Genomic DNA, 57,671 nt, shown 5'->3' with positions numbered 1-57,671 from the left:
CCACGCAAACGCGTTGTGCTGCGGCATCGGGCGGGTTTCCATCAGGCGCTTGTAGCCCACCATACCAATGGCAAAGCTGATGTTGGCAAGCTGGACGAACATCAGCCCTGTCCAGAAGTGATCGCTAACTTTGTCGTAGCGAATGATCGCCGCGCCAATAACCGCCAGCGCGGCGCTTAGCAGATATCCCCAGCGCAGACGGCGCCTGCTGAGCAGGTCGTAGATCAGGGTGATATAGAGCGGCGTCAGCACGGTAAAGAGCAGGAATTCGGAGACGGACAGGTAGACGTAAGCCCGGAAGCTGAACAGATACATGATGCCAAGCTGCATCGCCCCCACCAGCATGTACAGCAGAATGGTTTTCAGCGATTGCCCGCGCGTGCGCAGGAACGGCAGAAACACCAGCGCCGCCAGCCCCACGCGCATTAGCACCGAGAAGTAGCTGTCGACCGAACCGGCAAGGTATTCGCCAATCAGGCTAAAGGAGAAGGCCCACAGGATAGTGGTGATAATGAGTAGCGCCACAATGCTTGTCTCTCAGAAAGAAGGACAGGCATTGTAGCGAACTCTTTAGTTGACAACTGAACAATAAACAACCGAATGAAGATTATTCAAGGAACAGTTTGCGCAGGTATTTCGGTACCGCGTTGTCTGCGTTGGTGCCGATGACCTCCAGCTCCGGATGCAGATCCTTCAGGCGCTGGTGCGCGTTTTCCATGATGCAGCCTTTGCCCGCCATAGAGAGCATCTCGGCGTCGTTCATGCCGTCGCCAAAGGCGATACAGTCTTTAAGCGCGAAGCCCAGACGTTTCGCAACCGCTTCGAGCGCGTGACCTTTAGAAACGCCGCCCGCCATCACTTCCAGACAGGTCAGGGTAGAGAAGCTCACGTTGACGCGATCGCCCCAGCGGGCGTTGATCGCCTGCTCAAGCGGCAGCAGCTCTTCGTGGCTGTCGCAGGTGAAGAACACCTTGCTGATCCCCTCTGGATCCAGCAGGCCCGGCTCATACAGGGAGTAGTTGAATACCGCTTCCTTGAAGAAACGCATTTCATCCGGGCGGTGGCGGTTCATGAACCATTCGTCGTCACGGTATACGTTGGTGACGATAGCCGGATTGTTATGCACCACGCCGAAGAGATCGGCAGCAATATCGCGATCCAGGTTATGGGTGAAGATCAGGTTGCCGTCGGTATCATGCACGCGCGCACCGTTGGAGGTGATCATGTACGACTTGATCTCCAGATTATCGCGGATCTGCCCCACGTCCACGTGGTGGCGGCCGGTAGCGAACACAAAGTTCACGCCACGGGCGGTCAGAAGCTTTAAGGTCTCTTTCGCATAAGGCGACAGGGTGTGGTCGGGGGAAAGCAGCGTGCCATCTAAATCAGATGCAACAACCTGGTACATAGGAAAATTTAACCTCAATAGAAAATCAGTTATGCCGGTCGAAAAACTCGACGATGGCGTTAAGCGCGACTGAGCGCATAGCGTCCTTTTCAAAAAGGATCTCATGGTACGCGCCGTTGATGACCAGCGGTTTACCCCCTTCACAAGGGTGACCGGCGGCAGCGCGCAGTTCACAATAGCGGTCATGCATGCGGTTATCCACCACACGCTCTTCTTCCGCCTGAATCAGAAGCGTCGGCGTGTCATCATCACCTACGCCTGCCAACACCTGCTCACCGGCCAGAATACCCTCACGCACCCAGTGCCAGGTCGGGCCGCCGACGCGCAAGCGCGGTTCATCGGCATAAAAGCGCAGGTTGCGGCGATAGCGCTGCCGACTGTGGGTTAAGACGTTGATGGCGAACGGCAATGCGCGCCAGCGTCCGGTTCCGATGGCATAGCCTTCACGAATGCGCTGATGGCCCTCAGCCCAGTCGAGAAGATGGCGCACCATCCAGTCGGGAAAACGAATGACAATACCGTACATCGGCGCGGTGAGCGCAATGGCGTCGCACTGGTGCTCATACCGCTGCAAAAACAGCGTCGAAATGGCGCCGCCCATGGAGTGCGCAAGGATGTACCGCTTGCGCCAGGGGCCGGGCTGAACTTCCTGCTGCCAGAACGCGGCAAAATCGTCGACGTAATCGCTGAAGTGATCCACGTGCCCGCGGTGCGTATCCGGCAGCATGCGCCCGGACAGCCCCTGTCCACGGTGGTCGATGATCAGCACGTCAAACCCCATGTTGACCAGGTCGTAGGCCAGTTCGGCATATTTAACGTAGCTTTCGATACGCCCGGGGCAGACCACGATCACCCGGTCATTTTTTTCATTGCGGAAGCGAACGAAGCGCACCGGGATGCCACCGACGCCCGTAAACTCGTCTTCCTCACGCTGCCGCCAGAAATCGGTCAGCGGCCCCATTGAGAAAGCAGCAAACGCGTTTTCTCGTGTTTCCCAGTCCTTTTTCTGCTGAAACATTGGGTTTCCACTCACGTAATCCAGGGAATATCGTTTTTTTTCGTCACTGGTCACAAAATGACTCAACAATAGCGTATTGTGGCATAAAAATAGACGGTTCGGGAGCTTCAAATGACCTTCGAGTGGTGGTTCGCCTACCTGCTGACATCAATCATCCTTAGCCTTTCACCCGGCTCTGGCGCCATTAACACTATGACCACTTCCATCAACCACGGCTATCGCGGTGCGGCGGCGTCCATTGCCGGTTTACAGACCGGGCTCGGCATTCATATTGTGCTGGTGGGGATTGGTCTGGGGACGCTGTTCTCTCGTTCGGTGCTGGCGTTTGAAGTGCTGAAGTGGGCCGGTGCGGCGTATCTGATTTGGCTCGGTATCCAGCAGTGGCGCGCGGCAGGCTCGATTGACCTGAATACGCTCTCCAGGACGCAAACGCGCGGCCACCTGTTTAAGCGCGCGGTGTTCGTGAACCTGACGAACCCGAAAAGCATCGTGTTCCTCGCCGCCCTGTTCCCACAGTTTATCGTGCCACATCAGCCCCAGGTGATGCAGTACGTGGTGCTGGGCGCGACCACCATCATCGTCGATATCATCGTGATGATTGGTTACGCGACGCTGGCACAGCGGATAGCGGCGTGGATCAAAGGGCCTAAGCAGGTGAAGGCCCTGAATAAAGTCTTTGGTTCGCTGTTTATGCTGGTTGGCGCGCTGCTTGCGTCAGCGCGTCATGCTTAGCGAGAAATGATGAGATGAATGCCGAAGCCGGCGAACAGCGCGCCGGCGAAGCCGTCGATCCACTTCGCGATGCGCTGATAGCCGCGGCGCATCGCCGGTAAGGCGAACAGGCTGGCAACAATAGTGAACCAGGCGAACGTCTCAACAACGATCAGCAGGAAGATCCCCCAGCGCGCGCCTGCGCCGACGCTGTCACCCACAAACAGCGAGAACACGGATCCGAAATAGATAATCGCTTTCGGGTTTGCCAGGTTAGTCAGGAGCCCTTTTACAAAGCTGCGGCCGCCCGTTGCCAGCTCTACCTTTGGCTCTTCTGGCTTTTTCTCTTCTTTCTTCAGCGCCCCGCGCAGCATCTGGTAGCCCATCCAGCACAGGTACAGCCCGCCGCCAACCATAATGATGTTATGCAGCCACGCCATCTTCGCCAGGATCAGGTTCAGACCGAGCAGCGCGACCGCCGCCCAGACCATAACGCCCATGGTAATACCGAGCACGCCCATCATCGCCTCTTTGCGGGAGCGGCTGACGGCAGTTTGCGACACGAAGAAAAAGTCTGGGCCAGGGCTCATCAGCGCAACGATGTGCACTAACGCCACGGTGAGAAATAGCATTAACATAATTAGCTCGCGGGGAAATAATTCAGTGAGTCATCATCCTGGCACTTTTTCGCCCGTCTGACTACTCCTCGTCGTCACCATCGGCGTGAGAGCGGATAAGCGCCATAAACTCTTTACCGAAGCGCTCCAGCTTGCGCGTCCCCACGCCGTTAACGCTGAGCATTTCGCTGGCGCTGAGCGGCATCTGCTCGGCCATCTCTATCAGCGTCGCGTCGTTGAACACCACGTATGGCGGGATGTTCTCTTCGTCAGCGATAGCTTTACGCAGCTTGCGGAGCTTGGCAAACAGCTTGCGGTCGTAGTTGCCGCCGTAGGATTTCTGCATCACCCGCGGCTTGAGGGCGACCACGCGCGGCACGGCGAGCTTGAGCTCAACGTCACCGCGCAGCACCGGACGCGCTGCTTCGGTCAGCTGTAGCGCGGAGTGCTGGGCAATGTTCTGTGTGGCAAAGCCGAGGTGGATCAGCTGACGAATAATGCTGACCCAGTGCTCGTGGCTCTGGTCTTTACCGATGCCGTAAACCGGCAGCTTGTCGTGCCCCATGTCGCGGATACGCTGGTTATTGGCACCCCGCAGCACCTCCACCACGTAGCCCATCCCGAAGCGTTGATTCACGCGGTAAATGGTCGAGAGCGCTTTGCGCGCGTCCATCAGGCCATCGTACTGCTTTGGCGGATCGAGGCAGATATCGCAGTTGCCGCACGGCTCCTGTCGCCCCTCACCAAAGTAGTTGAGCAGCACCAGACGGCGGCAGGTTTGCGCTTCAGCGAAGGCACCCATCGCGTTGAGCTTGTGGCGCTCAATGTCCTGGAGTTGTCCCTGCGGCTTCTCTTCCAGACAGCGGCGCAGCCACGCCATATCGGCCGGATCGTAAAACAGCATCGCTTCCGCAGGCAGGCCGTCACGCCCGGCGCGGCCGGTCTCCTGATAGTAGGATTCGATATTGCGCGGAATGTCGAAATGCACCACAAAGCGCACGTTGGGCTTGTTGATGCCCATCCCGAACGCCACCGTCGCGACGACGATTTGCAGGTCGTCGCGCTGGAATTTCTCCTGCACGTCGGCGCGGATGTGGTTCTCCAGCCCGGCGTGATATGCGGCGGCGCTAAAGCCACGGTTTTGCAGACGCGCGGCGGTGTCTTCCACCTTCGCACGGCTGTTGCAGTAGATGATACCGGACTTGCCGCGCTGCTCCTGAACGTAGCGCAGGAGCTGGTCCAGCGGCTTGAATTTTTCCATCAGCATGTAGCGGATGTTCGGGCGGTCGAAGCTGCTGACCTGAATATACGGGTCGTTCAGCCCCAGCAGGCGAACGATATCCAGACGCGTGGTGTCGTCCGCCGTGGCGGTAAGCGCCATAAACGGCAGTTCAGGGAAGCGCTGACGCAGCTGGCCGAGGGCGGCATATTCCGGGCGGAAATCGTGTCCCCACTGGGAGATACAGTGCGCTTCATCCACCGCCAGCAGGACCGGGTTCCAGTGCGCGAGATGGTCGAGGAAGTTATCCAGCATCAGGCGTTCTGGCGCGATATACAGCAGGCGGATCTGCCCGGTGCGGCACCCGACCATCACCTCTTGCTGCTGCTCGCGGGTTTGCGTCGAGTTCAGGCAGGCCGCCGCCACCCCGTTGGCGAGCAGCTGGTCGACCTGGTCTTTCATCAGGGAAATGAGCGGGGATACCACGACCGTCAGGCCGTTAAGCACCAGCGCGGGCACCTGATAACAGAGGGATTTACCGCCGCCGGTCGGCATCACCACCAGGCAATCGCGGCCTTCCAGCACGGTTTCAATGATGGTTTCCTGGCCGGGGCGGAACTGCTGGTAGCCAAAGGTTTCATGCAAAACCTGTTTAGCCAGCGACTCCTGATTCAATACTTCCGCCTGCGCCACGTTAACCCCATTTGCGAAAAATAAAACAGGCGCTATTTTCAGCGCCTGAGAGAGAAACTTCAACGTTTAACGCAAAAACATTCGAGCAGCTTAGAGAATATCGTTCAGCATTACGCCCACGCCAACGCGAGTCTGATTGAAGTTGTAGTCGATCAGCGACTCGCCGTAGCCGCTATACACCTGGGTATAGAGACGCACGTGCTTCGTCACCGGGTAGCTCAGACCGAGCTCCGCACCGCCGTAGCCGGTGTTCCAGTTGTACTGGCCTTTCGCGCTCAGCACGGCTTCACCTAACTGATAGCCGACTTTGAGCTGGTAGTAGCCCATATATTTGGTGATATCCGGGTTGTCATCGGTGCTGCCGAGCACATACCACGGCTTCACTTCCACCATCCAGTTACCGTTCTGCGCCATCAGGCGCGTATAGGCGCGGTTCCAGCTACGGGAGGTTGGATCGGAACGTCCGTTAGAATCATGGTTAAAGCCCACTTCGACGTCGCGCAGCGTCCAGCCAGCAAATTCATAATCCGTTGCGAAGCCGAGGAAAAGCTGCGGCTCATAGTTGGTCTCACGGAACGGTGAAGATTCGCCGCTGTTGGAGAGCTGCCACCAGGATTTCTGCGTATAAGACGCGCCGAGCACCGAGTTTGGCCCCATAATACCGCGCCAGAACGGGAACGCGAGGCTAAGCTGGAACTTCACCTCATCCTTACGCGCATTATCAGACCAGTTATAGGAGCTTATCGCCTCTTTGTTGAGATCGCTGGTTTGGGTATAAATCACGTAGTTCGTGTCATACGGGTAGAGCGTGAACGGATTGTCATGCTCCTGCAGCATATTGGCGATAATGCTGCCCTTAACGGCAGGTTTATCATGGACTTCTTTAATCGTCGCTTCCTGCGCATATGCTGTGAGGGGCAGCGCAACCGCCGCCAGTAACCAGGCCAGATACGTCCGCATCGGTGGTGTTCTCCTGCAAAGAGTAAAATTACCTGAATAGTTATGAGGCGAACATTCTACAGACTTCTGCGATAACTGCTGCATCCTCGTTTCTGAAAGTGGAATTCCTTATTGCTGAAGCATAAAATCAACATTTCATTAACAATAAGGATGTGATGCCTCATGTCAGCCATGCTTACCGCCGAAGAAGTGTTAAAACTCGTGGGCGAGATTTTTGTTTACCATATGCCGTTTAACCGTGCACTGGGTCTTGAGCTGGAGCGTTACGAGAAAGAGTTTGCCCAGCTGAGTTTCAACAACCAGCCGATGATGGTGGGTAACTGGGCGCAAAGTATTCTGCACGGCGGGGTGATTGCCTCCGCGCTGGACGTGGCGGCAGGCCTGGTCTGCGTGGGCAGTACGCTGACGCGCCATGACACCATCAACGAAGATGAACTCCGCCAGCGTCTGGCGCGCATGGGCACCATTGATTTACGCGTCGACTATCTTCGCCCGGGGCGCGGAAACCGCTTTACCTGCACCAGCAGCCTGCTGCGTGCCGGGAACAAAGTTGCCGTTGCCCGCGTTGAGCTACATAACGAGGAGCAGGTTTATATCGCCAGCGCAACCGCCACTTATATGGTGGGTTGAGGCGGCAAATTCGGGTAAAATTGATTCACTTTTTTGTAACGGATTTTCCCGATGGATGCTAAACAGACGCGGCAGGGCGTTTTACTCGCCCTTGCCGCTTATTTTATTTGGGGTATCGCCCCGGCGTACTTCAAATTTATCGCCTATGTTCCGGCCGACGAGATCCTCACTCACCGCGTCATCTGGTCGTTCTTCTTCATGATCGCGCTGATGAGCCTCAGCCGTCAGTGGTCCGGCGTTAAAACGCTGCTGCAAACCCCTAAAAAGGTCTTCCTGCTGGCGCTTTCTGCGGTGCTGATCGGCGGCAACTGGCTGCTGTTTATCTGGGCGGTGAATAACCACCACATGCTCGAAGCGAGCCTGGGGTACTTCATTAACCCGCTGGTGAATATCGTGCTGGGGATGATTTTCCTCGGCGAACGCTTCCGCCGGATGCAGTGGGTGGCGGTGATTCTCGCCTTCTGCGGCGTGCTGGTGCAGCTGTGGACCTTTGGCTCGCTGCCGGTTATCGCCCTCGGTCTGGCGTTCAGCTTTGCTTTTTACGGCCTGGTACGTAAGAAAATTGCGGTGGAAGCGCAAACCGGGATGCTGTTTGAAACCCTGTGGCTGCTGCCGGTGGCGGCGATCTATCTGTTCGGTATCGCCGACAGCACCACCAGCCATATGGGCAGCAACCCGTGGTCGCTGAACCTGATGCTGATGGCGGCAGGCGTAGTGACCACCATTCCGCTGCTGTGCTTCACCGGTGCGGCAACGCGCCTGCGCCTCTCCACGCTGGGCTTCTTCCAGTACATTGGCCCGACGCTGATGTTTCTGCTGGCGGTGGTGTTTTACGGCGAAGTGCCGGGTGCGGATAAGATGGTGACCTTCGCCTTTATCTGGGTGGCGCTGGCGATTTTCGTCGCCGATGCGATTTATACCCAGCGCAGAACCCGCAGAGGAATGTAGGTGTTTTGTAGGGCGGGTAAGCGCAGCGCCACCCGCCAGATTTTACAGCCAGTTCCGACGCTTAAAGTACAGATACGGTGCCAGCCCGGCGAGGATCATAAAGATAATCGCCCCCGGGTAGCCAAAGCTCCACTTCAGCTCCGGCATAAACTCAAAGTTCATCCCGTAGCTGGACGCCACCAGCGTCGGCGGCAGGAACACCACGGACACTACCGAGAAGATCTTGATGATGCGGTTCTGCTCGATGTTGATAAAGCCCATCGCCGCCTGCATCAGGAAGTTCACCTTCTGGAACAGGGATTCGTTGTGCGGCAGCAGAGATTCGATATCGCGTAAGATCTCACGCGCCTGCTCCAGCTGACCGCCCGGCAGACGCGCCTTGCGCACCAGGAAGTTCAGCGCGCGCTGGGTATCCATCAGACACAAACGCACCTTCCAGCCGATATCTTCCAGCTCTGCCAGCGTCGAAAGCGCTTCGTCGTACTCATCCCCCTGATGGCCTTCCATGATCACGCGGCTCAGCTTTTCCAGATCGCTGTAGATGTTTTCAATTTCATCCGCCAGCTGTTCAATTTTAGTCTCGAACAGATCGAGCAGCAGCTCGTAAGCGTTGCCGTCCACCATCGCCTGGCTGCGGGCGCGCATGCGGTAGAGACGGAATGCCGGCAGTTCGCGTTCACGCAAAGTAAACAGACGACCGTCGCGAATGGTAAACGCCACGGTGGAGTTGCCCGCGTGATCTTCCGCATCTTCAAAGAAGAAGAAGGAGTGAATGTGCAGGCCGTCTTCATCTTCAAAGAAACGCGCGGAGGCTTCGATGTCTTCCAGTTCCGGGCGGGTTGCCAGGCTTTGCCCCAGCTCAGATTGTACGCGAAGGCGCTCATCGTCGTCCGGCTCGACCAGATCCACCCATACGGCATCAATGAGGGGCTGTGACTCTTCGGCTTCAAGCCGAGTCAGTCGGTTATTTTCGAGTTGAAATGCGCTCAACATGACCGGGACTCCCAATGCAAAAAATATCGGACAGTTCGGTGGGCACACAGAAACAAATTGGGTTTCAGACCATTAAACAGCCTGACTCAGCGCGACGGGAATAATGCAGTCGCTGACAACCACTAAGGCCATCAGCATGAGGAGATAGCCTTAGGAGTTGTTCCTGGATGACAGGGAATTGAGCCAGTATCTACTGGGTGTGTCCAAGGCGAATGTCCTCTTAGCGTAATCGTGCGCGCATGTTACGCCAGCAGTAACTGTGGCGTCAACACGCAACGGAACGCTGAAGGGCATTAATTGACCTTCACTGTATAAGGCTAGCAGATTATTACAAAATAATGATATTTTTCTGAATGTTAGACTGTTTCCAGCTTCGCGTAGGCCGCCACCAGCCATTTGATCCCCTGCCCCTGGAACGCGACCTGCAGGCGGCTGTGCTCGCCGCTGCCTTCCAGATTCACAATGGTACCTTCGCCAAACTTCGAATGGCGCACGCGCTGGCCCAGCTTGTAGCCGGTGTCGGTTTCAGAGATCGGCGAGCCCATGCGCGGATGGCTAACCGGACGGCTGATGCTGGCGCGCAGACGCACCTCTTCCACGCACTCTTCCGGCAGTTCACCGATAAAGCGCGACGGACGGTGATAGACCTCTTTACCGTACAGGCGGCGGGTTTCAGCGTAGGTTAGCGTCAGCTTCTGCATCGCTCGCGTCACGCCCACGTAAGCCAGACGACGTTCTTCTTCCAGACGCCCGCCTTCATCGAGCGACATCTGGCTTGGGAACATGCCCTCTTCCATGCCGACGATAAACACCTGCGGGAACTCCAGACCTTTGGCGGAGTGCAGGGTCATCAGCTGAACCGCGTCCTGCCAGGTGTCCGCCTGCCCTTCACCCGCTTCCAGCGCGGCGTGAGAGAGGAACGCCTGCAGCGGCATCAGGTCTTCGTCTTCTTCGTTGTAGCTGAACTGGCGCGTTGCCGTGACCAGTTCCTCTAAGTTCTCGATACGGGTCTGCCCCTTTTCGCCTTTTTCCTGCTCGTACATGGTACGCAGCCCGGAGTCTTTAATCACCCGGTCGGTCTGCACGTGCAGCGGCATGTCGGCGGTTTCCTGCGCCAGGGCATCAATTAATTCCAGGAAGCGCTGGAGCGCGCTGGCGGCACGTCCGGCGAGGGCTTTTTCCTGCAGCAGCTCGCGGCACGCCTGCCACAGCGTCAGCTGGCGATCGCGCGAGGCCTGACGCACCACGTCCAGCGTACGGTCGCCAATCCCGCGAGTCGGCGTGTTCACCACGCGCTCAAACGCCGCGTCGTCGTTGCGGTTGGCGATCAGGCGCAGATACGAAAGCGCATCTTTGATCTCCTGACGTTCGAAGAATCGCATGCCGCCGTAAATGCGGTACGGCATGCTCACCTGCAGCAGCGCCTCTTCCAGCACGCGCGACTGGGCGTTGCTGCGGTAGAGAATGGCACACTGCTCCAGCGCGCCGCCGTTGTCCTGCCAGGTTTTGATGCGGTTCACCACGAAGCGCGCTTCGTCGAGCTCGTTGAAGGCGCAGTAAATCGAAATCGGTTCGCCGTCGACGCCGTCGGTCCACAGCTTTTTGCCCAGACGCCCGTTGTTGTTCTCAATCAGGGCGTTGGCCGCGCTCAGGATGTTGCTGGTTGAGCGATAGTTCTGCTCCAGACGGATGGTTTGCGCGCCGGGAAAATCGTTGAGGAAGCGCTGGATGTTTTCCACCTGCGCGCCGCGCCAGCCGTAGATCGACTGGTCGTCATCGCCCACGATCATCACCTTGCCGGTATCTCCGGCCAGCAGGCGGATCCACGCGTACTGGATGTTGTTGGTATCCTGGAATTCGTCCACCAGGATATTGGTAAAGCGTTCGCGGTAGTGCTGCAGGATGTGCGGTTTGTTCAGCCACAGCTCGTGGGCGCGCAGCAGCAGCTCGGCGAAATCCACCAGGCCGGCGCGGTCGCACGCTTCCTGATAGGCCTTATAGACGTTCTGCCAGGTCTGCTCGACCGGGTTACCGAAGCTCTGAATGTGGTGCGGGCGCAGACCTTCGTCTTTCTGTCCGTTGATGTACCACATCGCCTGACGCGGTGGCCACTGCTTCTCGTCGAGGTTCATCGCCTTGATCAGGCGCTTCAGCAGGCGGAGCTGATCTTCGCTGTCGAGGATCTGGAAATCCTGCGGCAGGTTAGCGTCCATATGGTGCGCGCGCAGCAGACGGTGCGCCAGGCCGTGGAAGGTGCCAACCCACATGCCGCCCTGGCTGGTGCCCATCAGTTGGGCGATACGGTGACGCATCTCCGCCGCCGCCTTGTTGGTAAACGTCACGGCCATAATCGAGTACGGTGAGCAGTTTTCCACGCTCTGCAGCCAGGCGATACGGTGAACCAGCACGCGTGTCTTACCACTCCCCGCCCCAGCCAGAACCAGCAGGTTGGTGCGCGAGGCGGCAACCGCGTCACGCTGTTTGTCATTAAGGCTGTCGAGCAGGTAAGAAACGTCCATTGGCACCGTCACGTCATGTCGGGCAGGCGAAGAGCATTCGCCAAAACCCTGTTAATTTATACAGAAAAATTGATGATTATATCAGCGTCGTGAGGGATGCCAACCGCGAAATTTCCACGTGCGGCAGAAGACGGCTGTCTGTTGCGGTCATCAGCTCCGCATTTTCTGGCTTGATCCAGCAGGCCTGCATGCCGCAGCGGATGGCACCCGCCACGTCGGTGGTCAGGTCATCGCCCACGTGCAGGATCTCACCCAGCGGCAGGTTAAGCTTCTCCGCTGCCAGATGGTACATGTCGCTGAACGGCTTCGCGCGCCCGTGCGGACCCGCGCGCAGCACGAATTCAAAATAATCGCTGAGGCCAAACAGCTCCGGCTGGGCATTGCCGTTGGTGATGGCCACCAGCGGCCACTTTTCGGCAAGCTTCGCCAGCGTGTCGTGGGTTTCCTGCGGCACGTCGATGCGGCTACGCCATTTGGCGAAGTTTTCCATTGCCGCTTCGGCACCGACGGCGGCATCCTGTGCGCTCAGACCCGCGTTCAGCATCGCCTGCTCAACCGCGCGACGACGCCATTCGGTCACGTCGTGGTAAATGTCCGGCTCGGTCTCCCGCAGGGACTGACGCAGCTTCTGGAAATCCTTGTTCTGCATCGCCTTCAGCGCGGGATGGTAGTTCTGCACAAACGCCAGCGACTCCTGCTCGGTACGCAGGATCACCTCGCGGTTGTCATAAAGGGTGTCATCAAGGTCAAACGTCAGGGCTGAGATCTGACCGAGTGGGCGGTAAAAACGCATTATTTCCCCCGTTTGGCGCGTGGATGCGCCGCGTCATACACCGAGGCAAGGTGTTGGAAGTCTAAGTGGGTGTAGATTTGAGTGGTCGACAGATTCGCGTGGCCAAGCAGTTCCTGTACGCCGCGCAGATCGCCGCTCGATTCCAGCATGTGTGTCGCAAAAGAGTGGCGCAGCTTGTGGGGATGCACGTGGCTGTTCAGCCCCTGCTTGATGCCCCACTCCGCAAAGCGCTTCTGCACGTTACGCGCGGAGATCCGCTTGCCGAGCTTTGATAAAAACAGCGCATCCTCTTCCGCGCCAAACAGGCCGCGCAGATCCAGCCAGTGCTCAATCCAGGAGACGGCGTTGCGGCCAATCGGCAGGCGGCGCTCTTTGCTGCCCTTGCCCATCACCCACACTTCGCCGGATTCCAGATCGAGATGCTTTAAGTCGAGGTTCACCAGTTCGGAGAGACGCAGGCCCGCACCGTACATTACCTCCAGCATCGCGCGGTCGCGCACGGCCAGCGGATCGTTCAGATCGATATCCAGCAGGCGGTTTACGTCGTCGACGTCAATATTTTTCGGCAGATGGCGCGGGGCTTTTGGCGTGGCGATCCCTTTTGCCGGGTTAGCTTTCAGCTTGCCCTGGCTGACCAGCCAGTCGAAAAAGCTGCGCAGGGCAGAGAGCCGGAGCGCAAGGCTCGCCGGGCTAAGGTTTTTTTTACGGCTACGCACGACGAACCCGCGTACCGTGGCGGCGTCACATTGTTGCCAGCTTTTCAGGCCGATTTCTTCGGCAATCTGCATGATGGCATCAAGCTGACGCTGATAGTTAAGCAGCGTAATGGGGCTGAGCTGGCGCTCAACGCCCAGATAGCGCAGAAACCGGGTGACGTCAGTGGCGAGCAGTCCGTCCGTCATACGCGTTCAATCCAGCGCTCCAGCAGCTCGGGCAGCATCAGGGCGATCTCCTGCAGCAGGTGCGTGGCTTGCCCCTGCTCATAGTGGTGCGCGTCGCGGCTGGTAAATAATATTACCCCCAGGTCGCCATCGCGCCCCATCAGCGACATCGCCACCGAGCCAATCGCTTTGGCTTCCGGCAGCACTACCAGCAGCTCAGGTCCGTTCAGCGGCCCCAGATAGTGATGCTCATGACCCAGGCGCTGAATGCGCAGCGGTTCAAACGCCTGACGGCTGAGCGCCAGATGGGTAAAGCCGGACGGCGCGCCAATGCGCCAGCGGTCAGGGAACAGACGAATCGTTGCGCCCGCCAGCCCCAGCTCGCGCGCCCAGCGATGGAAGCGGCTGAGAAACTCTTCAAGGCTGTGCGCCGAGGCCAGACGCGCCTGCAGGTGCAGAAGGCGATAGAACAGGCTTTCGTTGGTGCTGGCCTGCTCCATCAGCAGCGTCATGTTCTCTTCAAGCTGGTTGATGTGGTTACGCGAGCGCGCCATGTGCCATTCGACCAGCGACACGGTCCCGCGAACCGGATGCGGCACGCGCATTCGTTCGACGACGCGTGCATTGCGAATAAAAAACTCAGGATTGTTCAGCAGATAATCAACAACAGCGCTGTCGTCCAGTTCCGTCACTGTTTCCTGCAGTTCTTCCCCTGGTTGTTTCATAGATGGATAAACCCGTCATAAACATGTGTCGCCGGGCCAGTCATGTACAGTGGATGACCCGCTCCTTTCCAGGCGATATCAAGACGACCGCCCGGTAATTCCACGCGAACCTCTTCTGCCAGTAACCCCTGTGAGATACCGACGGCCACCGCCGCACAGGCGCCGCTTCCGCAAGCCTGGGTTTCGCCCGCGCCGCGCTCGTAAACCCGCAGACGGATGTGTTCACGCTTCACTACCTGCATAAAGCCGATGTTCGCCCGCTCCGGGAACCGCTCGTGGCTCTCCAGCACCGGACCGAGCGTTTCGACCGCCGCGGTTTCCACGTCATCCACCTGAATCACGCAGTGCGGGTTACCCATCGAGACAACGCCGCACAATACTGTCTGCTCGGCCGCCCGCATAATATAGGTCTTTTCCGCTTTGTTTGCGCGAAACGGCACGGCGGAAGGCTCGAAGTTAGGCTCGCCCATATTGACGCGCACCAGCTCATCGTCGGTAACGCTGAGCACCATACGACCGTTGGCGGTACTGACGCGGATATCGCGCTTATTGGTGAGCCCTTTCAGGCGGACAAAGCGGGCGAAACAGCGCGCGCCATTGCCGCACTGGTTAACCTCACTGCCGTCAGCGTTGAAAATACGGTAGTGGAAATCGAGGTCAGGATCGTAGGGCGGCTCAACCACCAGCAGCTGATCGAACCCCACGCCCACGTGCCGATCCGCCAGGCGGCGGATCAGTTCCGGGGAGAAAAACACATTCTGCGTTACCGCGTCGACGACCATAAAATCGTTGCCAAGGCCATGCATTTTAGAGAACTGCATCATTTGCTCCATTGCGCGGGTACAGAACGTTGTCGTCAGAGGTTAACCTGAGTCGGACCGCCATTATCGCCACGATCGTTAGTCTTTGGCGTGGAAGACTCGATGCCGCTGTTAACCGGTTTTGTCGGCGGCGGCGCGGTTTTATCCGCAGGCGGGAAGTAGAGTGGTCCCTTCAGTCCGCAGCCGGTCAGGCTAAACAGCGTGATGAGAACGGCAAGCGTTCGGAAAGCGTTTTTCATTATAAAGTTGCCCGTAAGTTCAAATCTGTTTCTATCATCGCAGGAGAAGACACAAAAGCAAGAGTTTGCCGCTTTCCTGCAACGGGAATTATTTAGCGTTATACTGCCGCCATCACGAAAAACAGGAACAAAACCATGAACGACAGTGAATTCCATCGCCTTGCCGACACCCTGTGGATGACCATCGAAGAACGTATCGACGACTGGGACGGCGACAGCGATATCGATTGTGAAATCAACGGCGGCATTCTGACCCTGAGCTTCGAAAACGGCAGCAAAATTATTATTAACCGTCAGGAGCCGCTTCACCAGGTGTGGCTGGCGGCCAAACAGGGCGGTTATCACTTTGATTTGAAGGGTGACGAGTGGGTTTGCGATCGCAGCGGCGAAACGTTCTGGGATCTGCTGGAACAGGCGGCGACCGCGCAGGCGGGCGAGGAAGTGCGTTTCAGGTAGTTTCTGTGCCGGGTGGCACTGCGCTTACCCGGCGAAAAGCCTCAGGAGAAATACTGCTGCAACAGCGGTGCAGTATCCTGATTCGCAGGCGCCGCAGGGGTAATCGCCTGCGTGCGGAACGGGATCACCTGCGCTCGGCCATCCACGTTCACAATCTGGTAGAACTGCGGCAGGTTGAAGTTGATAAAGCTGGAACCGTAGGTGAAACGGTCATGCGAGGAAGAGTAGAAGCGGCTGACGTCGCGCACCAGCTCCTCTTTGCTGCCTTCACAGTGGTGATACACCTCGGCGCGGTTGGTCTCATCCAGAATGTAGATGTTGAACCCGGCATCGTCGCCCGACTCTTCAAAGAAGAACTGAATAATCCCTTCACTGGCAAAGCCATCCACCACCTGCGGCAGCTTGACGTGGTTGGTTTCCACCTGAACCGACAGGCCGTGCAGCTTGTTGTGTGAAATCGCGCCGTAGAACTCGATAGCGTTTTCCAGCTTCTGCACCGACACGTTCAGACGCTCGAAGAACAGGCCCCACGTCTGCCCGGAGACGCGCAGCGCTTTAAAGCGCCCGGTTTCCTGGCGGGTGCTGGAGAGACGCAGTTCGATGCATTCAGACACCAGCTGCTGCACGCGAGTACGAATTAAACCGCGAAGGTGCTGGCTGTAGCAGAACACTTCCACGCTGTCCGGCGGCGCGGCGTCCTGGTGCATCTTGCCGAGAATGGTTTTCAGCGCTTCAATCATCGCCTGCTCGCCGTTGAAGTGCAGGGTACGCACTTCGTTCCACGAGTTGCGGTACAGCAGGTCTACGCTGCCCACCAGGCAGTTTTGCTGCTCGCCAAAGCTGAAGACGTCCAGCTTGCGGAAGTCAAAATGGACCACCTGATTGCGGAAGGCCGCCGTCGGGTCGTATTCCAGGTTGACGATGATCGCCAGATGGCGAATCTCACACGGGCTGTAGAGCGCTTTTGGCGTTGGGGCAGGCAGACGCAACGGGAAGTGGTGCGACACATCCGCCACCATCTCCTGCAGCTTGGCTAAATCGACCACCTCGTTGCCCTTGATAAACAGGCGCGTGCGCGAGGTCAGCAGGCCGTTAAACCAGGCCCAGGCCACCAGCTTATTCAGATAGCGGTTATATTCCAGCGGCTGATGGCTGATGATGGAATCCATGCTTGGCGCACGGTTGTACAGATACCACCCGGTGCGGTTCGCGCGGCCCGGCGGCACATAGATAAAGGTCAGGTTTGGTTCAGACAGGTCAGGCGAAATCTGCGGGTTAACCAGGGTCACTTTGCCCGGCAGCGCTTCAAACGCGGCGTACAGCTTGCGGGTTAACACCCCGATATCCTGCGGGCTGGCGGAAACGCTGAGGTTGTTGCGGCGCGCAAAGCGGATCAGATTACGGTAGCTTTGCATCATCGCATCGAGCAGTTCGTTGTGTGCTTCACGCACCTGATCGATTTTCCAGTTGGCCCGGTTGTCGAGCATGGACAGACGCGCTTCGTCCCATCCCCACTCTTTTACTAACTGACTGACCACTTCACGACGCCAGCCCACGCAGGCGCGCTCGCGGCTCAACTTCTCACAGACTTTGAGATAGAAACATCGACGCACCAGGTCAAGACGCGTGGTGTCATCAATGGCTTTCAGGTATTCGGTTACGCGCTCCAGCATCATGCAGTAAGCGTCCAGCCCGAAGGAGACGATCTCCCCGTCGTGCAGGCGCTGCTTGATGTCTTTCGCCAGCAGGCGCGGCGTAGGGTATTCCCAGGAGTAGGCTTCGAGCAGCAGGGTTTTGAGTACCGCTTTGTACGGTGAATCAATACTCTTATAGAGCTGCCAGAGGCTTGCGCCGAAGTACTCTTCGGCAGACAGGGAGCTCAGGCCGCCCAGATCAAGCCACTCGTTAGGCGTCAGTACGCCCTGCGAGTAAAGCGACATGACGTAATCGTCATAATTCTCTTCTTCATCGCACGGCACCATATTCCACAGAATACGTTTCCCGGCCAGGCGAACGGCAGTACGGTAAAACTCATCCAGCAACAGAATGTGCTGGGTCGAGCCGCAGTCCTCACCACCCAGACTGCCGCTTTCGTTATGGCGGAAACGGTTTTCATCAATCAGGAAGAAGCTCACTTCCACGCCGAGCGATGCCGCCCAGCTCTCCAGCAGGCTGCATTTACGCTGCAGCAGCTGGCGCTCTTCGTTGTCGAGCCAGGACTGATGGCAGACCCAGATGTCCAGGTCCGAAGAACAGCTTTGCCCTACCGATGAGGTGCTCCCCATGGAGTAAACGCCGGTAATCGGCAGTTCACCTTTCGGAGAAACCTGAGGCGGCATGCCGCGGTAGAGTTCCAGCTCGTTCAAATAATGCTGTTGGGTTTCATCAGGCGTGAAGAGGCAAATGCCCTGGGGAACGTTACCATCAAGGTAGCCAGGCATTAGCGGGTGATGATAGTGCAATAATGTCGGCAGCAGACTGTATACCTGCTGGAAAGCAGGGCCCATGGCAGCAAGCGCGCGATCCACGCGCAGTTGATTTATGGCATCCAGTCTCTGTTTCAGAGTCTCAATATAGAGGTACAAGACGTATCGCCTGATGTTTCCGGGTGTCGTAAGCTATTCAAAACACGAATAACAGCGAGCCCGCAGTATTTCAAAAAGATAACCGTTACCCTTTTTTCGCCCTTGTCATTATGGTGGTACCGACGAAAAAATGGTCTAAAACGTGATCAATTTAACACCTTGCCGGTTGACCGTAAAGAAAGATGCGCTACATACAAGTGTAGCACCGTTCTGTACGTGTAAATTCCTGAATACGGCTATGGCTGACGAATACGCCGCCTTGTCCCTCTCACGCTTCATCAACCGTAAAACTGCCATCCCAGAGTCAACAATGTTAGGATGGTTAGCGATTGATAATGACGGTAACAAGCATGTTAGACAATGTTTTGAGAATTGCCACACGCCAAAGCCCTCTCGCGCTCTGGCAGGCACATTATGTTAAGCAGCGCCTTGAAGCCTGCCACAGTGGATTGCGCGTCGAGCTGGTGCCGATGGTCACGCGCGGTGACGTGATTCTGGATACGCCGCTGGCGAAAGTGGGCGGCAAGGGCCTGTTTGTCAAAGAGCTGGAACTGGCATTGCTTGAGAACCGCGCCGATATCGCCGTACATTCGATGAAAGACGTGCCCGTCGAGTTCCCGGAAGAGCTGGGGCTGGTGACCATCTGCGAGCGCGAAGATCCGCGTGACGCGTTTGTCTCGAACCACTATGACTCGCTCGACGCGCTGCCGGCGGGTAGCGTGGTTGGCACGTCCAGTTTACGCCGTCAGTGTCAGCTGGCGGAGCGTCGTCCTGACCTTATCATCCGCTCGCTGCGCGGTAACGTTGGCACGCGTCTGGGCAAGCTGGATAACGGCGATTACGATGCCATTATTCTTGCCGTTGCAGGCCTGAAGCGCCTGGGGCTGGAGGAACGCATTCGCGTGGCGTTGCCGCCAGAGCTGTCGCTGCCGGCCGTCGGACAGGGCGCCGTCGGCATTGAGTGCCGTCTGGACGATGCGCGCACCCGCGAGCTGCTCGCTCCGCTGAACCATGACGAGACCGCAACCCGCGTAAAAGCCGAGCGGGCGATGAATACTCGCCTCGAAGGCGGGTGTCAGGTGCCGATTGGCAGCTATGCTGAATTAACAGACGGTGAACTGTGGCTGCGTGCGCTGGTGGGCGCGCCGGACGGTTCACAGATGGTGCGCGGCGAACGTCGCGGCAAGCCGCAGGATGCCGAAGCGCTTGGCGTGTCGCTGGCGGAAGAGCTGCTGAATAACGGCGCACGTGAAATTCTGGCCGAGGTCTATAACGGAGAACCCCCTGCATGAGTATTCTTGTCACCCGCCCTTCTCCCGCAGGAGAGCAGTTAGTGAGCCGTCTGCGCGCACTGGGGCAGGTGGCCTGGAGTTTTCCGCTAATTGAATTCTCCCCCGGTCGGGAGCTCTCTGCGCTCGCCGACCAGATGAATACTCTTCAGGAAGGCGACCTGCTGTTTGCGCTATCGCAGCATGCCGTGGAATTTGCCCATGCGCAGCTGCAACAGGCGGGAACACGCTGGCCGACCGCTCCGCGCTATTTCGCTATCGGCAGAACCACCGCGCTGGCCTTACATACCGTGAGTGGAACAGACGTTCGCTACCCGTTGGATCGGGAAATCAGCGAAGTCTTGCTACAATTACCTGAATTACAAACTATTGCCGGAAAGCGCGCGCTCATTTTGCGCGGCAACGGTGGCCGCGAACTGCTGGGTGAAACGCTGCGGGAACGCGGGGCTGACGTCACGTTTGTTGAGTGCTACCAGCGCTGTGCGAAACACTACGACGGTGCAGAAGAGGCGATGCGCTGGCACGCGCGCGGTATTAATACGCTGGTGGTCACCAGCGGTGAAATGTTACAACAGCTTTGGTCGCTGATACCGCGTTGGTATCGCGAAAACTGGTTACTCCGCTGTCGACTTCTGGTCGTCAGTGAGCGTCTGGCGAACCTCGCCCGGGAACTGGGCTGGCAGGATATTCGGATCGCTGATAACGCCGACAACGATGCGCTGCTGCGCGCATTACAATAACTCTCAAATGGGAAGCCATAATGACGGAACACGAAAAATCCTCCGCCGTGGTTGAAGAGACCAGGGAGACTGTGGAGACAACGCCACAGCCAGAGACGACTGAGAAAACCGCTGAGAAGAAAAACGGCAGCAATAAAACCAGCCTCGCGCTGAGCGCGATTGCCATCGCCATTGCGCTGGCAGCAGGCGTCGGCCTGTATGGTCTGGTAAAGCAACAGAGTGCTAACCAGACGGCCACCAGCGATACGCTGGTCAATCAGCTTACCTCCCTGCAAAAAGCGCAGGAAACGCAGAAAACCGAGCTGGAAGCGGTGATTAAGCAGCAGGCCGCCGCGCTTGCCGAGGCGAACAGCAAACAGGAAGAGCTGACCAAACAGCTGGGCGAAGTACAGCAGAAAGTCGCCACGATCTCCGGCACCGATGCCAAAACCTGGCTGCTCTCGCAGGCCGATTTCCTCGTCAAACTCGCCGGGCGTAAGCTGTGGAGCGATCAGGACGTGACCACCGCCGCCGCGCTGCTGAAAAGCGCCGATGCGAGCCTGGCCGACATGAACGATCCGAGCCTCATCACCGCGCGCCGTGCGATTACCGAAGATATCGCCAGCCTCTCCGCCGTTTCACAGGTGGATTACGACGGCATTATCCTCAAGGTGAACCAGCTTTCGAATCAAATAGATAACCTGCAGCTGGCGGATAACAATGACGACGACTCCCCGATGGACTCTGACGGTACCGAGCTGTCCAGCTCCCTGAGCGAATGGCGCATAAACCTGCAGAAAAGCTGGCAGAACTTTATGGACAGCTTCATCACCATCCGCCGTCGCGATGAAACCGCCGTACCGCTGTTAGCGCCGAATCAGGATATCTATCTGCGCGAAAACATCCGTTCCCGCCTGCTGGTCGCGGCGCAGGCCGTGCCGCGCCATCAGGAAGAAACGTACAAACAGGCGCTGGATAACGTCTCGACGTGGGTACGCGCCTACTACAACACCGATGATGCAACGACCACCGCCTTCCTCGAAGATATCGACAAGCTGAGCCAGCAGAACATCACCATGAACGTGCCGGATAAACTGGCCAGCCAGCCGATTCTGGAGAAGCTGATGCAGACGCGCGTGCGTAACCTGCTGGCGCAGCCGGGCGTTCCGGCCGGGCAGACCGGCACAGCGGCGGCACCAGCGCCAGAAAGCGCGCCACAGGGAGAGTAATGATGCTAAAAGTCCTTTTACTCTTCATCCTGCTGATCGCCGGGATCGTCCTGGGCCCGATGCTTGCGGGTCATCAGGGATACGTCCTGATCCAGACCGATAACTACAACATTGAAACCAGCGTAACGGGTCTGGCGATCGTTCTGATCCTCGGCGTCGTGGTCCTGCTTGCCGTTGAATGGATCCTGCGCCGTATTTTCCGCACCGGTGCCCATACCCGCGGCTGGTTCGTTGGCCGTAAGCGCCGCCGCGCCCGTAAGCAAACGGAACAGGCACTGCTAAAGCTGGCCGAAGGCGATTACCAGCAGGTTGAAAAGCTGATGTCGAAAAACGCCGACCACGCGGAACAGCCGGTGGTGAACTATCTTCTGGCCGCCGAAGCGGCGCAGCAGCGCGGTGATGAAGCCCGCGCTAACCAGCATCTGGAACGCGCGTCAGAACTGGCGTCTGGCGACCCGATCCCAGTGGAAATTACCCGCGTCCGCCTGCAGCTCGCGCGCAATGAGAACCACGCGGCGCGCCACGGCATTGACCGTCTGCTGGAAATCGCACCGCGTCATCCGGAAGTCCTGCGCCTTGCGGAGCAGGCCTATATTCGTACCGGAGCGTGGGGCTCGTTGCTGGACATCATTCCGTCGATGGCGAAGGCCGAGGTGGGTGATGATGAACATCGTGATGAACTTCAGCGTCTGGCATGGATTGGCCTGATGGATCAGGCGCGCGCCGACCTGGGCAGCGAAGGCCTGAAAACCTGGTGGAAGAACCAGAGCCGGAAAACGCGCCAGCAGGTCCCCCTGCAGGTGGCCATGGCGGAACATCTTATTGAATGTGACGATCATGACACCGCCCAGGAGATCCTTCTCGACGGCCTGAAGCGCCAGTACGACGATCGCCTGGTCATGGTGATCCCGCGCCTGAAAACCAATAACCCTGAGCAGGTCGAAAAAGTGCTGCGCCAGCAGATCAAAACCGTCGGTGATCGTCCGCTGCTGTGGAGTACCCTGGGCCAGTCGCTGATGAAGCACGGCGAATGGCAAGAGGCGAGCCTGGCCTTCCGTGCGGCACTGAAACAGCGTCCGGACGCGTTTGACTACGCGTGGCTTGCCGATACGCTGGACAAACAGCATAAGCCAGAAGAGGCGGCCGCTATGCGGCGCGATGGGCTGTTGCTGACGCTGCAAAATAACGGTAACCCGCAATAAATAAAAAAGGAGGCCAGACGGCCTCCTTTTTTTATCGCCTTTCTCCTGCTACATTCTTTACACCCACATCTGCAAACGAACCCGCCAATGTAACGATGTCTTTTCATTAACCTTTTTTCACACACGCGCACTTTCTGCAGCGTGGATTAAATCGTTTTTGAAAGGAAATCTTCATGAACTCGCTTTTGTATGCGCTTATTGAAGCGCTGCGCTGCCACCGCTGGCTGCGCCTGCTTGCCTGTGCTTTTATCTTTTCTTCGCTGGGAAATGGTTTAACCCAGGTCGTGGTCTTTGGTTTACTGTTAGCGTGGTCGGCTCCGCCCGCCCTGCTCACCCTCGCTTTTCTTTTCGCAACGGTTCCGGGATTCATCGGCAGCGCGATCGGCGAAAAGCTGTGCTCGCGCTATTCTCCAGTATTCCTGCTGATACTGACCGAGGGGCTGGGATTGTTCGCCCTACTCTTCCCCCTGCTCGGTGCGGGTTATCACAGCATTGCCTCGCTACTCGCCGTGCAATCCACCGAAGCGCTGCTCAGCGGGATGAGCTGGCCCGCGCTGACATTGCTCTTTAAACGCGGACTTAGCGAAACAGAGCTGCCTGCTGCAACCTGTCTGGAAAATGTGACTTTTGCTTCTCAGGTGTTATTAGGTACTGGACTCGGCGTGGTGCTATTCAAGCAGACCTCCGTGTTTACCTTGCTGGCTATTGATGCCGCCAGTTTTCTCGGGTCGCTGCTGCTGCTGTGGCTGGCTGGGCGCCGGTTTTCTGCTCCATTGCTACCTCTCCCCGGTGAAGAGGCAGCCCCCGCGCCACTGCGCTGGCGGACGTTGACCGTTCGGCAAAAGCGCAGCCTGCTCATTTTGCCGGCGCTGGCGGCCGTCGGCTCACCGGCTATGGCGCTACTTCCGGCCCTGGCGCAGCAGCTCCATCCTCAGGATGCGGCGGGCCTTGCTCTGCCTCTGCTTTTCGCAAGGAGCATGGGGCAACTTTGCGGCCCCATGCTGCTAAAAAAAGAGAGCCTGACGCGCTTTGCCGTCCACACGCCGCGAATCATCGTTTGTCTCGGTATTTTTCTTGCCGCTTATGGAATGCTGCCGTTGCTGTCCGGGTGGATGGCATGTGCGCTGGGGATGATCTTTATCGCGCATCTGGCCTCAAACGTTCTCTTCGCAGCCGGCACTTTTGGCGTACTCAGCAGTTTTCATATCACGCAAACCGCGTCAGCCAGCGGTAAAGCCTGGCGCTGGCAAACGCTCAGCGCCTCGCTTTTCACCGGCATTACAGCGATAGTGGCTGTTGGGCTTGGCTCAGTGCTGGCGCTCTATACGGTCTCGTCAGCCGCCCTGCTGTTGGTCGCCCTGATCATGCGTGGGTATCGGGAATAAGACATAAAAAAACGCCTGCTATAAAAGCAGGCGTTAAAACAGGTCTGTAAGACAACATATTTGGTGCTTCACTCAACGTTATGTCCATGGTGTCTGATGAGGCCGAAGCGACATCTGTCAGTGGACGATAAGCACCGTAAATGGCTCTGCGTCATTCCTGAGTTTATGAGGCACTAAGGCGAACATAAGAGATGGAATGAGCATCTACGCGTATATTATTGCACGTTACGTGCCAGATTTACACGCAGAACTTTTACATGGCGCAACATTTTAAGATAAAAGGAAATTATGCTGTTAAGTCGCATCTGAAGCTTCATAGCGTATCGGCAAAAGCAGAAATATGTCGCCAGGAAGAGACAGTAAATCCCACAAATAATTATTTATCTTATTTTCAATGACTTGCATGTCACTGAATCGCGACAATGATAAAGGGTGCTTTCTGGAGATAACGACAGGGGAGAAAACTTACAGAAAACAAAAAACCCCGCCGAAGCGGGGTTCAAAATTGGTCGGCGAGAGAGGATTCGAACCTCCGACCCACTGGTCCCAAACCAGTTGCGCTACCAAGCTGCGCTACTCGCCGATGTACTGCTTTTTTGAATTTTTAGTTCAATTCATTTAAAAAGTCGTGGTGCGAGGGGGGGGACTCGAACCCCCACATCCTAAGGACACTAACACCTGAAGCTAGCGCGTCTACCAATTCCGCCACCTTCGCAATTCACAACTCTTTCAATAATGGGGTGGCTAATGGGATTCGAACCCACGACAACTGGAATCACAATCCAGGGCTCTACCAACTGAGCTATAGCCACCACTGTATTCTTTCACGCGGTACTGACTACTTCTCAGACCACCGCAGCTCTAGCGCCGGGAACTAAAATGGCGCGCCCGACAGGATTCGAACCTGAGACCTCTGCCTCCGGAGGGCAGCGCTCTATCCAGCTGAGCTACGGGCGCTTAGCGCCGTTGCGGGGCTGGATATTACGTACCTCCGTCCCCGCTGTCTAGTGCTTTTTTGAAAAAAATGCGCGTTTGGTTATGGTTTGCACATTTTGCCGCTTATTCCTCCACTTTCTGCGTAGTGGCACGGCGACCCAGGCCAAAAAGCTTATACGCGGCCGTCACTGCCGCCAGGAAGATCAGTCCGACAAACAGCGACATGCGGGTATCTTCATTAAAGTACATTCCAATTAATACGCAAATCAGGAACGCCATCGTCAAATAGTTCGCATACGGGAAAAGGATCGAGCGGAACGGATGGCTGGCGATCGCTTTTTTATGCGCATGGCGAAAACGCAGCTGGCTGATGAGGATAACAAACCACGGCACCATGCCCGGCAGCACGCTGGCGCTGTAGACGTAAACAAACACGCGCTGCGGATTAGGGATGATGTAATTCAGGCAGGAGCCAATCAGCAGGATGACAATGGAGACCGCGACGCCCGCTACCGGCACGCCAGCACGTGAGACTTTACTCATTGCCGCAGGCAGCTGGTTATTTTTCGAGAGCGCGTAGAGCATACGGCCACAGCTGTACATCCCGCTGTTACAGCCTGACAGCGCTGCCGTCAGGACCACAAAGTTGATGATACCCGCTGCTGCTGTAATCCCAATCTTCGCAAAGGTTAATACGAACGGGCTCCCCGTCGTGCCGATTTCGTTCCACGGGAAGATGGTCACAATAACGAAGATTGCGCCCACGTAGAAAATCAGGATGCGCCAAAGCACTTTGCCCACCGCGCTACGCAGCGTAACCTGCGGTTTTTTCGCTTCCCCGGCGGTAATCCCGATCAGCTCCACGCCCTGATACGAGGCCACAACAATACACAGCGCCGTCAGGAAGCCCTTCCAGCCGCCGGCGAAGAAGCCGCCATGTTCAGTCAGGTTGCCAAAGCCGATGGCGTGTCCGCCGTTGCCAAAGCCATAGAAAATCACGCCCAGGCCAATAACAATCATCACGATGATGGTGGTTACTTTGATCATCGCAAACCAGAACTCGATTTCACCGTAAAGGCGCACGGCGGCCAGGTTTGCCAGCGCCACCAGCCCCACGGCAATGAGTGCCGGTATCCACTGGACCATGTCCGGGAACCAGAACTGGACGTAAACCCCTATGGCGGTGATTTCAGAGATGCCCACCGCCATCCACATAAACCAGTATGACCAGGCCGTCAGGTAGCCGAAGAACGGGCTCATATAGCGGTGTGCGTAAACGGCGAAGGAACCGGTCACCGGCTCCAGAAAGAGCATTTCGCCCATTGAGCGCATGATGAAGAAAACAAACAGCCCGGCGATGATATACGCCAGTAATACGGAAGGGCCTGCCCATTTGAGGGTGCTTGCGGAGCCCATAAACAGGCCAACGCCGATAGTGCCGCCCAGCGCTATCAGTTCGATATGACGAGCTTCCAGCCCACGCTGTAGCTCCGGTTGTTTCTCTGCCATAGATCCTCGATTGTGTTTGCTGTTTCCCGGCTTAACACCGGTTATTGTTTTTTAGGGGTACTTAAATACGGTGCGAATGGTTTCTTAAAATCGGCCAAATGGCAAACGATGCATTAAAAAAATGAATGCATTGCACAAATTATCAGCAGCTTTGCAGGTGAGTTGCAGCGCGAACAGCATATCGCGCTACATTTTGATTACATCTTACCGGTATAGTGCCAGGTGAGGTAGCGAAGCAGTCGAATCTGTCGTTTAATGCGGGTGGGTTGGGAGAGCAGGCGGTAGAGCCACTCCAGCCCCATATTTTGCCAAATCTTCGGCGCGCGCTTCACGTGGCCGGTAAAGACATCGTAGGTGCCGCCGACGCCCATATAAAGCGCATCCGGGCAGACCAGACGGCAGTCGCGCATCAGGATCTCCTGGCGCGGGGACCCCATCGCCACGGTGACGATTTTTGCCCCGCTGTCGCGCACGCGGGCAAACAAAGCCTGCTGGTCTTCAGGCTTGAAGTAACCATTCTGGCTACCAACAATATTAACATTCCATTGACGACGCAGTTTCTCTTCGGTCTCGGCCAGCACCTCAGGCTTACCGCCAATCAGGAACACCGGCGTACCCTCCGCACCAGCGCGGGCCATAAGCTGCTCCCAGAGATCGGCACCCGCCACGCGAGATACATTAGCGTCAGGATATTTTTTACGGATAGAGCGGACCACGCTGATACCGTCCGCGTATTTAAATTCAGCCGCTTCTATCAGGCTTTTGACTTCGGCGTTATCTTCCACCGCCAGCATCTTTTCCGCATTGATAGCGACCAGCGTACCGGATTTCATCTGCCCGTCGGCGAACAGAAAATCCAGCGCGTGCTGCATGTCGCGCCAGCCAATCAGCTGCAAACCACGAAGCGCATAGCGCGGTGCAGAAGTTTTATCAGTCATTACTTTCCCTACTCAGACTTGCGACAGCGTTGTGCTGCCCTGTGGCTCACGCTTGTGCACAAGCCCTGCGCTGTCGAACAGCCAGTACAACAGTTTGGCCAGTAACAGGCAGATGCCAAAAACGACCATGAAGAACACCACGCGCGAAACGAACGAGTCCAGCCCCTCGCGCGCCAGAACGATCATATTGAAAATGGCACCAAAGCAGAAACTGTGCAAAATGGCCGCTTTATAGCGGTTGGTCTCTTCGTTACCGCGCACGTAAAGCCAGTCAAACCACTTAATAATCAACCCTACGACAAACGCGCCCGGCAGGATAAACCAGCCTCCCCCCATCACCACCAGGGAACCAATCAAGGTTGGCGAGATCGCCAGGCCCGAATGGTTGTTCAGCACTTCCCAGGTAAAATAGTTCGCGGTATTGAGTACTACGCCAGGGCGGTCCGGCCAGAGCCAGCTCGGGATAAAGACGTAGAAATCGCGCACAATCGGCGCCAGCCCCTGGAAATCAATCTTGTCGTAGTTTTGCAGCAACAATGCCAGGTTTTCCCACGGCGAGAAGGTGTCGCGCGTCAGGTAGAGGAACGTGTAAAACGCCTCGTCGCCCGCCACGTTCATCCCGTAGCGCTTCAGCGCCAGCCAGAACATCCCCACAATGCCAAATACCCCTGCCGCAACCAGCATCCACAGCGAGATCCAGCCGCGGATGATGCCGATGAACAGGAAGATAGCGAAAGCGATGATAATGTTGGCACGCGTACCGCCCACGATCATGTAGGTCAGGATACCGAACGCAACCGTACTGACCAGGAAGAACAGCCACGCCTTGCTGTCCTGGCGAAGGAAGAAGATCACCAGCATCGCCGGGATGAAGAAATAGAAGAATCGCTTAAGCGCCACGCCTGAGACTTCAGCCGAAAAAATCTGGCTGTAGGAGTGGAGCTTAAACAGCAGGAAGCCGTTATGCATGAAGAAGATGCCGACGCTGACCAGGGCGATCGTCATGAGCATCACCCACGTCAGATGGGTCTCCACCCGGTTCATGGTAAAGAGCGCCCGACGCGGGGCAGCGGCCTGCGCTGGTCGCAGACGCGTTTTATAGGTGACGTAGTAAACACCATAGAAGCAGGTCGCCGCCAGCAGGGCCTGGAGAAGAATTTCCGGCGGCGCGACGCTCACGTCAAAACGGAAGACCAGAATGCTGGTCAGCGGGAAGCCGAAGAAGAAGGTCAGCAGAAACAGCAACGAGAAGAATACGTTAAAGTTGAAGCGCACCCGGCGGAACTCAAACCAGGTGAGCGTGGCGATAAATAGCGTGCTCAGAAGCCAGACAACCAGTAAGCCGCTAAACTGCAACTGACTCATGCGTTGTCTCCTGAAGCGATACGCAGCGCGCGGTGCCACGGCGTGAGGTAATTCGGGCTGAAAAAGTCGATGCTATTTTTATCCACCAGCGTGAGCTGGCGTTGTGCTTCACGTACCACTTCGACATTCAGCGCGTCTGAGGTGAACAACACCGGAATATGCTGCTCGGCCATATCCTGCCAGAACGGGTTTTCACGATTAAGCACGCACGGTACACCCGCCTGAATCAGCAGGCACAGCGTACCAATCCCCTGCTGGCGAGCAAAGATGAAATAGCCGAGATCGCATTTTCGCAGCAGCGCAAGATAATCATCAAACTCCAGCTTTTCGCTGAGAATGTGCAGATTTTCTTCGCTGAATAACGCAAGCCCCTGCTGGCGAACCTCATCAATGTAGGCGTCGTTGTTGGCCGGATAACCCATCGGCACCACCACGTTCACCGTATCGCCAAACTGCTGGTGTACCGCCCGGAGCGCGGCGACATGTTCGTTACTGCGGTCGCCGGAATTCCCCACCAGCACCGTCAGCTTGCCTTCGCGAACCGCGTCATTCGCCATGGTGTTCAGCGCCGGATCCATACGGGTTGGGAAATAGAGTAGCTCACCGCGCACATTAGGGTGCTGCTTCGCAAAATAATTCAGATCGCCACGGGTGGCAAAAACGCGGCCCACCCTTCCCTGCGCCATGCGACGCAGCGGATAGAAAAGACGGAATTTCCAGCCGCGCGAGACTTCGTAGAGATCGGCTCCCCAGATATGCCAGCTGCACTGGGAGGGTTTAATTCCCCCGCTGAGCAGAGCCAGCCACAGGCCGGTATTGAACTGCCCGTGGAAAAAGAAACGTTGCTCACGATCCGCTTTGGCTTTGGCAATAACCGCCTTCGCCAGGGTAGCTTTATCCGGCCAGAAGGTGATTGTCAGCGCCGGAAACGCCGCGCTCAGGCCATTATCCTGACCTGCAACCATAAACTCGCGCGCATCAGGATTGCCCGATGCCAGCTCGTCGTTGAAGAACCGCAAAACGGTCTGGTTATGGTGTGGGATATCTGATCCCAGGATGTGAATCAGTGCAGTCATGCGCGTTTACGCCACAATAAAAATACGCCGCAGCAGGCAGCGAAATAAACGATATAGGTTGCCATGTAGGCCTGAGCCGCCCCCAGCGCACCGTGCGCGGGTATCAGCCAGTGTGAAAATGCTGTCAGCAATGCAAACTGGCTAACCTCCGCGAGGATATACAGCCGCAGCGAGGCTTTCGCAATCACCAGATAGCCGAAAACGTAAGCACCCACTTTCAGCACATCACCCACCAGTTGCCAGGCAAAAAGATCGCGCATGGCGGTAAACTTCGCCGAGAACAGCAGCCAGATGGCGACATCACGCAATAACCAGACGGTCAAACTGGCCGCCGCCACTGCGGGTAATACAAAACGCAGGGAGCGGAAAATTTCGCGGGTAATATCCTGCCTGGACGTCAGACGCGATAAGGTTGGCAGCAAATAAACGCTAAAGGAAGCCGTTATAAACTGGAGGTAAGCATCGGAAATACTGCTTACGCCCTGCCAGATCCCCACCTCATCCCAGCTGTAATGCGCCGCCAGCAGGTTTCGCATCATCACGTAGGCCACCGGCAGCGTGACGGAAGTAATGAGCGCCATCAGGGTAAACTTACCCAGCTGGCTGGCAAGCACCTTGTCCCATTGCGGTTTCAGGTAGCTCAGAGGAATAACGCCCTGGCGCATCAGCATGAACGCCGCAGGCACAACAACCAGTGCCGGGACCAGCGCCAGCCCAAGCAGTGCGCCTTCATAGCCGCCCAGGCGGTAGCAGAAATAATAGGCAATCACGCCGATGACGCTACCCAGGATGAGCGCAAGCGCGTTCCCGGCTGCATCGCGAAAACCTTTCATCAGCGCCAGCAGCAGGTTGGCCCAGGCAATGCCCATCTGGACCAGCGCGACCAGACGCACCAGCCCCTGATAATGGGTGTGCCCGAACAATCCCTGGCTAATGGGCGCCGCGGCCAGCAGAAACACCATCGCCAGCAGGGTCGAAAAGCCCGTGACCATTGCCGACGCGGTGCCCACTACCCTGCGAAGCTGGGCCGCATCATCATGATACTGAGCAACGTATTTGGTTACGCCGTTGAAGATTCCGGCACCGGCCAGCACCCCAAGGACGGTAACAAGCTGGCGGAAGTTGCCCGCCAGCCCGACGCCTGAGGGGCCGAATGAGACGGCCAGCAGCTTGACGACCAGCAGTCCGGCACCAATTTTTACAAGCGTGGACGCGGCGGTCCACACCGATGCTTTTGCCAGAGACATATCAGCCGAAATAGCTCAGAAGGGTATTGATCACCGTACGCTGGTTAACTGGCGCGAGGTTGAAGAACAGTGGCAGGCGAAGCAAACGCTCACTTTCTTTCGTGGTGTAACGGTCTTCACCTGCGAACATCCCAAACGCTTCGCCCGCTGGGCTGGAGTGCAGCGGAATATAGTGAAAGACCGCCATAATTTCGGCCTCTTTCAGCCAGGCGATGAGCTGGCTGCGATCGTCGTTATCGCGCAGCTTGATGTAAAACATGTGGGCGTTGTGGACGCAATCGGCCGGAATGGTTGGCAGCTCAATGCGTCCGGCTTTTGCCAGCGGCTCAAGCGCATCGTAATAGGTTTGCCACAGGGACAGGCGCTGGAGATTAATTCGCTCTGCCGCTTCCAGCTGTGCCCACAGGTACGCTGCCTGCAGGTCGGCCATCAGATAGCTTGAGCCGATATCGCGCCAGGTGTACTTATCAACCTGACCGCGGAAGAATTGGCTGCGGTTGGTGCCTTTTTCACGGATCACTTCCGCACGCTCAACCAGCGCACGATCGTTAATCAGCGTCGCACCGCCCTCACCGCCGGCAGTGTAGTTTTTCGTTTCGTGGAAGCTGAAGCAGCCGATGTGGCCGATAGTGCCCAGCGCGCGCCCCTTGTAGGTGGACATCACGCCCTGCGCGGCATCTTCTACCACAAACAGGTTGTGCTTTTTGGCGATTGCCATGATGGTGTCCATTTCACAGGCCACGCCCGCGTAGTGAACCGGCACAATCGCACGCGTTTTGTCGGTGATCGCCGCTTCAATCAGCGTCTCATCAATGTTCATGGTGTCCGGGCGGATATCCACAAAGACGATTTTCGCTCCGCGCAGGACAAATGCATTCGCGGTAGAGACGAAGGTATAGCTCGGCATGATCACTTCATCACCGGGCTGGATATCCAGCAGCAGGGCCGCCATTTCCAGCGATGCCGTGCAGGACGGGGTCAGCAGCACTTTAGCACTGCGAAAACGCTGCTCCATCCACTGCTGACAGCGACGGGTAAAACCACCGTCACCGCAGAGTTTGCCGCTGCCCATGGCAGACTGCATATAGTCGAGCTCGGTTCCCACGACGGGTGGTGCGTTAAATGGAATCATCTTGTCACCTGTATAACCAGTAGGCGGTGGCGTCGATGTTGGCACCACTCGCAATATAACGTTTAAGCGCGGCGGTGTTGCCCACCTGGGTCGCCACCCGCAGCGTCTTAACCTGCTGCAGCTGCGCCCAGTGCAGCGCCGCCTGCATGAGTTTCTCCCCCATGCCGCGCCCGGCTAATAAGCCAATACGCGCCTCGCGCTCGTTAAGCTTGCGCAGCGAGACAAATCCCTGGATCTGGCCGTTCGCTGCACGGAAAATCAGGCAGACGTGGTCAAAGGTACCTTTGACCGCATTCTCTACCCACTGGGCATAGAAACGTCCGCTATCGTCAGGCGCATACCAGGGCGTGCGAAAGCGGCTCTGCGCAAACGCCCGGGCCGCCATCTGGCGCAGCACAGGAATGTCCTGTTCCGTTGCAATTTCCGCGCCGGACGCATCGTGCCGGGTGAGGGTGATGGAAAGGTCTACCTCGCCTTCAACCAGTTGAAAACCGTGTTGCTGGAGCGCGTCAAGCAGGTCGGCACGGTCCGCCGGGATCTTAGCCTGCACGCGCTGCCAGGCGCTGAAGTCCACTTCCTGCAGAGCGGGCGCATTCTCGCGCCAGCGGACTATCGCCGAGGGGCGGGCAAAAAATGCGCTTTCCCACTCAAGGGATTCCAGCACGCCGTGGAGTGCACTCAACGCCAGACGCCTTTCGTATCAACCACATACTGCTGACGCACTGCATCACCGGACGTCGCTTTAAACTCTTTATGGTCCACCAGCAGCACCAGCACGTCCGCCGTCGCCAGCGCGTCATTGAGCGTCGTCAGCGTGCAGTGCCCCGCCAGTTTTGCCGGCAGTTCATGAATATTTGGCTCGACCACCAGCGTTTCGCCCTTATGCCATTCGGCAATCATCTCAGCAATTTCCATCGCCGGGCTTTCACGCAGATCGTCAATATTGGGTTTAAATGCCAGACCAAAGCAGGCAATTTTCAGCTCGCTGGCGCGCTTGCCGCTCTCTGCCAGACAATCCGCTACCGTCGCTTTAACCTGATTCAGTACCCAGTGAGGTTTGCTATCGTTCACTTCACGCGCGGTGCGAATCAGGCGCGCCTGCGCCGGGTTCTGCGCCACAATAAACCACGGATCGACGGCGATACAGTGACCGCCCACCCCTGGGCCAGGCTGGAGAATGTTGACGCGCGGATGGCGATTCGCCAGGCGGATTAACTCCCAGACGTTAATCCCCTGATCGGCACAGATCAGCGACAGTTCGTTTGCGAAGGCGATGTTAACGTCACGGAAGCTATTTTCCGTCAGCTTGCACATCTCGGCGGTGCGGGAGTTGGTTACCACGCATTCGCCTTCCAGGAAAATCTTGTACAGCGCGCTGGCGCGTTCAGAACAGACCGGCGTCATACCGCCTATCACCCGGTCGTTTTTAATCAGTTCGACCATCACCTGCCCCGGCAGCACGCGCTCCGGGCAGTAGGCGATGTTGATATCCGCCTGCTCACCGGCCTGCTGTGGGAAGCGTAAATCAGGACGCGCATCGGCCAGCCACTGCGCCATCTGCTCGGTAGCGCCGACGGGAGAAGTCGACTCCAGAATTACCAGCGCCCCTTTCTTCAGCACGGGGGCAATAGATTTTGCCGCCGCCTCGACGTAGACCATATCGGGCTCGTGGTCGCCTTTAAAGGGCGTTGGAACGGCAATCAGGTAGGCATCCGCTTCCACTGGCGTCGTGCTGGCGCGCAGGAAGCCGCCATCAACCGCCTCTTTCACCACGCGGTCAAGATCGGGCTCCACAATATGAATTTCGCCACGATTAATGGTTTCTACCGCACGTGCGTTGATATCCACACCAACAACCTGCTTTTGACGGGAGGCGAATGCCGCCGCAGTAGGCAGGCCAATGTAGCCAAGACCAATGACAGAGATGGTAGTAAAACTCATAGCGATACCCGATTGTGTTTAAGTGCTTGCAAAATACGGCCACAAGCCTGCCCATCTCCGTAGGGATTGTGGGCCCGGCTCATCGCCTGATACGCTTCATCGTCGTGTAGCAGCCGCGTGACCTCTTCGACGATGAGCTGTGCGTTGGTGCCGACAAGACGCACTGTCCCGGCTTTAACCGCTTCCGGACGTTCAGTGGTTTCACGCATCACCAGCACCGGCTTGCCAAGAGAGGGCGCTTCTTCCTGAATCCCACCGGAATCGGTGAGGATCAGCCAGGCGTGGTTCATCAGCCAGACAAACGGCATGTAGTCCTGCGGTTCAATCAGCAGGACGTTTTCGACGTGGCCCAGGATGCGGTTGACCGGCTCGCTGACGTTAGGGTTAAGGTGTACCGGATAGACAATTTGCACATCGTCGTTCTGCGCGGCGATTTCAGCCAGCGCGTGACAGATTTGCTCAAAGCCCCGACCAAAGCTTTCGCGACGGTGGCCAGTGACCAGAATGGTTTTTTTGCCGTTATTCAGGAAAGGATAGCGGGCAGCGAGTTCTTTCTGCAGATCGCTGTTTGCCAGCACGCGATCGCGTACCCAAATCAACGCGTCAATGACCGTATTGCCGGTAACAAAGATGTTGTTATCGGCGACATTTTCACGCAGCAGGTTCTGGCGAGAGTTCTCGGTTGGCGCAAAATGGTACATCGCCAGATGCCCGGTAAGCGTACGGTTGGCCTCTTCCGGCCACGGAGAATAAAGATTGCCGGTGCGCAGACCCGCTTCAACATGGCCGACGGGAATACGCTGGTAAAACGCGGCCAGGCTTGTTGCCATCGTCGTCGTGGTATCCCCGTGCACCAGCACGACGTCGGGCTTGAATGACTCCAGGATCGGCTTGAGATCCTGCAGAATGCGGCAGGTTATTTCCGTCAATCCCTGTCCCGGCTTCATAATATTAAGGTCGTAATCCGGGACGATGGAAAAGAGGGTTAGGACCTGATCGAGCATCTCACGGTGCTGGGCCGTGACGCAGACCTTCGCTTCAATATCAGGATCGCTGGCCAGCGCATGAACCAGAGGCGCCATCTTAATGGCCTCCGGCCTGGTGCCAAATACGGTAAGTACTTTCACATCGATTCTCTTCGATTAGGCGATGAAGGCCGCAGCCTTCATCGTAAACGGCGTTCTTAGTTTGTACGACGACGCGTTAACGCCACGCCAGCACCAACGAGTGCACCCACAATACCCCACATGATCATCAGGAATGCGCGGCGCGGACTGTCGCGTTTTACAGGTTCTTCAGGCGTTCTCAAATAACGATAGGTCTGAAAACGCGGATCCAGCGATGGGCCGACATTAAGCGTATTGAGCATCGCGCGATTTTGGTCGTAATCGAGGTCAAAATCAGGCCCAACGGCCTGGAGGTTTTCCAGACGCGCCTGCAGCATAGGACGACCAAGAAGGAACATTTCAGAATCAGGCAATTCATCAGCCGGAACATCCGTCTCAGTGCGGGAAATGTTGTGCTGTTCCGCAATTTTCAGCGCCTGCTGAATGTTATGCACGCGGCGCGCAAAAATGGCGTTTGCCACCTCTTCCTGACGTTTGACCTGCGCCTTCATCTGGATAGTGCGGGCTGCCCAGGCGCCTTTAAGCTCTTCATTCAGATGGCTTGCGGCACGCTGGCTGGCAAACGCGACGTACTGGCGCAACAGGTTGTTTGCATCCGGCGCGGTTTCGGCAATCAGCTTGACGCTGTCGTTGACGTTACGCAGCACGTCGCCCGGCATGAACTGAATATTGTTAATCAGATCGTCCAGCAGCGCGGCATCGGCTTTGGTGTTATCAACCCGACGCTGCTTGTAGTAATCCGTCTGGGACCAGAAATCGCGGCGCGTATCCCATGAGGCCAGCTGCATCACAAACTCTTTGTAGGCCTCATCCATTACGGAAGCCTGGTCCGGGGTGGCAAGGCTGGCTTTAATATCCAGGTTTCGCAGGAACTGCTGCTGGGAGTAGTACCCCCCGAGCATGTTAACCGTGGGTCTGTCCGTGATTGCCGTGGCGCTCCACTCCTGTTTTGCAAAGAACGTGTAGGCTAGCGCTAACAGTGCAAACCCCAGCGCGATCCCCACAATCCAAAGTTTGCCTGCCCATAACACGCGAAACAAACCCCGAATGTCCAGCTCATTCTCTGTTACCACTGATTTCGCTCCCGCCAACGGTTGAGTCATCATAGTCCCGGTTTTACTTAGTTAATGTTGTGTTTTTGCTACTGTTACGTCGCATCCTGCGCTTAATACGTTTAATGAATCGCGCCACCTTCCATGCGCGCTTAATGCAGTAGCCGTAGAGAGAAAATGCTAGCAAGAACAATACCAACATGGCCCACTCAGGCACAAAGTGCGTATATTCCGCCGTCACGCCAATCCCCGCTAGAATAGCAGCCGCCAGCGTAATAAGCACAAATGCCTGCCGGGAAGTGAATCCGGCTCGCATGATCAAATGATGAATGTGCTGACGGTCAGCAGAGAATGGACTCATTCCTTTACGCAGGCGGCGATACATAATCGCAACCATATCCATTAAGGGGATGGCAATAATCCATAGCGCCGTTACCGGGCTGATGGGATGCACATCGCCCTGAGTGGTTTCCAGCAAGATCCAAATGACAGTAAAGCCGATAAGCGTGCTACCCGCATCGCCCATGAAGACTTTATAGCGTCGGCCCAATGCGCCGAGATTTAACAGGATATAAGGCAGAATGGCAGCAATCATGGCGAAACACCACATAGCAAGGCTATATTGCCCATCGAACCATAAAATGAAACCAATGGCGGCAAATGAGACGCAGGACAGGCCACCAAGCAAACCATCAATACCGTCAACCATGTTGAACGCGTTAATCGCCACCCACACGGCAAAAAGTGTCAGGAAATAGCCGAATGGGCCGAGTTCCATCTCCCAGGCCCCGAAAATATAGCCCAGGCTACTCAGGTGCAACTTAGCAAACACCATCATTGCAATAGCGACAGCTGCCTGAACGAAAGCACGGATTTTGACGCTGATGTCGTATCTATCGTCCAGCGCACCAATCACAACAAGAACTGTTGAGCATATGAGATAAAGCCTGGCATGCGGAATATAGTAATCTGCAATAGCAAAAGTGAAGCAGATCCCCGCAAAAACAGAGATGCCACCGACCAGAGGGATCATGCCTTGATGACGTTTACGGAAGTTGGGTTTATCCACTAAGCCCAGATATTTTGCAACCTTACGTGCCAGAAACAAAAAGCAGGTGGTAAACAAGAAAATACTGGTTAGTTCAGTAAACGTATCAAGTAGGTTCACAATGGATGTTCTCAACAAATGTTAGTCAAGGAAGTATAACCATCAAGGGGCCGCGCCTGAAGTTATAAAGCAAACCTCTTACAATTCCATTTGTTTATTATTCAAGCTATTAATGTTTTTACTGTGCGAATTATCTTATTGTCGCACTGACCGGTCAAAATTGGGAGTAGGCGATAATAGCGTATAGTCCATAAAAGAAAAACGCCACGTAAAAACGTGGCGTTCGCTGGCTTTATTTACATTACGAGCGCTTCATCATGTCGAAGAAATCGTCGTTGGTTTTGGTCATCGCCAGTTTGTTAATGAGGAACTCCATCGCGTCAATTTCACCCATTGGATGGATGATTTTGCGCAGGATCCACATTTTCTGCAGCTCTTCCTGCGTGGTGAGCAGTTCTTCCTTACGCGTACCGGAACGGTTGTAATCGATAGCCGGGAAGACGCGTTTTTCAGCGATCTTACGAGAGAGGTGCAGTTCCATGTTACCTGTACCTTTAAACTCTTCGTAGATAACCTCGTCCATTTTGGAGCCGGTATCGATCAGCGCCGTTGCGATGATGGTCAGGCTGCCGCCCTCTTCCACGTTACGTGCCGCACCGAAGAAGCGTTTTGGACGGTGCAGGGCGTTAGCGTCCACACCACCGGTCAACACTTTACCGGAAGCTGGCACCACGGTGTTGTAGGCACGCGCCAGACGGGTGATGGAGTCAAGCAGGATGATCACGTCTTTCTTGTGCTCAACCAGGCGTTTCGCCTTCTCGATAACCATTTCCGCAACCTGAACGTGGCGAGATGCTGGCTCGTCGAAGGTAGAAGCAACCACTTCACCTTTAACCAGACGCTGCATCTCGGTCACTTCTTCCGGACGTTCGTCAATCAGCAGCACCATCAGCACGCAGTCTGGGTGGTTGTAGGCAATGCTCTGCGCGATGTTCTGCAGCAGCATGGTTTTACCCGCTTTTGGCGGGGCCACAATCAGACCACGCTGGCCGCGACCGATTGGCGATGCCAGATCCAGGACGCGCGCGGTTAAGTCTTCGGTAGAACCGTTACCACGCTCCATGCGCAGGCGAGAGTTCGCGTGCAGAGGCGTTAAGTTCTCAAAGAGGATCTTGTTACGCGAGTTTTCTGGTTTATCGAAGTTAACTTCATTGACTTTCAACAGCGCAAAGTAGCGTTCACCCTCTTTAGGAGGACGAATCTTACCTGAAATGGTGTCACCAGTGCGGAGGTTGAAACGGCGGATTTGGCTGGGGGATACGTAGATGTCGTCAGGGCCGGCGAGGTAGGAGCTGTCTGCAGAGCGGAGGAAACCAAATCCGTCTTGCAATATCTCCAGCACACCGTCGCCAAAGATATCTTCGCCACTCTTAGCGTGCTGCTTCAGGATGGCGAAAATGATGTCCTGCTTGCGCATACGAGCCTGGTTTTCCAGTCCCATATTTTCGCCGAGAGTGATCAGCTCAGAAACCGGCGTATTCTTTAATTCGGTAAGATTCATAATGGTGTGGGTTCTTAAACTCGGAGTGATTCTCGAACTTAATGTTGTGAATGGTATGGCAGGGTCATCCATGCCTGTTTAGCGGCCATCACCTCATGTCTGTTCGCTGTCTGGTCACAGGGAAAAAACGCAGAACTGAAACGACAAGACGGATTGAGTGACAAGCCCGGAATTTAGCCACTTCACGCATTGTTCATGTCAACAAAGGGAAGTATCGGGTAAAACAAGATTCAAACAATAGATATGTTTAAAACGAAGTCATAGCTAACTTAGCACGACTTCAGCCGGGCGTCCAGAGTTCCACATCATTTAGCCGGGGGCTCTGGACGCACAGCGGAGAAACCTTACGCCAGGTTAGCGTCCAGGAACTCTTTCAGCTGACCTTTGGACAGCGCGCCCACTTTGGTCGCCGCCACTTCGCCGTTTTTGAACAGCAGAAGGGTCGGGATGCCACGGATACCGTATTTCGGTGCGGTGCCCGGGTTCTGGTCGATGTTCAGCTTGGCAACCGTCAGTTTGCCCTGATATTCGTCAGCGATCTCATCCAGAATCGGGGCGATCATTTTGCAAGGACCACACCATTCAGCCCAGAAATCGACGAGGATCAGCCCGTCAGCCTTAAGTACGTCCGTGTCAAAACTGTCGTCAGTCAGGTGAATAATTTTATCGCTCATATATAACTCCACAGGAATAAGCCTGGTACGTTGGTTTTGTCTCCACCAACGACGTGTTGATGTCGCATTAACCAACTAAAGGTTGACTTTATTTCACCGGATACGCTTTCGTAAAGCAATAGTAAGCTGATATTCTACCACACTATGAGCAAAACACATTTAACAGAACAGAAGTTTTCCGACTTCGCCCTGCACCCAAAAGTGATCGAAGCCCTTGAAACAAAAGGGTTTCATAACTGCACGCCCATTCAGGCTCTCGCCCTGCCGCTGACGCTGGCCGGTCGCGATGTTGCAGGGCAGGCGCAAACCGGTACCGGCAAAACGATGGCGTTTTTAACGTCAACGTTCCATTATTTACTTTCTCACCCAGCGATTGCAGACCGCAAAGTTAACCAGCCGCGCGCGCTAATTATGGCCCCGACGCGAGAACTGGCGGTACAGATCCATGCAGACGCTGAACCCCTGGCACAGGCTACTGGTCTGAAGCTTGGCCTGGCCTATGGCGGCGACGGCTACGATAAGCAGCTGAAAGTGCTGGAAAGCGGCGTGGATATCCTGATTGGGACCACCGGCCGTCTTATCGACTACGCCAAACAGAACCATATCAACCTCGGCGCCATCCAGGTTGTGGTGCTTGATGAAGCAGATCGTATGTACGATCTGGGCTTCATTAAAGATATCCGCTGGCTGTTCCGCCGCATGCCGCCGGCAAATCAGCGCCTGAACATGCTGTTCTCTGCCACCCTTTCTTATCGCGTACGCGAGCTGGCGTTCGAGCAGATGAACAACGCCGAGTATGTGGAAGTGGAGCCGGAGCAGAAAACGGGCCACCGCATTAAAGAAGAGCTCTTCTATCCTTCCAATGAAGAGAAAATGCGTCTGCTGCAAACGTTGATCGAAGAAGAGTGGCCCGATCGCGCCATTATCTTCGCGAACACTAAACACCGCTGTGAAGACATCTGGGGCCATCTGGCTGCCGACGGTCACCGTGTTGGCCTGTTGACCGGCGACGTGGCGCAGAAAAAACGCCTTCGTATCCTCGACGAGTTCACCCGTGGCGATCTTGATATTCTGGTCGCAACCGATGTGGCGGCACGTGGTTTACACATTCCGGCCGTGACGCACGTCTTTAACTACGATCTGCCAGACGACTGCGAAGACTACGTACACCGTATCGGTCGCACCGGTCGTGCGGGCGCAAGCGGTCACTCGATTAGCCTTGCGTGTGAAGAGTATGCGCTGAATCTTCCAGCCATTGAGACCTACATCGGTCACTCTATTCCGCAGAGTAAATACAATCCGGAAGCGCTGTTAAGCGAACTGCCGCCGCCTAAGCGTCTATCCCGCCCGCGCTCCGGCAATGGTCCGCGTCGTTCAGGCGGCGCACCGCGTAATCGTCGTCGTTCAGGTTAATACATTATGCTCAGCTCCACCTCGCTCTATGCGGCAATTGATCTCGGTTCGAATAGTTTTCATATGCTGGTTGTGCGTGAGGTGGCGGGAAGCATACAAACGCTGACGCGCATTAAGCGCAAGGTCCGCCTCGCGGCGGGCCTGAGCAGTGATAATTACCTCTCGCCTGAAGCCATGGAACGTGGCTGGCAATGCCTGCGGCTCTTTGCTGAGCGCCTGCAGGATATCCCGCATGCTCAAATCACCGTCGTCGCCACAGCGACGCTCAGACTGGCAGTTAACGCCGTAGATTTTATTGCCAAAGCACAGGAAATTCTGGGGTGTCCGGTTCAGGTTATCAGCGGTGAAGAAGAAGCACGCCTGATCTACCAGGGCGTTGCCCACACCACCGGGGGTGACGATCGCCGTCTGGTGGTGGATATCGGCGGTGCCAGTACCGAACTGGTAACCGGCACCGGCGCGCAGGCGACGTCGCTGTTCAGCCTGTCGATGGGCTGCGTAACCTGGCTTGAACGTTACTTTACTGACCGGAATCTGGGTAAAGAGAACTTCGACGAGGCGGAAAACGCCGCGCGCGCAGTGCTACGCCCGGTAATGGACGAACTGCGCTATCACGGCTGGAAAGTCTGCGTCGGGGCTTCGGGTACCGTGCAGGCCCTGCAGGAAATCATGATGGCGCAGGGCATGGACGAGCGGATCACGCTTGCCAAACTTCAGCAGCTTAAACAGCGTGCCATTCAGTGCGGACGTCTGGAAGAGCTGGAAATTGAAGGCCTGACGCTGGAACGTGCCCTGGTTTTCCCAAGCGGGCTGGCCATTCTGATCGCCATATTCACCGAACTAAATATCCAGTGTATGACCCTGGCCGGCGGCGCGCTGCGCGAAGGTCTGGTCTATGGAATGCTGCATCTGTCGGTGGATCAGGACATCCGCAACCGTACGCTGCGCAACGTCCAGCGTCGATTTCTGGTTGATATCGATCAGGCTGGTCGCGTATCACAGCTGGCATCACGCTTTGCCGACCAGGTCGCTAACACCTGGGATCTTGATCATCTGAGCCGCGATTTATTGCTGAGCGCCTGTGCGCTGCACGAGGTGGGGCTCAGCATAGATTTTAAGCAGGCACCTGCTCACGCAGCGTATCTGGTGCGCAACCTGGATTTGCCGGGCTACACGCCCGCACAGAAAAAGCTGCTGGCAACGCTACTGCTGAACCAGACCAACGCCGTCGATCTCTCCTCTTTGCATCAGCAAAATGCCGTACCGCCGCGCGTGGCCGAGCATATGTGTCGCCTGCTGCGTCTGGCAATTCTGTTTGCCAGCCGCCGCCGCGATGATTTGTTACCCGCCATTAATCTGCTAGCCGATGATGAGAAGCTGACGCTGACGCTGCCGGAAAACTGGATTGAGAATCACCCGCTTGGGGCAGAGATGATCGAGCAGGAGTGCCAGTGGCAGAGCTATGTGCACTGGGTGCTTGAGGTGAAGTAATACGCTGAACACTGCCGGGTGGCGGCTTCGCCTTACCCGGCCTACTCATCATTATCCCTTCTCTTTGGCTTTTGCCAGCATGGCGCGAATGTTCGCCACGTTAGCCTGCCCTTTGTGCATCCGCTCTTCCGCGGTAATCACTTTGCGCTCCTGTTCCCAGATCAGATCGTCCTGCGGCAGTTCCAGCAGGAAACGGCTGGGTTCCGGGCGCACGAGTTCACCATACTGACGGCGCTCTTTACAGAGCGTGAACGTCAGCTCCTTTTGCGCGCGGGTGATCCCCACGTAGGCCAGACGGCGCTCCTCGTCGACATTATCTTCATCAATGCTGCTCTGGTGCGGCAATAATCCTTCTTCCATACCGACCAGATACACATACGGGAACTCCAGCCCTTTTGACGCATGCAGCGTCATCAGCTGAACCTGGTCGGCCTCTTCTTCGCTCTCGCCGCGCTCCATCATGTCGCGCAGGGTAAAGCGGGTGACCACCTGCGTTAACGTCATCGGCTCATCTATCTCAGAGCCTTCCAGCATTTCGGTCATCCAGCTAAAAAGCTGGTTAACGTTTTTCATACGCATTTCTGCCGCTTTCGGGCTGGCAGAGGTTTCGTACAGCCAGGATTCGTAGTCAATGCCGTGGATCAGATCGCGTACCGCCGCCACGGGCTCGCGCTCAGCCAGGCGCTGCACTTCACCCAGCCAGTGAGTGAAGCGGGTTAAATTATCATACCCGCGCCCCGTCAGCGTCTGGCTCAGCCCCATATCAAAGCTGGCGGTAAACAGGCTCTTATTGCGGGTCATCGCCCATTCGCCCAGCTTTTGCAGCGTCGCCGGACCAATCTCGCGCTTTGGTGTATTCACGATGCGCAGAAATGCGCTGTCGTCATCCGGGTTCGTGAGCACGCGCAGATAGGCCAGCAGATCTTTAATTTCTGGCCGCGAGAAGAACGAAGTGCCGCCGGAAATTTTGTACGGAATGCGGTTCTGCATCAGCATCTTTTCAAAGACGCGCGACTGGTGATTGCCGCGATAGAGGATCGCGTAATCCTTGTATTCGGTTTTATTGACGAAGTGGTGGGCGATCAGTTCGCCCGTCACGCGCTCCGCCTCATGCTCTTCATTATTGGCGCTGAGCACCTTCAGCTCCGTACCGTAGCCAAGTTCGGAGAAGAGACGCTTTTCAAAAACGTGCGGGTTATTGGCAATCAGGATGTTTGCCGCCTTCAGGATGCGCCCGGAGGAACGGTAGTTCTGCTCCAGCTTAATTACCTGCAGCGCGGGGAAATCTTTGCTCAGAAGCACCAGGTTTTGCGGGCGTGCGCCGCGCCAGGAGTAAATTGACTGGTCATCATCGCCAACCACGGTGAAGCGCGCGCGCTGCCCCACCAGCAGCTTCACCAGCTCGTACTGGCTGGTGTTGGTGTCCTGATACTCATCCACCAGCAGGTAGCGGATTTTATTCTGCCAGCGCTCGCGCACCTCTTCATTTCGCTGTAAAAGCAGCGTCGGTAAGAGGATCAGATCGTCGAAGTCCAGCACGTTGCACGCTTTCATGTGCGCGTCGTACAGACCATAGCAGTGGGCAAAGATCCGATCCCGTTCGCCTTTGGCGATCGCCGCAGCCTGGGCCGGGGTCATCAGATCGTTTTTCCAGTTCGAGATCGTTGAGATCAGCTGCTGCAATAGCACCTTATCATCCTCGATCAGCCCCTCGGTGAGCTCTTTGAGCAACGCCACCTGGTCGGTGTCATCGAACAGCGAAAAGTTGGATTTCATCCCCAGCGCTGCATATTCACGTTTAATGATATCCAGCCCCAGCGTGTGGAAGGTAGAGATCATCAGCCCGCGCGCCTCTTTGCGCCCCAGCGTCTGGCCAACACGCTCTTTCATCTCGCGCGCCGCTTTGTTGGTAAAGGTAACCGCCGCAATGTGGCGGGCCTGATAGCCGCAGCCGCGGATCAGGTGCGCAATCTTATTGGTGATGACGCGCGTTTTACCGGATCCTGCGCCCGCCAGCACCAGACACGGTCCGGTTACAAATTCGACGGCTTGTTGTTGTCCGGGATTTAAACGCATAAATGATCGCTCAATGAAAGTCAGGAGGGGAGAATAACAGCGTGGTAGTATAGCGAGCCTAATCCATACCACTCAAGGCACGATCATGGCAAAAACAGCAGCAGCACTGCATATTCTTGTTAAAGAAGAGAAACTGGCTCTGGATCTTCTGGAGCAGATCAAAAACGGCGCCGACTTCGGCAAACTGGCGAAGAAGCACTCTATTTGCCCGTCCGGCAAGCGTGGCGGCGATTTAGGCGAATTCCGTCAGGGTCAAATGGTTCCGGCGTTCGATAAAGTGGTCTTCTCCTGCCCGGTGCTGGAGCCAACCGGCCCGCTGCATACCCAGTTCGGTTATCACATTATTAAAGTGCTGTATCGCAAATAAAAAAGCCGGGTGGCGGCTGCGCCTTACCCGGCCTACATCTTACGTTTTTGTAGGTCGGGTAAGCGAAGCGCCACCCGACAAAGTTGTTAACCCGCTACCGCGATACGCTTCATGTCGGTCATGTAGCCGCGCAGTTTGTGGCCCACTTTCTCGATCTGGTGGCTGCGAATCGCTTCGTTTACGTCGCGCAGCTGCGCGTTGTCTACCGCACCTTCCGCAATCGCTTTGCCCAGATCGCCCGTTTGCAGTGTGGTCATGAACTCTTTCAGCAGCGGTACGCAGGCGTAAGAGAACAGATAGTTACCGTATTCTGCGGTATCAGAGATAACCACGTTCATTTCGTACAGACGCTTACGGGCGATGGTGTTCGCGATCAGCGGCAGCTCGTGCAGAGATTCGTAATACGCCGACTCTTCGATGATGCCGGAATCCACCATGGTTTCGAACGCCAGCTCAACGCCTGCTTTCACCATCGCAATCATCAGTACGCCTTTATCGAAGTACTCCTGCTCGCCGATTTTACCTTCATATTGCGGCGCGGTTTCGAACGCGGTTTTACCGGTCTCTTCACGCCAGGTCAGCAGTTTCTTGTCGTCGTTGGCCCAGTCCGCCATCATGCCGGAAGAGAATTCGCCGGAGATGATGTCGTCCATATGTTTCTGGAACAGCGGCGCCATAATGGTTTTCAGCTGTTCAGACAACGCGTAAGCACGCAGTTTTGCCGGGTTGGACAGACGGTCCATCATCAGCGTAATACCGCCCTGCTTCAGCGCTTCGGTGATGGTTTCCCAGCCGAACTGAATCAGTTTTTCTGCGTATGCCGGGTCGGTACCTTCTTCCACCAGCTTGTCGAAGCAAAGCAGAGAACCCGCCTGCAGCATGCCGCACAGAATGGTCTGCTCGCCCATCAGGTCAGATTTCACTTCCGCAACGAAGGAAGATTCCAGCACGCCAGCGCGGTGACCGCCGGTCGCCGCAGCCCAGGCTTTGGCAATCGCCATGCCTTCGCCTTTCGGATCGTTTTCCGGGTGAACTGCGATAAGCGTCGGCACGCCGAAGCCACGCTTGTACTCTTCACGCACTTCGGTACCCGGGCACTTCGGCGCCACCATCACTACGGTGATGTCTTTACGGATCTGCTCGCCCACTTCAACGATGTTGAAGCCGTGGGAGTAACCCAGCGCGGCGCCGTCTTTCATCAGCGGCTGTACGGAACGCACCACGTCAGAGTGCTGCTTGTCCGGCGTCAGGTTAACGACCAGGTCCGCCTGCGGGATCAGCTCTTCATAGGTACCCACTTTGAAGCCGTTTTCAGTCGCTTTACGCCATGAAGCGCGCTTTTCGGCAATCGCTTCTTTACGCAGGGCGTAAGAGATATCCAGACCGGAGTCACGCATGTTCAGGCCCTGGTTCAGGCCCTGTGCGCCACAGCCGACGATGACCACTTTTTTACCCTGAAGGTAGCTTGCGCCATCGGCAAATTCATCGCGCGCCATGAAGCGGCATTTGCCCAGCTGCGCCAGCTGCTGGCGCAAGTTCAGTGTATTAAAGTAGTTAGCCATGGGTGATACCTCGTGATGTTGTGTGTCTTATTGTTCGGTTCGCGTTTCAGCGAGAATGTACCCACATTACAACAGGAAATTTATTGCGGAAATTGATATATTCACAACGTCACATTGCAATTTTTGCAATGTAAAAAGAGGGAGTGGAATCGGTGGATTTACGCGATCTAAAAATGTTCCTGCACCTGGCGGAAAGCCGTCACTTTGGCCGCAGCGCCCGGGCGATGCACGTCAGCCCGTCCACGCTTTCGCGCCAGATCCAGCGCCTTGAGGAAGACCTCGGCCAGCCGCTTTTCGTGCGCGATAACCGTACCGTTACCCTCACGGAAGCGGGCGAAGAGCTGCGCATTTTTGCCCAGCAGACGCTGTTACAGTACCAGCAGCTGCGGCACTCAATCGATCAGCAGGGGCCATCACTCTCCGGTGAGCTGCATATTTTTTGCTCCGTAACCGCCGCCTACAGCCATCTGCCCCCCATCCTTGACCGCTTCCGCGCGGCGCATCCGTCGGTTGAAATTAAGCTCACCACCGGCGACGCCGCCGACGCAATGGAAAAAGTGGTGACCGGCGAAGCGGACCTCGCCATCGCCGGAAAACCCGAAACCCTGCCGGGCGCGGTGGCGTTCTCGATGCTGGAGAATCTGGCGGTGGTGCTGATTGCCCCGGCGCTGCCCTGCCCGGTACGTAACCAGGTCTCAGTGGAAAAACCGGACTGGTCCACGGTGCCGTTTATCATGGCCGATCAGGGGCCGGTGCGTCGCCGCATCGAGCTGTGGTTCCGCCGTCAGAAAATCAGCAATCCGTCGATATACGCTACCGTCAGCGGTCATGAGGCGATGGTGTCGATGGTGGCGCTCGGCTGCGGCGTGGCGCTGCTGCCGGAAGTGGTGCTGGAAAACAGCCCGGAACCGGTGCGCAACCGCGTGATGATTCTGGAGCGTAGCGACGAGAAGACACCGTTTGAGCTAGGCGTGTGCGCACAAAAAAAGCGGCTGCATGAGCCGCTTATTGATGCGTTCTGGACGATATTGCCGAACCACTAGCCAGCCAGAAAGAACCTGAACGCCGGGTTATGGGTTTCGTCGTGGCACTCATAGCCCAGCTCGTTCAGGCGCGTTTCGAAATCCGGCTCGTGCTCGCCCAGCTCGAACGCCGCCAGCACGCGCCCGTAATCGGTGCCGTGGCTGCGGTAGTGGAACAGAGAGATGTTCCAGTGCGTGCCGAGCGTGTGCAGGAACTTGAGCAGCGCGCCCGGTGATTCCGGGAACTCGAAGCTGAACAGGCGTTCCTGGAGCGGCTTTGAGGGACGACCGCCAACCATGTAACGCACATGCAGCTTCGCCATTTCATCGTCGGACAGATCGACCACGCTGTAGCCGCCATCGTGCAGCAGGCTGAGGATCTCTTTACGTTCCTCCACGCCACGGCTCAGACGCACGCCGACAAAAATGCAGGCATCTTTCGCATCGGCAAAGCGGTAGTTGAACTCCGTTACCGAACGACCGCCCAGCAGCTGGCAGAACTTGAGGAAGCTGCCCTTCTCTTCCGGGATGGTCACCGCCAGCAGCGCTTCACGCTGTTCGCCCAGCTCGCAGCGCTCGGAAACGTAGCGCAGGCCGTGGAAGTTCACGTTCGCACCAGAGAGCACGTGCGCCAGACGTTCGCCGCGAATGTTGTGCTGGGCGATGTATTTTTTCATCCCCGCCAGCGCCAGCGCGCCGGACGGCTCCGCCACCGCACGTACATCTTCGAACAGATCTTTCATCGCCGCGCAGATGGCGTCACTGTCGACGGTGACGATATCGTCGAGATACTCCTGGCACAGGCGGAACGTTTCGTCGCCAATGCGCTTCACCGCCACACCCTCGGCGAACAGCCCGACGCGCGGCAGGTCGACCGGATGTCCGGCGTCCAGCGCCGCCTTCAGGCAGGCAGAGTCTTCCGCTTCGACCGCAATCACTTTGATCTGCGGCATCAGCTGTTTAATCAGCACCGCCACGCCTGCGGCTAAGCCGCCGCCGCCCACCGGGACAAAGACCCGGTCGAGATGGGCATCCTGCTGCAACAGCTCAAGCGCCAGCGTGCCCTGTCCGGCAATCACCATCGGGTGGTCGAACGGCGGCACCCAGGTAAAGCCCTGCTGCTGCGCCAGCTCAATCGCTTTGGCTTTGGCTTCGTCAAAGTTCGCGCCGTGGAGCAGCACTTCTCCGCCAAAACCGCGCACCGCGTCGACTTTGATATCCGCGGTGGCAACCGGCATCACGATCAGCGCTTTCAGACCCAAACGAGCAGACGAGAACGCCACGCCCTGCGCATGGTTGCCCGCCGACGCGGTAATGACGCCGCGCGCTTTCTGCTCATCCGTCAGCCCGGCCATCATCGCGTAGGCACCGCGCAGCTTAAAGCTGTGCACCGGCTGGCGGTCTTCGCGCTTCACCAGAATGACGTTGTCGAGGCGCGAGGAGAGTTTTTCCATTTTTTGCAGGGGCGTGACCTGCACAGCTTCATAGACCGGCGCGCGTAGCACCGCTCTCAGGTATTCCGCCCCCTCAGGGGCGGCGGATAAGGGTTGTGACTCGGCCATCATTAGCCCCCAAGTTTAGATTTATCGCGCACCGCGCCTTTATCTGCACTGGTTGCAAGGCTCGCATAGGCGCGCAGGGCGAAGGAGACTTCGCGCTGGCGATCTTTCGGCGTCCAGGCTTTGTCGCCGCGGGCTTCCTGCGCTTCACGACGGGCCGCAATCTCCTGGTCGCTCAGCTTGAGCTGAATGCCGCGATTCGGAATGTCGATTTCAATCAGATCGCCATCTTCGATGATCGCGATGTTGCCGCCGCTTGCCGCTTCCGGGGAGACGTGGCCGATGGAGAGACCAGACGTGCCGCCGGAGAAACGACCGTCGGTGATCAGCGCGCAGGCTTTACCGAGGCCCATCGATTTCAGGAAGGTGGTCGGGTAGAGCATCTCCTGCATGCCCGGGCCGCCTTTCGGCCCTTCGTAGCGAATGACAACCACGTCGCCTTCCACCACTTTGCCGCCGAGGATGGCATCTACCGCCTCGTCCTGGCTTTCGTACACTTTCGCCGGACCGGTGAATTTCAGGATACTGTCGTCCACGCCTGCGGTTTTCACTATGCAGCCGTTTTCTGCAAAGTTACCGTACAGCACCGCCAGACCGCCGTCTTTGCTGTAGGCGTGCTCCAGCGAGCGGATGCAGCCTTCAGCACGGTCGTCATCCAGCGTGTCCCAGCGGCAATCCTGCGAGAACGCCTGGGTGGTGCGAATACCGGCAGGACCGGCGCGGAACATTTTTTTCACCGCGTCGTCTTTGGTCAGCATCACGTCGTATTGATCCAGCGATTCCGGCAGCGTCAGGCCAAGCACGTTTTTCACGTCGCGGTTCAGCAACCCGGCGCGATCCAGCTCGCCCAGGATACCGATGACGCCACCCGCACGGTGCACGTCTTCCATGTGGTACTTCTGGGTACTCGGCGCGACTTTACACAGCTGCGGCACTTTGCGGGAGAGCTTGTCGATGTCGCTCATGGTGAAATCGATTTCAGCTTCCTGCGCGGCGGCCAGCAGGTGCAGAACGGTGTTAGTGGAGCCGCCCATGGCGATATCCAGCGTCATGGCGTTTTCGAACGCCGCTTTACTGGCGATATTGCGCGGCAGCGCGCTGGCATCGTCCTGCTCGTAGTAGCGTTTGGTCAGCTCAACGATACGTTTACCGGCGTTGAGGAACAACTGCTTACGGTCGGCGTGGGTCGCCAGCAGCGAGCCGTTGCCCGGCTGGGAAAGGCCCAGCGCTTCGGTCAGGCAGTTCATGGAGTTGGCCGTGAACATGCCGGAACAAGAACCGCAGGTCGGGCACGCGGAGCGTTCCACCTGATCGCTCTGCTCGTCAGAGACTTTCGGGTCTGCGCCCTGGATCATCGCATCGACCAGGTCGAGCTTGATGATTTTGTCGGAGAGCTTGGTTTTACCCGCCTCCATCGGACCGCCGGAGACGAAGATCACCGGAATGTTCAGACGCAGGGAGGCCATCAGCATCCCCGGGGTGATTTTGTCGCAGTTGGAGATACAGACCATCGCATCGGCGCAGTGGGCGTTGACCATATACTCCACCGAGTCGGCGATCAGCTCGCGCGACGGCAGTGAATAGAGCATTCCCCCGTGGCCCATTGCGATACCGTCATCCACCGCAATGGTGTTGAACTCTTTCGCCACGCCGCCGGAGGCTTCGATTTGCTCGGCAACCAGCTTACCGAGATCGCGCAGATGCACGTGGCCCGGTACAAACTGGGTGAAGGAGTTCACCACGGCGATAATCGGCTTGCCGAAATCGGCGTCGGTCATTCCGGTGGCGCGCCACAGTGCGCGGGCACCCGCCATGTTACGGCCGTGGGTGGTGGTGGCTGAACGATACTTAGGCATGCTTTATTGACTCCCGTCTGACTATTTAATGGGACGGTGCGTGCCGTCCCACATTTATATTTAGTGATTAACCTGATCCAACCAGCCGTATTTATCTTCTGTTTCGCCGGTGAAGAGGCCAAAGAAGGCTTGCTGGATGCGTTTGGTCACCGGGCCACAGCGGCCTTCGCCCACCTGGATACCGTCTACGCTGCGTACCGGCGTGATTTCAGCCGCCGTGCCGGACATAAACACTTCATCGGCCAGGTAGAGGGATTCGCGGGACAGCACCTGCTCGCGCACTTCGATACCCAGATCTTTCGCCAGCTTGATGATGGCGTCGCGGGTGATGCCCGGCAGCGCGGAAGAGGTGAACGGCGGAGTAAACAGAATGCCGTCTTTTACTTCAAACAGGTTTTCGCCCGCGCCTTCTGAAATGTAGCCGTTCACGTCGAGGGCGATGCCTTCCTGATAGCCGTGGCGGCGCGCTTCGCTGCCGACCAGCAGTGAGGAGAGGTAGTTACCGCCCGCTTTAGCGGCGGTCGGGATGGTGTTTGGCGCCACGCGGTTCCAGGAAGAAACCATTGCGTCGATCCCCTGATCCAGTGCTTCTGCGCCCAGGTAGGCGCCCCACGGGAACGCAGCAATGATCACATCAGTGTTGTAACCGGCCGGCGGGTTCACGCCCATGCCCACATCACCCACGAAGACCAGCGGGCGAATATAGGCGCTGGTCAGTTTGTTCTGGCGAATCACTTCGCGGCAGGCTTCCATCAACTCATCAACGCTTTGAGAGACCGGGAAACGATAAATTTTGGCTGAGTCATGCAGACGCTGCATGTGTTCGCGATGGCGGAACACCACTGGCCCTTTGTGAGAGTCGTAGCAACGGATGCCTTCAAACACGGAGGTACCGTAGTGCAGCGCATGGGACATCACGTGAACTTTCGCGTCTTCCCAGCGAACCATCTCACCATTGAACCAAATGTAATCAGCTTTTTTTGTCGTCATTTTTTCGTCCTGTCACGCTCAAGCGCGGATTTGTTGTGATGTGGTTGTGCTCTGGCAGATGGCAACATGGGCAACGTCTACCAGCTTTGATAACTGACTAAACAGTAAGTCGACCGGCCGCGGGCTGGCAACGGTTAATTCGATACTGATGTTCTGGGCGTCGGTGGCCGTTTCCATATTCATAGAGCAAATCTGAAAGCCACGGTGGCGAACCACGCGCAATACGCGTTCTAACGTTTCCGGGTTGAAGCGAGCCTGCACGGCGACCTGATGTTGCATCATGATAATTTCTCCAGCATTTGTGAGTTACTGGCACCGGGCGGTACCAACGGCCAGACGTTCTCAAGCTCGTCGATTGAGACATGAAGCAGGTATGGCCCTTCGCTTGACAGCATGGTGTCGAGTGCCGCTTCAACCTGGTCTTTACGGGTGATGTGCTGGCCAGGAATGCCGAAGGCGCTGGCCAGGGTGAGGAAATCGGGGTTATCGGTGAGCGTCGTTTCGCTGTAACGCTCCTGGAAGAACAGCTGCTGCCACTGGCGAACCATCCCTAAACGCTGGTTATCGAGCAACACGATCTTCAGCGGTAACTGCTTGCGCTTCACGGTGCCGAGCTCCTGAACGTTCATCATGAAGGAGCCGTCACCGGAGATACAGATCACGGTATCGTTCGGGCGGGCCACCTGTGCGCCTACGGCTGCCGGCAGGCCAAAGCCCATCGTGCCTAAGCCGCTGGAAGTGATGAAGTTCTCCGGGCGGGTGTAGGTCATGTGCTGGGCTGACCACATCTGATGCTGGCCCACATCGGTCGTCACCACGCTGTCGGCGGGTTTACGGTCGGACAACTGCTTCAACAGCAGCGGCGCATAGATGGCATCGCCTGGGTGATCGTAACGCCAGGCATGCTCAGCGCGCATGTCTGCGGTGTGCTGACGCCATGCGTTGATATCCAGCGGCTGCTCCAGCGCCGGTAACAGCGCGTTAAGATCGCCCTGCAACGCCACGTGCGCCTGACGCAGTTTGTTCATCTCCGCCGGGTCGATATCCATATGGATCACTTTGGCATTCGGCGCGAAGGTATTCAGCTTGCCGGTGACGCGGTCATCGAAACGGGCGCCTGCGACGATAAGCAAGTCGCACTCCTGCACCGCCAGGTTTGCCGCTTTAGTGCCGTGCATTCCCAGCATGCCGAGGTAGTACGGGTAGTCCGCGTCTACCGCACCCAGACCTTTCAGGGTGCAGGTGGCGGGCATTTGCGTGGTTGCAAGGAACGCGCGAAGCGCCGGAACAGCCTGCGCCATACCCACCCCACCGCCGACGTACAGCATCGGCTGCTTCGCCTGCGCCATCATCTGACGCGCCTCTTCAACCTCTGCATGGGGAAACGCATTGTCGCTTTCCACGGTGGAGAAATGCGGCTCCAGATCGCCAAGTGCAACCTGGATATCTTTCGGGATATCTACCAGAACAGGGCCAGGACGGCCAGAACTGGCAACCTCGAACGCTTCGGCCATCACGCGTGGGAGCTCTTCGAGGGACTGAACGAGGAAGCTGTGCTTGGTGCAGGCCAGCGATAAGCCGAGGACGTCTACTTCCTGGAAGGCATCGGTACCGATGAACGGAGAGGCCACCTGACCGGTAATCGCCACGACAGGGACTGAATCGAGCAGCGCGTCAGCCAGGCCGGTGATCAGGTTCGTTGCGCCCGGACCTGAGGTCGCCATGCATACACCGGTTTTACCTGTCGCGCGGGCATAACCAATGGCTGCCATCGCTGCGCCCTGCTCGTGTCGGCACAAGAGGTGTTCCACGCCGCCGTCATACAGTGCATCGTAAATCGGCATAATTGCGCCACCCGGATAACCGAATACGGTTTCGACTCCCTGCGCGCGCAACGCATGTACTACCCATTGTGCCCCATTCATAGTTAGTTCCCCGTCATAAATCTGGAGAAACAGAATTTTGTGCTAGTCGTCATTCTCTGCTCCTCATTTAAGTTTTTTAGTCATAAAAAAACCCCCGGACCTTTCGGTGCGGGGGTCTTAGTTCGTTAAGGCTTGATTTCTAAGCCTTTCCTCGTCCAAGTGCAGCCCCGCACGGTGGGATAATAATCACCACCACGCTAATCACGACCAGGCTAATCACTCGTAGAAGGGCTGTCATTTTCAGTTCTTTTTGCATCTTGTTCGAAGGAATACCTAAAGAGTTATCACAGTTTTTAAATCAAACACAAGATTTATTTATGAAGAATTTGGTTAGCAAGCGAACCAAATTTCATGAACACCTTGTTTTATATGAAGAAATTTGGAAGTGAATATTTTTCATTTTTTATTGCAGATCTAACCTTTAAAGCGCGTCTTTTTACATTTTGCGAGTGTGCTTCCACGGTGATGCAATGGTTTCAATGCACCCTGAAAATCTCTGAACAGGCGGCGTAAATACGTAAAAAGAGGCTAAACAGAGAAAACAGGCACTGGCATAGTCAGACCAGGAGGTTGTACAAATGTCACTGTCAGTTGTTTATACGCGAGCGGCTCTCGGGGTAAAGGCTCCCCTTATTTCCGTAGAGGTTCATTTGAGTAATGGGCTGCCCGGACTCACGCTTGTCGGGTTACCTGAAACCACGGTTAAAGAGGCCAGGGACCGCGTTCGTAGCGCAATAATAAACAGCGGTTATACCTTCCCCGCAAAGAAGATCACCATCAACCTTGCTCCCGCCGACCTGCCCAAAGAGGGTGGGCGATACGATTTACCTATCGCAATTGCGCTTCTGGCGGCTTCTGAGCAGCTTAATACGACCAGGCTAGGCTCGTATGAGTTCGTGGGTGAACTCGCGCTCACAGGCGCACTGAGAGGCGTTCCCGGTGCGATATCGGGAGCGCTGGAAGCCATACGTGCAGGGCGGCAAATCGTTGTGGCCAATGAAAACGCATCAGAAGTGAGTCTTATTGCAGAAAAGGGATGTCTCATCGCCGGGCATCTTCAGGAAGTGTGCGCCTGGCTGGAAGGCCGCCACGAACTGTCCGAGCCGGAAGAGTGCGACGAGGCTATAGCGGATGCGCCAGAAGACCTCAGCGAGATCATGGGACAGGAGCAAGGGAAACGGGCGCTGGAGATTACGGCAGCGGGTGGGCACAATCTCCTGCTGATTGGCCCGCCGGGTACGGGCAAAACCATGCTGGCAAGCAGGCTAAGCGGATTGCTCCCGCCGCTTAATAACCATGAAGCGCTGGAAAGCGCCGCCATCTATAGCCTGAACGGTTCAACGTCGTTGCACAAACAGTGGCGTCGACGTCCCTTTCGTTCCCCGCATCATAGCGCGTCACTGACGGCAATGGTCGGTGGTGGGTCTATTCCGGGGCCGGGTGAGATCTCGCTGGCACACAATGGCATTCTGTTTCTCGATGAGCTGCCTGAGTTTGAGCGCCGCGTGCTGGATGCGCTGAGGGAGCCCATTGAATCCGGTGAGATACATATTTCACGCACGCGAGCCAAAATAAGCTATCCCGCCCGTTTTCAGCTCGTGGCGGCGATGAACCCCAGTCCGACGGGGCATTATCAGGGCAACCATAACCGCTGTACGCCAGAGCAGACGCTGCGCTATCTGGGAAAGCTGTCTGGCCCGTTTCTCGACCGTTTCGATTTATCACTGGAAATCCCCCTTCCGCCGCCGGGCCTACTCAGGCAGACGGATAGACTGGGTGAAAGCTCCGCGCATGTTCGCGAGCGGGTTATCGCGGCACAGGCGAGACAGTATGCCCGTCAAAACAGGCTGAATGCACGACTGGATAATGCAGGGATCCGACAGTTTTGTTCTCTTAACGTTGAAGATGCGGCTTGGCTGGAGGAGACGTTGACGCGCTTCGGGCTTTCCATACGTGCGTGGCAGCGCTTGTTAAAAGTAGCCAGAACCATTGCGGACGTGGAGGGCTGTAGTGATATTGCGAGGATACACTTGCAGGAAGCGCTGAGCTATCGGGCGATTGATCGTTTGCTTTTGCATCTGCAAAAGTTACTGGCATAAAAAAGGGGCCGTAGCCCCTTTTTTATTAGTCGTCAGACTCGGTGTAGTCTTCTGCACCTTCCATCTGCGGTTTACCGCCAGACAGCGTATGGAAACGTTTTGGACGCTTAATGCGAGCCATGTACTTGATCCATACACGTTCCGCTTCAGACTGCGGCTCACGCTCACCACGGCACACTGAGACAAACTGTTTTTCATCTTCAGTTGCAGGCTCACGTTTACCCAGATCCAGCTCGTTAAAGGCATAACCATGACGCTCAAGCAGCTGCGCCTCTTTGATGGTGAAATCGCCGTGACGAGAGAACCCGCGCGGATAATGTTTATTGTCGAAAAAACGATTAGTCGTCGTAAAGCTTTCCGCCATCCTACACGCTCCTAATTCTTTGGCCGAGCTATTTATGGCGCGGAGTATTAGTTACGCTTGACAGAGTGTAAAACAAAACATTTAAATCATAACGACAAATTATTTTGCGGAGAAAGATGTGGATACGGAATTGCTAAAAACTTTCCTTGAAGTGAGTAGAACGCGTCACTTCGGGCGAGCCGCTGAAGCCCTTTACCTGACGCAGTCAGCAGTCAGTTTTCGTATTCGACAGCTGGAAAATCAACTGGGTGTGAATCTTTTTACCCGCCATCGCAACAATATCCGCCTCACGCCTGCCGGTGAAAAACTGCTTCCGTATGCGGAGACATTGATGAATACCTGGCAGGCAGCGCGCAAAGAGGTTGCGCATACGTCGAGGCACAACGAGTTCTCGATAGGGGCCAGCGCATCTCTGTGGGAATGCATGCTCAGTCAGTGGCTTACCCGGCTATATCACTCCCATGGCCATTTACAATTTGAAGCCAGAATTGCGCAACGTCAGTCGCTGGTTAAGCAACTTCATGAGCGTCAGTTGGATCTGCTGATCACTACAGAAGCCCCCAAGATGGACGAATTTAGCAGCCAGATTGTTGGACAGTTCGGTCTGGCTCTTTATGCTTCTGAACCCTCAAAGATGAAAGCAGACCTGACCTATTTGCGGCTGGAGTGGGGGCCTGATTTTCAGCAACATGAGACGGGATTGATCGCACCTGATGATGTTCCACAGTTAACAACCAGTTCTGCCGAGATTGCCTGTCAGCAACTCCCCTTGCTGAAGGGTTGCACCTGGTTACCAGTCCGTTGGGCAGATACCAAGCCTGGACTGCATACCGTGGTGGATTCCACTACCCTTTCGCGGCCGCTGTATGCGATTTGGTTGCAAAATAGCGACAAGCAATCGCAAATAAAAGATCTATTAAAAATCAATGTAATGGATTGAGGCTGAGGCCAGCAGGGACGCTGGCTGCATTTAAGAATGGTGAAATTTCACCGGGTTTCAGGCAAAAAAAATCCTTTGCCGAAGCAAAGGATTCTATATGGCAGGGGCGGAGAGACTCGAACTCGCGACACCCGGTTTTGGAGACCGGTGCTCTACCAACTGAGCTACGCCCCTAAAGTTTTTTGCCATTAAGCCTGCCATTACTGGCAGGCTTAACGTCTTAATAAGTGGCGGAACGGACGGGACTCGAACCCGCGACCCCCTGCGTGACAGGCAGGTATTCTAACCGACTGAACTACCG

The 57,671-nt window shown here is 56.4% G+C and carries 53 protein-coding genes and 5 tRNA genes (1 of these 58 running past the window's edge); 15 read left to right on the top strand and 43 right to left on the bottom strand.

The genetic code is table 11. The features are described 5' to 3' along the window. From IM314_RS18975 to pldB, 3 genes are all read right to left on the bottom strand, one after another. On the bottom strand, nt 1-525 hold the 5' portion of the coding sequence (locus IM314_RS18975; protein ID WP_126327407.1) for a carboxylate/amino acid/amine transporter. The gene continues 375 nt to the left of window position 1, outside the view; only the first 525 of its 900 coding nucleotides appear in the window; the start codon lies at nt 523-525; the stop codon falls past the left edge of the window. A gap of 82 nt (nt 526-607) precedes the next feature. Further along, nucleotides 608-1,408 carry a sugar/pyridoxal phosphate phosphatase YigL gene (gene yigL / locus IM314_RS18970; protein WP_028014784.1) on the bottom strand — a complete coding sequence of 267 codons (801 nt, stop codon included), beginning with the start codon at nt 1,406-1,408 and terminating at the stop codon, nt 608-610. A 25-nt stretch (nt 1,409-1,433) separates the two neighbouring features. After that, complete coding sequence (gene pldB, locus IM314_RS18965) at nt 1,434-2,426, bottom strand: lysophospholipase L2 (protein ID WP_041911835.1); 993 nt, start codon at nt 2,424-2,426, stop codon at nt 1,434-1,436. A 111-nt stretch (nt 2,427-2,537) separates the two neighbouring features. On the opposite strand from pldB, the gene rhtB reads away from it, so the two are divergent. Next, nucleotides 2,538-3,158 (top strand): homoserine/homoserine lactone efflux protein, encoded by a 621-nt coding sequence (gene rhtB, locus IM314_RS18960; protein WP_193359254.1) that lies wholly within the window; start codon nt 2,538-2,540, stop codon nt 3,156-3,158. Here the strand turns inward: rhtB and rhtC are convergent. The 3 genes from rhtC to pldA form a co-directional block, all read right to left on the bottom strand. After that, a complete protein-coding gene (gene rhtC, locus IM314_RS18955) occupies nt 3,155-3,775 on the bottom strand; it encodes a threonine export protein RhtC (protein WP_010426287.1) in 621 nt (206 codons plus the stop codon). The two genes, rhtB and rhtC, sit on opposite strands and share 4 nt — an antisense overlap. A 61-nt stretch (nt 3,776-3,836) precedes the next feature. Further along, a complete protein-coding gene (gene recQ / locus IM314_RS18950; RefSeq protein WP_193359253.1) occupies nt 3,837-5,666 on the bottom strand; it encodes an ATP-dependent DNA helicase RecQ in 1,830 nt (609 codons plus the stop codon). Nucleotides 5,667-5,756: 90 nt separating this feature from the next. Then, on the bottom strand, nt 5,757-6,626 hold the full coding sequence (gene pldA / locus IM314_RS18945; RefSeq protein ID WP_193359252.1) for a phospholipase A: 870 nt from the start codon (nt 6,624-6,626) through the stop codon (nt 5,757-5,759). Nucleotides 6,627-6,788: 162 nt separating this feature from the next. On the opposite strand from pldA, the gene yigI reads away from it, so the two are divergent. Together yigI and rarD are read left to right on the top strand one after the other, a co-directional pair. Continuing rightward, nucleotides 6,789-7,256, top strand: coding sequence for an acyl-CoA thioesterase YigI (gene yigI / locus IM314_RS18940; protein WP_028014789.1), 468 nt, complete (start codon nt 6,789-6,791; stop codon nt 7,254-7,256). Nucleotides 7,257-7,307: 51 nt separating this feature from the next. Further along, nucleotides 7,308-8,204 (top strand): EamA family transporter RarD, encoded by an 897-nt coding sequence (gene rarD, locus IM314_RS18935; RefSeq protein ID WP_193359251.1) that lies wholly within the window; start codon nt 7,308-7,310, stop codon nt 8,202-8,204. Between the two features lie 42 nt (nt 8,205-8,246). Here the strand turns inward: rarD and corA are convergent, their stop codons facing one another. The 8 genes from corA to IM314_RS18900 all read right to left on the bottom strand — a co-directional run bounded on the left by corA (nt 8,247) and on the right by IM314_RS18900 (nt 15,175). Then, on the bottom strand, nt 8,247-9,197 hold the full coding sequence (corA, locus tag IM314_RS18930; protein WP_008501540.1) for a magnesium/cobalt transporter CorA: 951 nt from the start codon (nt 9,195-9,197) through the stop codon (nt 8,247-8,249). A gap of 150 nt (nt 9,198-9,347) precedes the next feature. After that, complete coding sequence (gene ysgD / locus IM314_RS22015; RefSeq protein ID WP_212743980.1) at nt 9,348-9,404, bottom strand: YsgD/CorL family protein; 57 nt, start codon at nt 9,402-9,404, stop codon at nt 9,348-9,350. A 149-nt stretch (nt 9,405-9,553) separates the two neighbouring features. Beyond that, nucleotides 9,554-11,716 carry a DNA helicase II gene (gene uvrD / locus IM314_RS18925; RefSeq protein WP_041911833.1) on the bottom strand — a complete coding sequence of 721 codons (2,163 nt, stop codon included), beginning with the start codon at nt 11,714-11,716 and terminating at the stop codon, nt 9,554-9,556. A gap of 76 nt (nt 11,717-11,792) precedes the next feature. Continuing rightward, on the bottom strand, nt 11,793-12,509 hold the full coding sequence (yigB, locus tag IM314_RS18920) for a 5-amino-6-(5-phospho-D-ribitylamino)uracil phosphatase YigB (protein WP_028014792.1): 717 nt from the start codon (nt 12,507-12,509) through the stop codon (nt 11,793-11,795). Then, the gene (gene xerC, locus IM314_RS18915) at nt 12,509-13,411 is read right to left on the bottom strand and encodes a tyrosine recombinase XerC (protein WP_041911832.1); all 903 of its coding nucleotides are present in this window, start codon (nt 13,409-13,411) and stop codon (nt 12,509-12,511) included. The genes yigB and xerC overlap by 1 nt, the downstream gene beginning before the upstream one ends. Continuing rightward, entirely contained in the window at nt 13,408-14,115 is a 708-nt protein-coding gene (locus IM314_RS18910) for a DUF484 domain-containing protein (RefSeq protein WP_028014794.1), read from the bottom strand. Before IM314_RS18910 ends, xerC begins: the two co-directional genes overlap by 4 nt. Next, nucleotides 14,112-14,936 (bottom strand): diaminopimelate epimerase, encoded by an 825-nt coding sequence (gene dapF, locus IM314_RS18905; protein ID WP_041911831.1) that lies wholly within the window; start codon nt 14,934-14,936, stop codon nt 14,112-14,114. The genes IM314_RS18910 and dapF overlap by 4 nt, the downstream gene beginning before the upstream one ends. Nucleotides 14,937-14,971: 35 nt before the next feature. Further along, nucleotides 14,972-15,175, bottom strand: a complete 204-nt coding sequence (locus tag IM314_RS18900; RefSeq protein WP_041911830.1) for a lipoprotein — start codon at nt 15,173-15,175, stop codon at nt 14,972-14,974. Nucleotides 15,176-15,310: 135 nt separating this feature from the next. Between IM314_RS18900 and cyaY the strand changes: the two genes are divergently transcribed. Beyond that, a complete protein-coding gene (cyaY, locus tag IM314_RS18895) occupies nt 15,311-15,631 on the top strand; it encodes an iron donor protein CyaY (protein WP_041911829.1) in 321 nt (106 codons plus the stop codon). 41 nt (nt 15,632-15,672) lie between these two features. On the opposite strand, the gene cyaA is transcribed toward cyaY, so the two are convergent. Continuing rightward, nucleotides 15,673-18,216, bottom strand: coding sequence for a class I adenylate cyclase (gene cyaA, locus IM314_RS18890; RefSeq protein WP_045260994.1), 2,544 nt, complete (start codon nt 18,214-18,216; stop codon nt 15,673-15,675). Nucleotides 18,217-18,566: 350 nt separating this feature from the next. Here cyaA and hemC point away from each other — a divergent pair, with 350 nt between their 5' ends. From hemC to IM314_RS18865, 5 genes are all read left to right on the top strand, one after another. Beyond that, nucleotides 18,567-19,508 (top strand): hydroxymethylbilane synthase, encoded by a 942-nt coding sequence (gene hemC / locus IM314_RS18885; protein WP_193359250.1) that lies wholly within the window; start codon nt 18,567-18,569, stop codon nt 19,506-19,508. Further along, nucleotides 19,505-20,245, top strand: a complete 741-nt coding sequence (hemD, locus tag IM314_RS18880; RefSeq protein ID WP_045631336.1) for a uroporphyrinogen-III synthase — start codon at nt 19,505-19,507, stop codon at nt 20,243-20,245. The genes hemC and hemD overlap by 4 nt, the downstream gene beginning before the upstream one ends. A gap of 20 nt (nt 20,246-20,265) precedes the next feature. Continuing rightward, the gene (hemX, locus tag IM314_RS18875) at nt 20,266-21,453 is read left to right on the top strand and encodes a uroporphyrinogen-III C-methyltransferase (protein WP_041911826.1); all 1,188 of its coding nucleotides are present in this window, start codon (nt 20,266-20,268) and stop codon (nt 21,451-21,453) included. Nucleotides 21,454-21,455: 2 nt separating this feature from the next. Then, nucleotides 21,456-22,655: a protoheme IX biogenesis protein HemY gene (gene hemY, locus IM314_RS18870; protein ID WP_028014802.1), complete on the top strand. Its 1,200-nt coding sequence runs from the start codon at nt 21,456-21,458 to the stop codon at nt 22,653-22,655. Between the two features lie 173 nt (nt 22,656-22,828). Continuing rightward, nucleotides 22,829-24,040: a hypothetical protein gene (locus tag IM314_RS18865; RefSeq protein ID WP_047362651.1), complete on the top strand. Its 1,212-nt coding sequence runs from the start codon at nt 22,829-22,831 to the stop codon at nt 24,038-24,040. Nucleotides 24,041-24,546: 506 nt separating this feature from the next. Here the strand turns inward: IM314_RS18865 and IM314_RS18860 are convergent. The 17 genes from IM314_RS18860 to trxA form a co-directional block, all read right to left on the bottom strand. Then, nucleotides 24,547-24,623, bottom strand: a tRNA-Pro gene (locus IM314_RS18860). Nucleotides 24,624-24,669: 46 nt separating this feature from the next. Further along, nucleotides 24,670-24,755: transfer RNA gene (locus IM314_RS18855), tRNA-Leu, on the bottom strand. 21 nt (nt 24,756-24,776) lie between these two features. Further along, nucleotides 24,777-24,852 (bottom strand) — tRNA-His (locus tag IM314_RS18850). A 68-nt stretch (nt 24,853-24,920) separates the two neighbouring features. Then, a tRNA-Arg gene (locus IM314_RS18845) sits at nt 24,921-24,997 on the bottom strand. Nucleotides 24,998-25,099: 102 nt separating this feature from the next. Then, nucleotides 25,100-26,485, bottom strand: coding sequence for an amino acid permease (locus IM314_RS18840; protein WP_193359249.1), 1,386 nt, complete (start codon nt 26,483-26,485; stop codon nt 25,100-25,102). A 197-nt stretch (nt 26,486-26,682) separates the two neighbouring features. Further along, entirely contained in the window at nt 26,683-27,423 is a 741-nt protein-coding gene (gene wecG, locus IM314_RS18835) for a lipopolysaccharide N-acetylmannosaminouronosyltransferase (protein ID WP_045631338.1), read from the bottom strand. 12 nt (nt 27,424-27,435) lie between these two features. Beyond that, on the bottom strand, nt 27,436-28,788 hold the full coding sequence (wzyE, locus tag IM314_RS18830; RefSeq protein WP_028014806.1) for an ECA oligosaccharide polymerase: 1,353 nt from the start codon (nt 28,786-28,788) through the stop codon (nt 27,436-27,438). Next, nucleotides 28,785-29,864, bottom strand: a complete 1,080-nt coding sequence (locus tag IM314_RS18825) for a TDP-N-acetylfucosamine:lipid II N-acetylfucosaminyltransferase (protein ID WP_041911821.1) — start codon at nt 29,862-29,864, stop codon at nt 28,785-28,787. The genes wzyE and IM314_RS18825 overlap by 4 nt, the downstream gene beginning before the upstream one ends. Continuing rightward, complete coding sequence (gene wzxE, locus IM314_RS18820) at nt 29,861-31,111, bottom strand: lipid III flippase WzxE (RefSeq protein WP_193358001.1); 1,251 nt, start codon at nt 31,109-31,111, stop codon at nt 29,861-29,863. The genes IM314_RS18825 and wzxE overlap by 4 nt, the downstream gene beginning before the upstream one ends. 1 nt (nt 31,112) lies before the next feature. After that, nucleotides 31,113-32,243 carry a dTDP-4-amino-4,6-dideoxygalactose transaminase gene (gene rffA, locus IM314_RS18815; RefSeq protein ID WP_041911819.1) on the bottom strand — a complete coding sequence of 377 codons (1,131 nt, stop codon included), beginning with the start codon at nt 32,241-32,243 and terminating at the stop codon, nt 31,113-31,115. A gap of 4 nt (nt 32,244-32,247) precedes the next feature. Beyond that, the gene (gene rffC, locus IM314_RS18810; protein WP_193359248.1) at nt 32,248-32,925 is read right to left on the bottom strand and encodes a dTDP-4-amino-4,6-dideoxy-D-galactose acyltransferase; all 678 of its coding nucleotides are present in this window, start codon (nt 32,923-32,925) and stop codon (nt 32,248-32,250) included. Next, on the bottom strand, nt 32,922-34,184 hold the full coding sequence (wecC, locus tag IM314_RS18805) for a UDP-N-acetyl-D-mannosamine dehydrogenase (protein ID WP_048959807.1): 1,263 nt from the start codon (nt 34,182-34,184) through the stop codon (nt 32,922-32,924). Before wecC ends, rffC begins: the two co-directional genes overlap by 4 nt. Beyond that, the gene (gene wecB, locus IM314_RS18800) at nt 34,181-35,311 is read right to left on the bottom strand and encodes a non-hydrolyzing UDP-N-acetylglucosamine 2-epimerase (protein ID WP_028014812.1); all 1,131 of its coding nucleotides are present in this window, start codon (nt 35,309-35,311) and stop codon (nt 34,181-34,183) included. The genes wecC and wecB overlap by 4 nt, the downstream gene beginning before the upstream one ends. Before the next feature lie 56 nt (nt 35,312-35,367). Beyond that, nucleotides 35,368-36,414, bottom strand: a complete 1,047-nt coding sequence (gene wzzE, locus IM314_RS18795) for an ECA polysaccharide chain length modulation protein (protein ID WP_047362658.1) — start codon at nt 36,412-36,414, stop codon at nt 35,368-35,370. Between the two features lie 13 nt (nt 36,415-36,427). Next, nucleotides 36,428-37,531 (bottom strand): UDP-N-acetylglucosamine--undecaprenyl-phosphate N-acetylglucosaminephosphotransferase, encoded by a 1,104-nt coding sequence (wecA, locus tag IM314_RS18790; protein ID WP_028014814.1) that lies wholly within the window; start codon nt 37,529-37,531, stop codon nt 36,428-36,430. Between the two features lie 241 nt (nt 37,532-37,772). Next, nucleotides 37,773-39,032: a transcription termination factor Rho gene (rho, locus tag IM314_RS18785; protein WP_008501566.1), complete on the bottom strand. Its 1,260-nt coding sequence runs from the start codon at nt 39,030-39,032 to the stop codon at nt 37,773-37,775. 344 nt (nt 39,033-39,376) lie between these two features. Then, on the bottom strand, nt 39,377-39,706 hold the full coding sequence (trxA, locus tag IM314_RS18780) for a thioredoxin TrxA (protein WP_006179218.1): 330 nt from the start codon (nt 39,704-39,706) through the stop codon (nt 39,377-39,379). 144 nt (nt 39,707-39,850) lie between these two features. On the opposite strand from trxA, the gene rhlB reads away from it, so the two are divergent. Both rhlB and gppA read left to right on the top strand, forming a co-directional pair. Further along, the gene (gene rhlB, locus IM314_RS18775) at nt 39,851-41,119 is read left to right on the top strand and encodes an ATP-dependent RNA helicase RhlB (protein WP_028014815.1); all 1,269 of its coding nucleotides are present in this window, start codon (nt 39,851-39,853) and stop codon (nt 41,117-41,119) included. Between the two features lie 6 nt (nt 41,120-41,125). Continuing rightward, complete coding sequence (gene gppA, locus IM314_RS18770) at nt 41,126-42,610, top strand: guanosine-5'-triphosphate,3'-diphosphate diphosphatase (RefSeq protein ID WP_153657293.1); 1,485 nt, start codon at nt 41,126-41,128, stop codon at nt 42,608-42,610. Nucleotides 42,611-42,661: 51 nt separating this feature from the next. On the opposite strand, the gene rep is transcribed toward gppA, so the two are convergent. Continuing rightward, the gene (gene rep / locus IM314_RS18765) at nt 42,662-44,686 is read right to left on the bottom strand and encodes a DNA helicase Rep (RefSeq protein ID WP_028014817.1); all 2,025 of its coding nucleotides are present in this window, start codon (nt 44,684-44,686) and stop codon (nt 42,662-42,664) included. Between the two features lie 85 nt (nt 44,687-44,771). Between rep and ppiC the strand changes: the two genes are divergently transcribed. Then, nucleotides 44,772-45,053, top strand: coding sequence for a peptidylprolyl isomerase PpiC (ppiC, locus tag IM314_RS18760; RefSeq protein WP_004886861.1), 282 nt, complete (start codon nt 44,772-44,774; stop codon nt 45,051-45,053). An 86-nt stretch (nt 45,054-45,139) separates the two neighbouring features. On the opposite strand, the gene ilvC is transcribed toward ppiC, so the two are convergent. Next, nucleotides 45,140-46,615 carry a ketol-acid reductoisomerase gene (gene ilvC, locus IM314_RS18755; RefSeq protein ID WP_021242831.1) on the bottom strand — a complete coding sequence of 492 codons (1,476 nt, stop codon included), beginning with the start codon at nt 46,613-46,615 and terminating at the stop codon, nt 45,140-45,142. A 152-nt stretch (nt 46,616-46,767) separates the two neighbouring features. Here ilvC and ilvY point away from each other — a divergent pair, with 152 nt between their 5' ends. Then, the gene (gene ilvY / locus IM314_RS18750; protein ID WP_008501572.1) at nt 46,768-47,658 is read left to right on the top strand and encodes an HTH-type transcriptional activator IlvY; all 891 of its coding nucleotides are present in this window, start codon (nt 46,768-46,770) and stop codon (nt 47,656-47,658) included. Here ilvY and ilvA read toward each other — a convergent pair. The 7 genes from ilvA to ilvL form a co-directional block, all read right to left on the bottom strand. Then, entirely contained in the window at nt 47,655-49,199 is a 1,545-nt protein-coding gene (gene ilvA / locus IM314_RS18745; protein ID WP_032660750.1) for a threonine ammonia-lyase, biosynthetic, read from the bottom strand. The two genes, ilvY and ilvA, sit on opposite strands and share 4 nt — an antisense overlap. 2 nt (nt 49,200-49,201) lie before the next feature. Further along, nucleotides 49,202-51,052 (bottom strand): dihydroxy-acid dehydratase, encoded by a 1,851-nt coding sequence (ilvD, locus tag IM314_RS18740; protein WP_047366694.1) that lies wholly within the window; start codon nt 51,050-51,052, stop codon nt 49,202-49,204. A gap of 60 nt (nt 51,053-51,112) precedes the next feature. Further along, the gene (gene ilvE, locus IM314_RS18735; RefSeq protein ID WP_003860182.1) at nt 51,113-52,042 is read right to left on the bottom strand and encodes a branched-chain-amino-acid transaminase; all 930 of its coding nucleotides are present in this window, start codon (nt 52,040-52,042) and stop codon (nt 51,113-51,115) included. 18 nt (nt 52,043-52,060) lie between these two features. After that, a complete protein-coding gene (ilvM, locus tag IM314_RS18730) occupies nt 52,061-52,324 on the bottom strand; it encodes an acetolactate synthase 2 small subunit (RefSeq protein ID WP_003860184.1) in 264 nt (87 codons plus the stop codon). Continuing rightward, nucleotides 52,321-53,967, bottom strand: a complete 1,647-nt coding sequence (gene ilvG, locus IM314_RS18725; RefSeq protein WP_048957433.1) for an acetolactate synthase 2 catalytic subunit — start codon at nt 53,965-53,967, stop codon at nt 52,321-52,323. The genes ilvM and ilvG overlap by 4 nt, the downstream gene beginning before the upstream one ends. A gap of 2 nt (nt 53,968-53,969) precedes the next feature. Continuing rightward, complete coding sequence (ilvX, locus tag IM314_RS18720; RefSeq protein ID WP_166792073.1) at nt 53,970-54,020, bottom strand: peptide IlvX; 51 nt, start codon at nt 54,018-54,020, stop codon at nt 53,970-53,972. Nucleotides 54,021-54,106: 86 nt separating this feature from the next. Further along, entirely contained in the window at nt 54,107-54,205 is a 99-nt protein-coding gene (ilvL, locus tag IM314_RS18715; protein ID WP_001311244.1) for an ilv operon leader peptide, read from the bottom strand. Nucleotides 54,206-54,545: 340 nt separating this feature from the next. On the opposite strand from ilvL, the gene IM314_RS18710 reads away from it, so the two are divergent. Next, nucleotides 54,546-56,066, top strand: coding sequence for a YifB family Mg chelatase-like AAA ATPase (locus tag IM314_RS18710; RefSeq protein WP_193359247.1), 1,521 nt, complete (start codon nt 54,546-54,548; stop codon nt 56,064-56,066). Between the two features lie 25 nt (nt 56,067-56,091). Here IM314_RS18710 and IM314_RS18705 read toward each other — a convergent pair whose 3' ends face one another. Beyond that, a complete protein-coding gene (locus tag IM314_RS18705) occupies nt 56,092-56,430 on the bottom strand; it encodes a DUF413 domain-containing protein (RefSeq protein WP_008501577.1) in 339 nt (112 codons plus the stop codon). A gap of 118 nt (nt 56,431-56,548) precedes the next feature. Here IM314_RS18705 and hdfR point away from each other — a divergent pair, with 118 nt between their 5' ends. Beyond that, nucleotides 56,549-57,370, top strand: a complete 822-nt coding sequence (gene hdfR / locus IM314_RS18700; protein ID WP_028014823.1) for an HTH-type transcriptional regulator HdfR — start codon at nt 56,549-56,551, stop codon at nt 57,368-57,370. A gap of 98 nt (nt 57,371-57,468) precedes the next feature. Here the strand turns inward: hdfR and IM314_RS18695 are convergent. Next, a tRNA-Trp gene (locus tag IM314_RS18695) sits at nt 57,469-57,544 on the bottom strand. Nucleotides 57,545-57,671 lie beyond the last annotated feature (127 nt).

Origin of the sequence: Enterobacter cloacae complex sp. P42RS (assembly GCF_014930595.1) — a bacterium.
GTDB classification, from domain to species: Bacteria; Pseudomonadota; Gammaproteobacteria; order Enterobacterales; family Enterobacteriaceae; genus Enterobacter; species Enterobacter bugandensis.
This window is presented reverse-complemented; position numbering and strand designations above follow the sequence as displayed.

Coding starts and splice junctions, on each gene's coding strand:
- yigL (WP_028014784.1), bottom strand. CDS start 1,408: ATGTACCAGGTTGTTGCATCTGATTTAGATGGCACGCTGCTTTCCCCC.
- pldB (WP_041911835.1), bottom strand. CDS start 2,426: ATGTTTCAGCAGAAAAAGGACTGGGAAACACGAGAAAACGCGTTTGCT.
- rhtB (WP_193359254.1), top strand. CDS start 2,538: ATGACCTTCGAGTGGTGGTTCGCCTACCTGCTGACATCAATCATCCTT.
- rhtC (WP_010426287.1), bottom strand. CDS start 3,775: ATGTTAATGCTATTTCTCACCGTGGCGTTAGTGCACATCGTTGCGCTG.
- pldA (WP_193359252.1), bottom strand. CDS start 6,626: ATGCGGACGTATCTGGCCTGGTTACTGGCGGCGGTTGCGCTGCCCCTC.
- yigI (WP_028014789.1), top strand. CDS start 6,789: ATGTCAGCCATGCTTACCGCCGAAGAAGTGTTAAAACTCGTGGGCGAG.
- rarD (WP_193359251.1), top strand. CDS start 7,308: ATGGATGCTAAACAGACGCGGCAGGGCGTTTTACTCGCCCTTGCCGCT.
- corA (WP_008501540.1), bottom strand. CDS start 9,197: ATGTTGAGCGCATTTCAACTCGAAAATAACCGACTGACTCGGCTTGAA.
- uvrD (WP_041911833.1), bottom strand. CDS start 11,716: ATGGACGTTTCTTACCTGCTCGACAGCCTTAATGACAAACAGCGTGAC.
- yigB (WP_028014792.1), bottom strand. CDS start 12,509: ATGCGTTTTTACCGCCCACTCGGTCAGATCTCAGCCCTGACGTTTGAC.
- xerC (WP_041911832.1), bottom strand. CDS start 13,411: ATGACGGACGGACTGCTCGCCACTGACGTCACCCGGTTTCTGCGCTAT.
- IM314_RS18910 (WP_028014794.1), bottom strand. CDS start 14,115: ATGAAACAACCAGGGGAAGAACTGCAGGAAACAGTGACGGAACTGGAC.
- dapF (WP_041911831.1), bottom strand. CDS start 14,936: ATGCAGTTCTCTAAAATGCATGGCCTTGGCAACGATTTTATGGTCGTC.
- IM314_RS18900 (WP_041911830.1), bottom strand. CDS start 15,175: ATGAAAAACGCTTTCCGAACGCTTGCCGTTCTCATCACGCTGTTTAGC.
- cyaY (WP_041911829.1), top strand. CDS start 15,311: ATGAACGACAGTGAATTCCATCGCCTTGCCGACACCCTGTGGATGACC.
- hemC (WP_193359250.1), top strand. CDS start 18,567: ATGTTAGACAATGTTTTGAGAATTGCCACACGCCAAAGCCCTCTCGCG.
- hemD (WP_045631336.1), top strand. CDS start 19,505: ATGAGTATTCTTGTCACCCGCCCTTCTCCCGCAGGAGAGCAGTTAGTG.
- hemX (WP_041911826.1), top strand. CDS start 20,266: ATGACGGAACACGAAAAATCCTCCGCCGTGGTTGAAGAGACCAGGGAG.
- hemY (WP_028014802.1), top strand. CDS start 21,456: ATGCTAAAAGTCCTTTTACTCTTCATCCTGCTGATCGCCGGGATCGTC.
- IM314_RS18865 (WP_047362651.1), top strand. CDS start 22,829: ATGAACTCGCTTTTGTATGCGCTTATTGAAGCGCTGCGCTGCCACCGC.
- IM314_RS18840 (WP_193359249.1), bottom strand. CDS start 26,485: ATGGCAGAGAAACAACCGGAGCTACAGCGTGGGCTGGAAGCTCGTCAT.
- wecG (WP_045631338.1), bottom strand. CDS start 27,423: ATGACTGATAAAACTTCTGCACCGCGCTATGCGCTTCGTGGTTTGCAG.
- wzyE (WP_028014806.1), bottom strand. CDS start 28,788: ATGAGTCAGTTGCAGTTTAGCGGCTTACTGGTTGTCTGGCTTCTGAGC.
- IM314_RS18825 (WP_041911821.1), bottom strand. CDS start 29,864: ATGACTGCACTGATTCACATCCTGGGATCAGATATCCCACACCATAAC.
- wzxE (WP_193358001.1), bottom strand. CDS start 31,111: ATGTCTCTGGCAAAAGCATCGGTGTGGACCGCCGCGTCCACGCTTGTA.
- rffA (WP_041911819.1), bottom strand. CDS start 32,243: ATGATTCCATTTAACGCACCACCCGTCGTGGGAACCGAGCTCGACTAT.
- wecC (WP_048959807.1), bottom strand. CDS start 34,184: ATGAGTTTTACTACCATCTCTGTCATTGGTCTTGGCTACATTGGCCTG.
- wzzE (WP_047362658.1), bottom strand. CDS start 36,414: ATGACTCAACCGTTGGCGGGAGCGAAATCAGTGGTAACAGAGAATGAG.
- rho (WP_008501566.1), bottom strand. CDS start 39,032: ATGAATCTTACCGAATTAAAGAATACGCCGGTTTCTGAGCTGATCACT.
- trxA (WP_006179218.1), bottom strand. CDS start 39,706: ATGAGCGATAAAATTATTCACCTGACTGACGACAGTTTTGACACGGAC.
- rhlB (WP_028014815.1), top strand. CDS start 39,851: ATGAGCAAAACACATTTAACAGAACAGAAGTTTTCCGACTTCGCCCTG.
- gppA (WP_153657293.1), top strand. CDS start 41,126: ATGCTCAGCTCCACCTCGCTCTATGCGGCAATTGATCTCGGTTCGAAT.
- rep (WP_028014817.1), bottom strand. CDS start 44,686: ATGCGTTTAAATCCCGGACAACAACAAGCCGTCGAATTTGTAACCGGA.
- ppiC (WP_004886861.1), top strand. CDS start 44,772: ATGGCAAAAACAGCAGCAGCACTGCATATTCTTGTTAAAGAAGAGAAA.
- ilvC (WP_021242831.1), bottom strand. CDS start 46,615: ATGGCTAACTACTTTAATACACTGAACTTGCGCCAGCAGCTGGCGCAG.
- ilvA (WP_032660750.1), bottom strand. CDS start 49,199: ATGGCCGAGTCACAACCCTTATCCGCCGCCCCTGAGGGGGCGGAATAC.
- ilvD (WP_047366694.1), bottom strand. CDS start 51,052: ATGCCTAAGTATCGTTCAGCCACCACCACCCACGGCCGTAACATGGCG.
- ilvE (WP_003860182.1), bottom strand. CDS start 52,042: ATGACGACAAAAAAAGCTGATTACATTTGGTTCAATGGTGAGATGGTT.
- ilvM (WP_003860184.1), bottom strand. CDS start 52,324: ATGATGCAACATCAGGTCGCCGTGCAGGCTCGCTTCAACCCGGAAACG.
- ilvG (WP_048957433.1), bottom strand. CDS start 53,967: ATGAATGGGGCACAATGGGTAGTACATGCGTTGCGCGCGCAGGGAGTC.
- ilvL (WP_001311244.1), bottom strand. CDS start 54,205: ATGACAGCCCTTCTACGAGTGATTAGCCTGGTCGTGATTAGCGTGGTG.
- IM314_RS18710 (WP_193359247.1), top strand. CDS start 54,546: ATGTCACTGTCAGTTGTTTATACGCGAGCGGCTCTCGGGGTAAAGGCT.
- IM314_RS18705 (WP_008501577.1), bottom strand. CDS start 56,430: ATGGCGGAAAGCTTTACGACGACTAATCGTTTTTTCGACAATAAACAT.